The sequence below is a fragment of the Methylomonas sp. Kb3 genome (genome assembly GCF_002834115.1).
Classification (GTDB): domain Bacteria; phylum Pseudomonadota; class Gammaproteobacteria; order Methylococcales; family Methylomonadaceae; genus Methylomonas; species Methylomonas defluvii.
Genome location: NZ_PIZT01000067.1, coordinates 227,429 through 285,099, shown reverse-complemented (window position 1 = coordinate 285,099; position 57,671 = coordinate 227,429). Strand labels below are relative to the sequence as shown.

Here is a 57,671-nt window from a genome sequence, read left to right as displayed (position 1 = left end):
TGCTGTTTACGGCGTTCGATCTCGGTATTCAGCGCTTGGTTGCTACGCAGCAAATCGCGGGTTTTTAGGGCCACTAAATCTTCGATGCGGGCGGTGCGTCCGCTCATCAGCATTAAACCGAAGCTGGTCAGGCCGCAGAGCAAAAAACTTCCGGACAACAGCCACCAAACCGTCCAGGGATTTTGTTGCGTATAAAACTCCGGCAGCGGTTTATATTCAAGCGTCCAATTCCGGTCGGCGACCGCCAGCGCTTGCCGCTTGCTTGGAAGGATGTAATGCGTTTTCGATTCAATGCCTTCGGGAGTGCTGCGGTATAACAGCTGGTCTTGATCATAGATCGCTACCGACAAACGTGTGCTTTGTAAGCGTCCGGACAGTTCCTGAATCTCGTTGCTTAACTTAAAAACATTCGAGACCAATCCGACAAAAAACTGTTGACGCTGGGCGCTGGTGTTTAGCGATTTTCCTTTGAGATAAATCGGGGAGTAGATGGCGAAGCAGGGCTGTTTATCGTCGCAGACCATGCCGTCCGTCACCACCGTTTCGCCGGAATTAATCGCTTTTTGGATTGCCGCTAATAGTTGTGGGTTGCTGGCAACGTCGAAACCAATGTTTTGCTGGTTGCCGAAGGCGTAAGCAATGGGTAAATAAACATTCCGCTTACCAGCCGGTATCAATTGCTGATTGCGGTTGTGCTCGTGAATGGTGGTTTCTGTCTGTTGTTCGAATGCGCTACGGTCTTCGGCATTGACTCTGGGTATCCATTCCAGTGCCTCCAGCTCGGGATGTTTGCTGAAAATGGTATGGGCAAATAGCCTGAACTCGTTGGGATTGACCGATTCCGAGCTGTCGAACAAGGCTTTCAATAACTGATTATTCAGAATATCGTCGCTGAAATGTTCCTGGAGGTTGGTATGGGTCAGATTAATCTGGTTATCGAATAGCCCGTTGAGGCGTTGATTTTCCAGATTGCGGCTGTAGACGAAGGCGATGACCACCAACAATAGCGAAATCGATAACGGATAGGCCACGAATTTTTGCCGTTGCCGCCAGATATGCCGCGGGGTACCGATAAACAACAGTAGCAAGGGCGCGAAGATCACCGTACCTATTGCATCGCCTATCCACCAGGTACACCAGTTCAGGCCGATTTCTTCCGCATCGATGGTGTCGAAAATGTACAGAAAACTGGTGCCGACGCTAGCCGATATTAAGCAACTGGCAATTGCCAGCAAGAAAAACCAGACGACATGCCGATCTTCCATCAACGGATTGTGTCTACCTATCCAGCGGTTGATCAGGGACGCTCCGAGCAAGGGCTGGGCGATGGCGCCGACGCTGGCGGCGGCGCCAACCCAAATCGGTGTAAACCAATCTTCCGGTGTGGCTAGATCCCCAAAAGCGTAAATTTGCGTGCCCAAGCTGCCGATGATCAGACCCGGCAATAATTTGGGGCCATAACCAAGCAGCGCGGCCAGAGCGATACCCGCTGAGGGCCAGATTGGGCTGGCATGGCTGGGCTGCATCGCCAGCATATGCCCAAGATAGCCGCCGATAAAATAGGCCAGGGCCAAGGCGCTGTTCAGCAGAAAAAATCTAAAAGTTGTCGGCATGATTAAACAGGCGGACTCTGATTCTCACCGAGGCTGGGCGAAGCAGTCGCTTTAGTGAGTTGCGGGCAACAGAACGCCATTCTCGACATCCATGCTAAATGCTTTGCCAAAGCCGGCGACATATTGGCCGCGCAAAGGCGTCAGTGCCAGTAAATGAAAATCCGCGAGTGCGCGTAAAACCGCGACTGTTTCGCCGAACCGCTGTTGCAGCTTATCTAACAACTGGGTATATGCTGCGTGGGTTTTGTCGATTTCACCAACCTCACATTCGATTACCAAACGGCGTCTGGCAAACGGGTTGACCGCTTCGGCCTCGGGTTCGATAAACATGATGGATGCTTGACGTTGGCGCAGCATATTGCCGGTATGCCGGGCCAACTGGCTGACGTAGATGTAGTAAGTATTTTCGTATTCCAGAAACGGCGCATAGCTGACTTCGGCTGTCCCGAGCTCGGAACTGCTGGCGATTATCAGGCTTTGGCTGTTGGCAATTAAAGTCCGGTAATCGGCGGCTAGCGGTTCGGAACTCATGGTGTCGTGATAGCAGTCAGTTGCGCGTGGCGGAAGCAATCGACGGTGTGGTCGTTGACCATGCCCACCGCCTGCATATAAGCATAGCAGATGGTTTTGCCGACGAATTTAAAGCCGCGTTTTTGCAGGTCTTTGCACATGCTGGCCGATTCCGGGGAATAGGCCGGTATTTGACTATGGCTCAGCCAACTATTTTGCCGGGTTTTGCCATCCACAAAGCGCCAAATGTACTGATCGGAACCGCCGAATTCCTGTTGTACCCGTAAAAAAGCCTGGGCGTTGCTTACCGCGGATTCAATTTTCAGGCGGTTCTTGACGATGCCGGGATTTTGCAGCAATGACGCCAGTTTTTTGTGATCGTAAGCGGCGACCTTAAGCGGATCAAAATGATCGAAAGCGGCGCGATAAGCCTCGCGTTTATCGAGAATTGTTCGCCAACTGAGGCCGGCTTGTGCGCCTTCCAGCACCAGAAACTCGAACAGCTTTTGCTCGTCGTGCAGCGGCACGCCCCATTCGTGATCGTGATAATGTTCTTCGTTGGTGCTATTCAGCGCCCACACGCATTTGCCTGGCATCAGTCTTTTTTCATCAGGTTTTTCAAATCGGCAAACGGATTGAAGGTCGCGGCAGGCGCTTTGCCTTCTGAAGTAGCTTTGCCGCCGTAACGCACGTGCTCTTCAAAGCGTTGATGTTCGTTGTCGTGGCAATACAGGCACAGCAACTCCCAATTGCTGCCGTCGGGCGGATTGTGGTCGTGATCGTGATTGATGTGGTGGACCGTCAATTCGCGCAGGTTTTTATGATCGAATTCTCTTGAGCAGCGTCCGCATATCCAGGGATAGAGTTTTAAGGCTTGCTCGCGGTAGCCTTTTTCCCGCTCTTCTTTGTAGCGCCGGGCTTCGGCGACGATGTGATAGGCTTTGTTATCCGACATGAGGTCCTCCGTTTGTCAGCCGCCGGTGGCGTTCATGTGCCGCAAAATAACCGGCTGTTCGTGAATATTGAATTCGTGTTTTTCCGGTTTGATTTGCATGGCCTCGACGATGGCTTGTTTCAACATCGCTTTGTCGCCTGGGTGGTCTCTCACAACCTGCTTCAGATCCACGGAGTTTTCGTTGCCCAAGCAGAGCAATAAACGGCCCTCGGCGGTCAGGCGCACCCTGTTGCAACTACCGCAGAAATTGGCGCTGTGCGGCGAGATAAAACCCACTTTGCTTTTACTGCCGGCTATCCGGTAATAAGCCGAAGGTCCGCCGGTCGAGTCGGTCACGGCTTCCAGGGTAAAGCGTTGTTGCAAATCTTGCCGGATCAAATCGCTGGGATAAAACGCTGCGCCGCGGTGATGGTTGTCCACCGCACCCAGCGGCATTTCCTCGATAAAACTGATGTCTATGCCACGCTCGACGGCAAACTGCACCAGATCGCAGACTTCCTGGTGGTTGCGGTTTTTCAGTATCACCGCGTTGAGTTTGATGCGCTGAAAGCCGGCTGTTCGGGCTTTTTCTATGCCTTTCAGCACTTGCTGCAAATCGCCGGTTCGGGTTAGCTCCCTGAATTTGACCGGGTCCAGGGTGTCCAGGCTGATGTTGATGCGTTTCACGCCGGCGGCTTTCAAGTCATCGGCCATTTCGGCCAGATGCGAGCCGTTGCTGGTCATTACCAGTTCATTCAAACCCGGTACGCGCCCCAAGTCTTGCATTAAGCCTAACGCACCTTTACGCACTAGCGGTTCGCCGCCGGTAATCCTGATTTTGCCGACACCTAGTTCGATGAAGGTTTCGCAGATAAAGCGGATTTCCTCTAGGCTAAGAATATGGCTGCGCGGCAGAAATGTCATGTCTTCGGCCATACAGTAAACGCAGCGAAAATCGCAGCGGTCGGTGATTGATACCCGCAGGTAGTTGACCACTCTGCCAAAGCGGTCTATCAGTTGCAACGGTTTGCTAGGCGCCATTACATTCGAACAGAAAAAATAAAGGAAGAAAATAGTAACACAGCACCGCGCTGTGTTATTACCGCTTGCTAAAAGATCGGCGTTGAGCGGGTAAGTTCCTCTGACGGTTTTTTGCCTGACTATTGCTTGCCCAAGCGCCGCAGCAAAGCCAATACCGCCGCTTCTATCTGCGGCAAGGCCTCGCTCGGGTGCGCGTCTTCTATGTCGTCTACCTGCCAGTATTCCACACGATCCACCCAGGCCGGAAAGCGGCTATGCAACAAGGGTTGATGCTCGGTTTGCTTCAAGGCGATGATGCGGTGGGCGGTGGTCAAGTCCTGCTCGGTCAGCGCAAGCGGCGTGCGGACGGGCTCGATGGGAATCTCCCGCAAGGCCAAGCCATGCCGCGTGTGCGGCGAAATCGGCCCGGCATCGTCTTTCAGCAACTCGATAGCCAGCCCGCGCGAAAACGCCCGCCACGGCAACGCATAGCCAGGCGCGTGATGATTGAATAAATACTCGGCAAACCGGCTGCGGTAGTAGTTGCCGGTGCAGAGGAATAGGACTTGGGAGTGAGTGTTTGGCATAAAACTCCTTTTGGCGAGGCTGTTTGCATGAGAGCAGGCAGTAAAGAATTTGTTTGAGTTATTATAATGGTGATACCGTATATGGTATGCATGAAATTATACTGGATACCAATGTTCTGTTCGCCGGCTTGTATTCCGCTAACGGCGCATCCTTTAAATTGCTGGAGCTTTTAGCCGGTGGGCAGTTGCAAACAGCTATATCGACACCGCTTTTGTTCGAGTATGAGGATGTTTTGAAACGCAACCGTTCCATGCTGCAACTGACCGATGCTGAAATAGACATAGTGCTGGATAATCTGTGTGGATTTAGTCGTCATCAAAAGGTGTATTTTTTATGGCGACCTTATTTGCCGGACCCGAAAGATGATTTAGTCTTGGAGTTGGCCGTTGCTGCCCGAGTAAACACCATTGTTACCCATAATTTAAAAGATTTTGCCCGTATCGAAAAATTCGGCGTCGAAGCCATTACGCCAAAAACTTTGCTGGAGCGTCTACCATGAGTGCATTAAGTCTGAGATTGCCCGATTCCATACACCGTCACATCAAGGAACTGGCGAGTAAAGAAGGTGTATCGATCAATCAATTTATTGCCAGCGCCGTTGCCGAAAAAGTCTCGGCTATCGCCACCGAAGACTACCTGCAGGCTCGAGCCGAACGAGCCGACAAAGCCGCTTTCCAGACCATTTTGGCCAAGGTACCCAAACGTGAGCCTTTGGCTGGGGATGAGTTTTAGCGTTGGCGGGCAGCATAGGCAGATATAGCTGTTTCTGTAGAAAATACTACGAGCTGGGGCTGATTGATTGGATCGATGACTTAAATCTGCAGAATGACTAAGCTTTTATACTTAGCTTAAGTTGACGGCATTCGTCTAGCGCTGATTTAACCCAACAATTCCGAGAGTCTTTACCCTTTATGAAGCAATTTCTAAATACGGCCGTCAAGGCAGTCTTCGACGACTATCCGCTGGAAATTCGTCGGAAAATGCTGGTGCTTCGCGAAGCAATCTTTGCTGTGGCGGCTAGCGAGGGTGTCGGACAGCTAGAGGAAACCCTAAAGTGGGGCGAGCCTGCTTATATGACCGCCGAAACCGGATGTGGCAGTACGATCAGAATGGCATGGAAGAAAGAGAAACCTAACCAATATGCCATGTATTTCATCTGCACAACGAATTTGGTAGAAACCTTTCGGACGCTATTTCCGCACCAGTTTAAATACGAGGGCAATCGGGCGATTGTCTTTCGAGAAACTGAAGACGTCGACATGGATAGCCTGTCAATCTGTATTGCTATGGCCTTGACCTATCATCGGAACAAGCGACGAAAGCAATCGTAGGTGCGGAGCTGGCTTCAGGCTTCTTCGCCAAGAATATTTCACCTTGCCGTTGACTATGGTAGGTGTTGCCGCAGAAATCCACCAATCCGCGCCTCCAGCCAATACGCCGGCCTGAACAACCCTCCGCTCACAAATCCCACATGTCCGCCGCCTGCGCACACTTCCAGTTGCACCTGATCGGATAATTCCGTGGCGGTCGGCAATACTCGCTCGGTCATGAACGGATCGTCCCTGGCTTGCAAAATTAAAGTTGGTACGCGGATATGCTTCAGAAATTGCCGGGAACTGCTGCGCCGGTAGTAATCGTGGGCGTCTGTAAAGCCGTGCAAGCCGGCCACGACTTTATCGTCGTATTGCCAGAAGGACTTGATGCCCGAGAGGTCGCCTAATTTTAAAATCCGCTCAGCTTGTTCGTGTTGGCCGATGCCTTGCAAATGCCGGAGTTTGACGCGCATGTACTGTTTCAGCTCGCGCAGTAAATAGTCGCGATAGAGTTTCGAGAAGCCACGATCCAGCTTGTCGGCGCATTCGCTTAACAACAACGGTACGGATACCGCTACCGCCGCCGATAACTCAAGCTTATCGCCTTGTTCACCCAGCCATTTCAGTAAGACGTTGCCGCCCAAGGAAAAACCTATCGCCGCCATCGCCCGCTCCGGAAAACGCTGGCGTAAAGTCCAATACAAAAACTCGATGTCTTCGGTTTCGCCGGAGTGGTAGCAACGCGCCAGCCGGTTCATCTCACCGCTGCAACCGCGAAAATTCAGCGCCACGCTGGCAAAGCCGGCCGCCAGCAAACTGTGTTGCAGGCCCTGGATGTAACCGGAACGGCTGCTGCCGGCCAGGCCATGCAACAGAATCACCAGCGGCCTATCGCCGTTATCCACCCAGTCGATGTCCAGAAAGTCGCCGTCAGGCGTGTCCAGCCGTTCGCGGCGGATGCCGGCCGGTGGCGAGATACGCCGCAAAAAAGCCGGATAGATAGTCTGCAAATGCGGACTGTTCAGCCACCAGGCCGGGCGGAAGGCGTTGTGCATGGTTGTGGACCTGCTTTATAGTAGTTAAGGGTGATGATGTCGGCAGGAATATACCGCCTGTATCGGCAAACGCCAGCGCGAGTCTTTACGGCCGGCTTTTCGCCGCCGCCAATCTCGATATTTCGGATTAATGTTACATGCTTTGTTACTTTCGATGACTCGGCCAATCACGCTAACCAAATCTCAACCAAGACCGGCGCAACCGGTTCGCGCCAAATCCGCCAATCGCCGGAAATCTCCCGGCAAATCGCGGCGGAAGGCGAAGCCGCGTCTGCCGAATTGGTGGCTGATCGCCTTGGAAGCGCTGGCGTTGGCGGTGGCGGCGGTTTTGGCGACCATGTTCCTGTTGGGTTATTCGGCCAATTGGGCGTCAGGTTCCGGGTTTTTCACCAGTTTGCTGCCGTTCGCATTGGGCGTGTTGATCTTGATGATGGCGGTGGTTGCCATATTGATTGCTTGGTCGCGAGTGCGTAGTTGGTTGCACGGGCGGCTGGAATACCTGCCGGCGGCTTTGGCTGTCAGTCTTGCCGCGTCGACCGGCTGGTTTGTCATGCACGACGGCTACACCTCGGTGTTCACGCATTTTCGCACCTTGGTGGGCGGCAAGCAGGAAGCCGAGCGTGTGACGCTGGCTCATCAAGTCTATGCCGCCTACCGCCGCCACGGCGTCGGCGGCCTGCAAAAAATGATGGCGCGCGCCGACGCTTTTAATCCGGCCATCGAGGACGCGGCCAAGGCATTTGATGTCGATGTCAATTTGCTGCAAGGTATCGCCGCCACCGAGTCTTCGTTCATGCCGCGCGACAGCTTCGATGGCGGCAAAGGCCTGTTCCAGATTACCGTCGTTCCCAAAGCCATTACCCGCGAGGCCGCCGACGAACTGGATGTGGAGGAGCTGCAAGTCAACGATCCCAGGCACAACGCCTTTGTCGCCGCCGCCACCTTTAAACATTATCTGCAACAAATGCACGGCGATCTGTTTTTAGGCTTGCTAGCCTATAACATCGGGCCGCGCAACGGCGGCTTGCGTTTCATCATGCAGCAATACGGCGCCACCGACTTTGCGACGCTGCAGCCTTACCTGCAAACCCTACCGCGCGACTACCCGATCCGGGTGTTGTCGTATGCCTTGGCGTTTAAGCTTTATCAGCACGACGGCAAATTGCTGGCTTATGAAGAAGGCGATAACGCCATGCGGATTCAACAGATGGGGATTCCGGGGTTGTAGATTCGCCGCCTGATTTTGGTCCCTACTGGGTAGCCCTTACAGTCAGGAAAATTTAACGATAATATCTTGCTGAATATGGCGCACCCGGTGATGGAGCTTTTCCGACTTAACCGGGATGTGTCGCAATGGATCATGCTGGCGCATCACAAATTCACGAATCGCTTCATCGTTCCAGGATTGATGGTTGTCATGCACCATACGCAATACAGCATTCAATTTATTGGCGGTGTAAATCACATCGTCTTCGTTATCGTCATAATCCGAGTGTATCAAATCTTTTATGGCGTACTTAACTTGAGCAAGGGCATTATTGGCATCGAATGATGTGGCCTGTCTCATGATTATTTCTCCGGCTTTCAGTTTGTGTTGGTGGCTACTATCTCCTCAGGTCCTTAAATTAAACTTAATAAATGACGATTGAACGACATGCTGCCGATGGCATCGAGAAAATAGTCGATGGCGACGAGTGACATGGCGCTTTACAGCGCACTCGGTGTTCTTGTTGCTCCTGCGCTTCGAGCCAAGCTTGTGGCATGGAGTGGTGTTTGGATTGGTGGCGGAGGTCGAGTTCGGGGGGGTATCTGTTTCGAAATTCCAAGCGAGGTGCTGGCGATGAAATATGGCGAAGCGGACGCTGATTATTATTTTGTATGGTTTTAATCGGCTGGAATCGACCCTTTTCGGACGATCACTCCATCCAATCTAATGTCAGCAATTGGAAGGTCAACGGCCACAGGAATATACTGATCTATTCATAATTTAGTCTGTTGTAGCATGCTGAAATCGGATTGAATTTAACTAATCTAGGTTTGACAATAAGAAATCCAGCCTAGGTCCGACAGGAACGAGTTTACTCGGATTGTTATGTGGATGGCTCATTTAATCAGTGACGATTGATGTGGTCAAAATTCACGATTTCTTCAATACTTTTTGTCCGGTAATGCACTCTCAGGTTGACATCTGAGTTCAATATAGTGTTTTCCGGTGTTGAATATTGCTTTAACCGCCGCATCCGGGTATGCCGTTGCGCACATCGGTGATACTGCATTTGCCAAAGCCGACAACCTGGCTGTCAAGAACCGCTACTTTCCTGGCTTTTTTAGCGCGTTTGTCGATAGTTTCCTCCTCCTCGTCGCCAAATGATTTCCCGGGTGCGGATTTCGCCGCTGCGGCAGCGGCGGCATCGCCGGCAATCATGGGATTGCTAACCTGAGCCGCAGCGGCAGGCGCTGGATTGGCGATTTGAATGTTGTCAACGCCTCTAACCGGACCAGGCAGAATGACTTTGCCACCGCCGATGCCTGCCTCGCCTGCGTCAACGTAACCGCGTGGGGTTACCAAATAAACATTACCAATGCGTTTGCGGTTAAAACCGGATTGAGCGCGAATGCCGCTGCCGGATACAGTGGCCGGAAACACCACGACCAGATTGCCGTTAGCGTCCAGACTGACTTTGGGTTTGGGTGTCGAGATAGCTGATTTTGCGCCACGGCCGGCGTCGATATTCCCCTCCGAAGACCAAGCGGTAATGTCGCCGCCGTCCAGCGTAAATATCCTGGATCGATTGACTTGTAAGTCGCCATTGACCAGGATGTTGCCGTCGCCTTCGCGTTGCGCCACTACGCCGAGCTGGTCCTGGCTTTTCTGCCCGGTAAATGCCGACGCCAGGCCGACGTTGATCATGCCGCCGGGTGCCAACAGATCAATATCGCCGCCGTATAGGGTCTGGATGCGACTGAAAAATAGCCGGATATCCCCGGGCGGACTGTTTGGAAACAAGCGGGCGATGGCAGCGTACCCGCGTTGGTAAGCGGCGGCTTTTTCCTTGTCCGGTAAGTTGGCAGCGGTGACGGCTGTGGCGCGAATTTCCGTGAACAAAATATCCAGAGCAACCGCCAGACGACCGGCTGTGGTGGTTTGCCGGTTCAACTCGGCCAGACGGTCCTGGTAAGCGCCGTTGGCGACATAGTCATTCAGAAAATCCTCCAGCGGCCGGGTATCGTGCTGCAAGCTGCTGCCGGCAATGACAATAATATCGGCGCCGGTTTGCGGTAAGGCCGAATTCAACAGCGGTCCGACCGTGGTAATGCCCTCGGAGCTCCCCAGATCGACATTGCGTCCCGCCCAGATATTCAGCAAACCCGGACCCGCCAACTGAATGCCGCCGGGCGAGCCTTGCACTGCGCCGGTGGTGGGGTCGCGCAAGATCGGAAACACCAGGTCGCGGCCCACGCTGATGGCCGTGACATCGCCGGCATTGATATTCTGGATTGCCAGGCTCAGATTGTACAAATCCTGGCCGGCCCAAATATCGGTAGACTTGGCTGCCGCGACTAACGCATCGCCGATACCGGTAATGCTGCCGTTGGCCGAGACGATGCGGTTGCGACTGGTATCGTTACGGTGGATCGGTTGGGGGGCATGTACCGTAGAAGCGTCACCGCCGAAAGGCGTGGTAAACAGATATTTGGTTGCACCGGCGACCGTTGTGGCCGGTTGGGCAGCAGACAGCAATCGAGCCGGATCGACATCCAGCTGGTTTACACGGGTACCGCTGCTGTCGTTACCGATACTAATGTCGCTGTTTGCCAGTAAATTCAAGCTGCTTTCCGCTGCCGGGTATAGCGCCATCGAATTCACGATTTTTAAACCGCCGCTCAGCGCCAGGGCGGTAAGATTGCCTGGATATAAGGTCAGCAGCGGATAGTCCGTGCTTTTCAGGATTGCCCGGCCCCTGGGCGATGCTTGATCGAAGATTTTGTAAGCTTGGGCGATAGGCTGTACATCGTTATTCAGCATCAATTCGCCGGCCAGGGTTTGCAAGCTAATAGAGCTGTCGGCGCTATAGCTGGTGAAGTATGAAGTTTTGTCCAGGAATTTGGCCGGCGTCAACGAAAACGGGTTCAACACCGTGCCGACGTCGATACCGCTGGCGGCTTGAACCTGGAATTGAGCGTCGCCCAGCGCAAATACCGGGCCGGCCGTGTATTGGCTGCCGCCGGTGATCGCCCCGTCCGCGCGAATATCGGTAGTACCCTTGTCAACGTAAAACACCCCGCCGGCTATGTCGCCGCCGGCATGTACTTCCAAATTACCGCCGCCTTGTAGTTGCCAACGGTTTTCGACGACTAGGCCGTTGTCCGTCACGCCGACCGGTTTTGCCGAAGTCGGCAACATCACCGACAAATCGTGAATATCCGCGCCGGCCTTGATGTTCACATCACCACCGCCCAACGCGCCTATGTTCTCTCTAAAGCCGAACTTCAGGTTTTGAATTCTGGCATTGGCGCTGTTTTGTACAACTAGGCCATCGAACATGATGCCCCACGCGGTGGCTCTATCGGCGGCGCTAATGCCGTCGCTGGCGTCCCAGTTACCGGTGCGTTGCAGCCAGTCGGACATCAATTGCGGGCTGGCGGCACCGATGATATTGCCGCCGGCGTTTAGGCTGATGTCGCCGCCGTCGAACGGATATTCGACGAAAAAAGCCGCGGCGACCAGAGCATTGCTGAAGTTTCCCCAGCGCTCGGTGTCGGCGGCGCGGCCGGCGGTGTAAATGGTGGATGTGGCATCGCTCAGGGTAATATCGCCTGCGGCGGCGACGTTGATGTTGCCGGTGCCGGTGCGGACGCTGGTATTGGCTGCAACGGTTAGTGAGCCAGCGCTCAGCGAGGACTGCACCGCAAGCGGATCGGCGCTGGTTAAATCGGCGCCGGCCACCAAGTTATAATTCCAGGATTGACCGGTCTGCAAAACCAGGGTTCGCAGCCAATTGCCGTTTACACCCAGCATGCCGGCCAGTTGGCTGGAATCGTACAAGGCAAAGCCATCGCTCAGGGTTTGGTTTATGTGCAACTTGCCGGCGGCCCTCACGCTGAGTGCGCCGACACTATTGCCGTTATCGAAATGCCAGCTCCGGCCTTGCGAGTCCGGAAAGGCCAGATCCCAGCCATTGTGCGAAATCAGGCTGCCGTTGATGTTGCTGGGCTTGTACTTGATGTTGGCGGCACCGGCATTCGGAAATATCCTGACAAATAGGGTGCGGAAGGTGGCCGATTGCGGGTTGGCATCAAAATAATAAGTGCCGTCCGCAGTTAGGGAACTGCTGGCGGCTTCGGTCAGGTTGCGGACCACGCCGTTGCTGCCGATTTGCTGTAAGGCATTCACCACGCCGGCGGCATCGGTGAGCGAGGTTTTCCATATCGAGCTGGACTGTTGCGTCCAGTTCATGCCGGTCAGCGATTCGGTCAAATCCAGCGTCAAATCGCCGCTGCTGACTATATCCACACCCGCTTGCAAACTAAAACCGCCCAAGCGCTGTTGCAGATCGGCATTTGCGGCTGCTGCGTTCAGGTATTGCTGGGTTTCCCCGCGCCATGCCCCAATTTGACTGTTACTTAGCGGGATGTCTCGGTAATGTGCGGTCGCGGAGACGTTCAGTGTATGGGCACCCAGCACGCTGCCGCTGGCTATCGATACCGCCGCGTCGCCGTTGCCGAACCGGTTGACGACGGCCTCGACGCTGCCGCCCGCACCGCCGGAGACATCGATGTTGGCACCAGTGGCGACAGTGACACCGTGATCGCCGTCGTTATCAGCATCCATAGAGCTTATAACCACCGAGCCGCCCGGCTTGCCGGCGGCGGTAGATGCTGCATTGAGTTTGGCGCAGGCTAGAATGTTAATGCTGTCGCCGGCGGATAAACGGATGCTGCCGGCCTGCTGGTCGCCCACATCCAAGGTGCCGAATACATCCAGCTTCCCGGTATCGACGCTTAGATTAAGGTTGTGGGCTTTGACGTAATCGCTTGCAGCGACTGTTAGATCGCCGCTACGTTGGCGGATGCTCCAGTCGCCATTAAAGCCGGCGTTGGTCAGATAGTTATTCAAGACGGAAAAGGTAGCTCCGGAGCTAGTTGTGGCGTCCATGTTGATATTGCCGCCGCGCGCACCTTGATAACCCAGGCCGCGTATCTCGCCGGTCAGGGTTAAATGCCCCAATCCTGACGACAGCGATAAGGTGCCGGCGTCGCCGCCCAGCTGGCTGCCGGACACATCGAGCAGCGAACCGGCATTCAGGGTCAGGCTGCCGCCGGCGGATTTCAAGAAAATACTGCCGCCGCCGGTATTGACATGATGGCCGGCCAGATCGATGTCGCGGCCACTGGTGTCTATGCTGCCGGAGATCGACAAAGTCTGAGCGGCTTGCAGTTTGACGATGCCGGAAGCCAGTTCAATGTGGCCCTGATGGTTTATTTGTTCGGCCGCGACGCTTAATCGGGCGCCGAGGGCGTCACTTTGCGGGGCGGTTCCGGCGGCCAAGGTAGTCAGATCATGGCTGCCTAGATTCAATGAGCTATTGGCGCCGGCGGTCGCTGTCCAAATGGGTGTGGCGATGGTGACATCGCTATCGGCGCGGATATCAGCGGTGCCGCTGTTGACGACTGCGTTGAGCCCTTGCAATGAGATTTGCTGGAAGCCCGACCAGGCGTATTCGCCGGCGCCCAAAGTGATAGTGTTTGCGGTCAAGTTTAGTTGGCCGTTGCCGGCGGCGGTAAATGCCGTCGGTGCGCTGCCGCTGTTTTTAAGGGTGATAGTTTCGGCATTGATGGCGGCAATCTGATTACTGCTGCCATAGCCGTAAAGACTTGCGGCATTTAATACCAAATCCTTTAATTGCAGATTCATCGCGCCGGCGATGTCTATCGCGCCAAAGCTGTTTAGCGTTAACTTGTCTACGCGCAGGCCGTTTAAGGTGGCTGCGGATAATTGCAGTCCATCGCTGCCGCCGGTATCACCTAGTGAAATACGGCTGGAACTGAGGGTCAATTCGCCCTGGTTCATCGCGATATTGCCTGAGAAGCGGGTGTCTTTGCTGGCATCCAGCAGAATTGAGCCGGCACTGGACAGCGTTGCCCCGTCGGCGATGTCCAGCGTGCCGCGCAGTCCGGTTAACGCATCGGCGGCGCGCACCACGTTAGCCTGGCTACCTGCCGACACCCTTAATAGGGCGCCGTCGCTGCTGCCATCGGTATTGATGACCTTAAGGTTGGTATCGGTGCGGCTGATTGTGCCGGCGTTGCTTAACGTTGTGTCGCCTGCTAACGAGACGGTATCGCTCGCTGCCAGCAGAATTTCCGGGGCTTGCAAACGGCTGCCAGCCGCTACGGTCACTGTTTGCGCGCCGACTGTTAGCTGAGTTTGGCCGTTGCCGCGACTGCGTCGACCGCCCAGTAACAGGCTGTCGACGCCGAGGCGGTTCAATTCGTCGGCTAACAACACCGTGCCGGGATCGACGCCGATGCTACGGCTGCTAACCACGGCCAGTCTATCCGCGCTGATGTCCAACATGCCGCCCAGCCCGCCTGGAGCTGCGGTAGCGCTGATTTGCGCCGCCATTTGCAAGCTATTGCCGGCCAGCAGGCTGAGATTGCCGGCGTCTTGCGGTAGCGAGTTGCCCGCGAAGAAATTACTTGTCGTAGTTTCCTGGTATTCGGAGCGGGTGCGGGAAATGGCGCCCGATTCGACGGCAAAGCCCGACCAGCGGCTGTCGGCGATATTAGTGCCGGCCGAATAACGGTAGCCGGCGACGATGGTCGAGCCATCGGTACGTAAAGACTTGGTACCGGCTGCCATATCGGTGGTATTGGCTTGCGGGGTAATCAGATAGGCGCCGGGTAGCAAGGCATAGTGTGCCGGTAGCAACAGGTAATAGCCGGCCGCCAAGCCTGAGTTTGCGCTGAGAAAAATACTGTCACCCAGATTTAGACCGGATTTGGCGAATTCCAGCGGGTCGAAGGCGACAAAATCGGCTTGATAATTGGGTAATACGGCGTAATTTTGTTGGTAGCCGGGTGATGTGGGATCCAAAGTATCGATACTGCCGCCCGGTCCGGCGATGAACTCGAAAGCCGACAAATCGCCGCCGCCGTTTAAATTGACCACAGCGTCGCCGGCCAGATTGATGTCCGGTGCGGATAAGGTAATGGCTTTTTGCGGTGTGCCGTTTTGGATATTGTTGTAAGTGCCCAGCGGATAAATCCAGTCCAGACCGCCCTGGGTGCGGCCGAACGGAATCACGATGCCGTCGTCGTCGCTAACCGACGTGAAGCTGCCGGCAGCCAGGGTCAACGAATTACCGGCGTTTAAGGCGATGTTGCCGAATGGTGCCAATAAAACGCCATGACTGACAATGTTTGGCGCGTTGATATTTAATTGTCCGACTGCCGACAACGGCGTATACCAATTTCCGATGCCAGGCAGAATATCGATCAGACCGTTCGGGTTTAGTGCGGCATCCAGCTTCAAGCTGTATTTGCTGAGCGTGGTGGGATAGATTTGTCGGGCACTCAAACTAAGATTGCCGCTGAGGCTCAGGCCGCCGATCAGGTCGGCTTCGCTGTTGGGATTGATACCGGTTAAGCGGATGTCGCCGCTACTGTTCAGGCTGGTTTGCGCAAAGCCGGCAATTTCGCTGGAACCGAACAAATCTATCAGCTGGGCGTTGATGCTCAATCCGACGCTGCCGATTGCGGCGCCTAGATTGCCGTGAGCGGCGCGGTTCCAGCTGGAACCCAGGCTGAAGGTATTGCTGGTTAAAGCCACCTGGCCGTAGCCGGCGTGGCTGATCAATGGCGCATCCAGTTTCAGGTTTTGCGCCAGAGTCAGACTAAGGTCGCCTTCGAAACGGATCTCGCCGCGCTCGGGGCGTACGGGCGTTGCGGAATATTGATCGGGTTGTATCACCGATGCGGCCAAGCCCACTGAACCAAAGCCGCCTTCCTGAATTTGCCGGGCGGAGATATAAGCCTGACCGTTAAAGGTATCGGGGATGCGGTTGGCGGCCAGTTGCGCGGCGTCCGGCAAGCTGGGTAGTTCGGCGGAAAAATGGATCACCCGGTCGCCAGTCGTGAAGATTTGCTCTTCCGGTTCGCCACGGTGTTGGGCGTTCAATGCCAGATTCAGTGTGCCGCCGGCAGCTGCCGAACCATTGCCGGCCGCTGTAGTGCCCTGGCCGGCCCGGCCCTGCAATTGGCCTTGTAACAGCATGCCTTCGGCGGCGGTCAGGTTTATCGAGCCGCCTGCGGAAGCAAGGGTTTGCCGACTTTTACCTTTGGCATTAACGATGTCTATCGCCGACTGGGTTCCCGATACATCCATTCGGCTGCCGGCGGCTGTCAGGATGTAGCCGCGCTCGGCATTTAAGTCTATCCTGCCGCCGGCCAGCACATTACCCAAGGCCAATCGCTGGGCGTTGGTCGTCCAAACCGTGGCACCGGCGGTATTCAGGATGGCATTATGGCCCAAGGCGATTGCCTGATTAGGATTGTAGCCCTTATCCAGCGCGCTCGGCGGACTGCTGAGTTGTAAGCTTATTTTTCCTGCCGGTGCAAGCAGAGAGCCGTCGATGTAGATATTGGCGTCCGATTTTAGCGAAAAATCGGCGCCTGGATCGCCGATGATCGCGGTATGGCTGCCGATGCGAATGGCCCGCTCGGCGACGTAACCGCCGGCTATGCTGGCGTTATGGCTTAGATTTAAACTCAGATCGACGGCGTCGCGGATGTCGTCGGGCAAGACCGCCAATTGCACCAGGGTACTTAAGTCGCTGCCGCTGGCGGCCTTGATGGCCGTGGCTTTTAATTGCCAGCTGCTTTGTTGTAAATGGATTTGGGTGCCGTCGGCAATATTTAAATCACCGGCGTTGGCGGTCAGTCGGTAGCCGCTGAAGCCTCCGGATTGCAACAGCGTCGGCGACAAGTTCAGCACATGCGGATCGCCACTGGCGCCACCCAGCTGGATGCCGTTGGCGGTAATGCTAAGCACGCCGCCTTGTTGCAATGCATAGGCGGACATTATTGCGCCAAGGCTTAACACGCTGGGGTCCAGGCCGGCGCTGATCAAGTCGATATTCCCGCCGTGACCATTTTTGGTTTTGGTGTTGTTATTCAATGCGGCGCCGGCGCTGGCACTAATTTTAGAGCCGCCATCCAGCAGCAGATCGCCCTGGGCTTGGAGCAGAATATTCCCGCCGTCTATCGTCAATGGCTTAAGTATTTGTGCGTTTTTACTATCGACTAGGTCGTTGATCCAACTGCCGCCGCTGTCGATGACGCTGCCGCCAGCCAGATGCAGTCGACCGCTCAAATCGCGGGTGGGATCCAGGCCGCGCCGGGTTTTCAGTTCTACGCTGCCGGCCGGAGTCTGGATATTTCCCAGTACCTCTATTTCGCCGGCCTGCAGCGACAGGCTGCCTGCTTTTGCCAAGCTTAAACTGGTGTTTTGCGGTATGGTCAGTTTGCCGCCGCTGCTGATGGTCAAGCGGTTCACACCTTGGGCGAACAAGCCGCTGCTTAGGTAAATAGGCACAGCGGTAGCTAATTCGGCGCCGTAGGAGTAGCCGGCACCGTTGATAAGCACCAGATCTTGCTGATATTGATTCGACCAAGCGGTGTCTATACTCAATGCGCCGCCGCTTGCCCACTTAGCGGCGGTACGCTGGTAAGCGCTGTTGACGGTGCCGGCCAGGATATTGCCGGATAAACCCAGGTCGCGGGTTTTGATAACTAGGCTGCCGGCGTCGCCGCCTTGGTAATAGTCGCTTTGGTAATAGGTGCAGTTGAGGATTTGCTGATAGGTGAGGTTAGGATCGGCGGAGGCAATGTCGACGATGCTGCTATTGGAACGCAGTTTGCTGGTCGTTATCTTGCCGGCCAGATAATGTATCGAACCGCCGGAGATATCGATGTCCGCGCCTGGCTGGACGATGACATCGCCTTCCGATTGCAAATGAACGCTACCGGCGTCTAGGTTGCGCTCTTCAATGCTATGTTGCACCTTCTCCAGCGCGCCGGAAATGTCCGCCAAACTGGTGCCGGTGCGGCTATCCACCTGCACGGTTTTGCCGTGCAGGAAGCCGGTTTTTTGCAGCGGCGCGTCGCGCAACTCGTTATTGCGCAGTTCCACATCCACTATGTTTGCCGACATCGGCAATTCGATATTCTTCACGCCGGATACGTCGATCTTGCTGCCGGCATCTAATACAATTCGGCTGGTATTGTCGGCCGAGCTGGTGCTGAGCGGATTGGCTGGCGTGGCGCTGGCTGTTAGACTAAGGTCGCCGCCGTGAGCAACGATTTGTGCTCCGGATTTCAGCCGGATTTGCCCCGCTTCCAAGTCTATTTTGGATTTTGGCTGGGCTTGGCCATTTACGGCAGGACCGGCGCTGGCATCCAGCGTCACCGTAGTTAGGCTGTCCGATTCCAGCGTCACGCTGGCTTCAGTGCCCAAGCCGTCGTCCGCTGCCGTAGCTCTGGAGGTGATGAGAGGCTTGAGCAGATAACGCTTGTCGCCGGCTTCCAGGTGCGCGCCTTCCCGGGCCAACAGCCGGACGCTACCGTTCAACGCCACGGAGGTGCTGGCCGAAACCACGCCTTGTTGGGTCACCGCAAACCCCATTAGCGTGGTATTGCCGCGCTCGGTAAGAATCTTGCCGACGTTTTTCACGTCACCGCCGGTTTTTACTTCCACCAGCAGGCCGCGCAGATTGTCGTCGTCGGTTTCCTGCAAATACACCTTGTCGGTGGCTGCCGCCAAAATCACCTGACCGTCCGGCGCTGAGATCGTGCCGCGATTTTCCACTTGCGGCGCCGCCATGATCACCCTACCACCGGAGTCGGCGCTAATCTGCGCGCCGGGTTCCACCAATATGCGGATTTTCTCGCGATTGCCGTTGCCGGTATTTCGATACACAGTGCCGTCGCCGGCAAGTGCCGCCAGCGCATCCGTATTATTGGCACTGGCGTTGGCATCTACTACTTTGCTGATGCCTTGGGCAAACACCTCGTCAGCGATTTTCAGATTGGTGGCAACCAAACTGTTGGTGTTGACCGACGCGCCGTTGCCGAACACGAAGCCGTTGGCATTGACCAAATACAGTTGGCCGTTGGCGCTTAGGGTGCCGGAAATCTTACTGGCATCCAGCTGGTGAATGTTGTTCAGAGCGACCGACGAACTGGTTGGTTGCGCGAATTGCACGCTCTTGCCGGCATCGATATTAAAGCTCTGCCAGTCCAAAACGGTTTTATCGGTGGTTTGGTGGATGGTCAGTTTTTGACCGTCGGCGCTGTAATTGGCTGAGGCGTGGCCGACATTGATGCCAGGGTGCCGCGCGGCACTGGTGAGATCGGCAAGCGCGGATGGATTGGCGCCGCCGGCATTGATCGAGACGGGCAAGCCGCCGTCGGCCCAGCTATCGGCGACACTGGAGATTGCCAACACGCCGCCGGTTAAAATTCGCCGAATGCTTAGTCTAAGCAGTGGCTCCTTGCCGGTAAATGGGGTGATCGGCGTATTCATACGGTTATATCGAAAATATAGAAAGGTATTTCTATGTTTACTCGTTTATATCGCCAGTGCAAGACCTAAACGCTGTCAACGCGGCAAATTGTGGGGATTTTAATAGGAGATCTCACAATAAACTCACTAGTACGCTATGTTTTAGCCTTTTATTTCCTTATAAGAAATAATAAATTCCCGAATAATATTTGACCTGATTCACATATTTGCCTTACGTTATGTCCGTCGGGGTATAACGAAAAACCTTCGTTCCCGATCAACACGGGTTGTAATCGCTGCGGATAGATTGATGCCGGCAAGCCTTTGCGCCATGGACACATAACGGGACAAGGGTCTCATTAAATTTATTAGAGGTAGTTTATGAAAATGGTGAAGCGGCAAGGTTATCAATGGGCGGCGGCTATATGTCTAGTGGCCGGCATGAATTCGGCGCAAGCGGCTATCAGTAACGGTGCGCCGACGATTCAGCCAGGCGGTAGCGGCGTGGCCGGCGAGTTGTTCTTGAACGTGTGGGATCAGGCAGCGGCAATGTCTTACAGTATCGACTTGGGCGTCACGGTAGGCGACTTTCTGGCCGGCAGCCAGGTGTCCTCCTATTGGAATCTGGATCAGCGTTTTGTGAATTGGGCGGCGGCGACCAGCGACCCGCTGACATTTAATGTGGCAGGCAATAATTCATATGTCGGTCTCAACAGCGCGGACTATGGTGTGCTGTTAAGCCGGAGAACGGGTGCGTCAGCGCCGGGCAGTTTCAGTATGAGCGCGCTTGCAACCGTGACTACCAGAATCAGTGCTAGAGCCACTGCCTTGAATATTGCCGAAGTCGCGCAGAACAGTGGCGCTACGGCAACGGATTACGCCGCCGATCTCAGCGAGGTGACCACGACCAATGCATCTTCTTATTTCGATAAAGCTTGGGGTACCAGCATGAATATTTCAGGCTGGGTAGGTAGTGCGACGGTCAGAAACGGCGGTAATCCCGACCAAACCCTGAACCTCTTCTTCATTCATTCCCCAGGCGGCACGGTTGCGAGTGGTACCCCAGTGGTATTCAACGAACTGGACGGTTTTCTGAGCCTGGATATCGCCAGCGCCAAACTGACCTGGACCTCTAATGTCGCCCCTGTTCCGGTTCCCGGCGCTGTGTGGCTGTTTTTGAGCGGCATACTGGCCGTGTTGCGGGTGCAAAAACGCTCCGGCGTCGCATCGATTGCTTGAACCCTTTACTTCCTTTTTCTATTGGAGCAGATTATGTTTTCTTCCTTATCCCGCAAGCTTGTTGCGGCCGGCTTGATGATAGCTGCTATAGGCGATGTCTGGGCGCTGACCCCGGCGGACGGCGCCCCGCAACTGAGTTTGTACATTCCCGGTTCCCAATCGAACGATCCGGCTTTCGGCTTTATGATCAACAGTACCACGCCGACCAATGCCTTGTGTTTGGACAATCCAACCACCACCGGCGCGGGTACCACCACGCATGTCTATTTCCATACCGCCGGCGCCGCGTCGGCCGCCGTCAACGACAACTACTCTGCGATCTATTGTAATACCGACGACACCAAGATACCCGGTTTGACCGGCGGGACTGGTGCGCACCATACCACCAGGTTGTGGATCTCCCGGCGGCGGCTGGGTGCGTCATTTGTTGGTTTGGATGCGGTGGCTAACGGCACCTTGCTGACCTATCTGAAAGATCCCACCACGGCGGTGTGCAGCGCTTTCAACGGTTCCTATGCGTCCGGGGGAGCGACTTTTCAATGGAACTATTCCTGCACCACTGCCACCCCTGGCATAGCGGCGACTGCAGCGACGTCGGACGTGACGCCGGATGTGTTTCACGGTGTCGATAACGTAACGCCTGGCAAAGCGGATATAGATGCCGCAACACTCGACAACAAATATGCGTTGGGCGGGCATATCATCGGTACTCCGGTAACGCTGAAGCTGCGTAATGCATTGCAATACGCGCAAATCCAGAACGGCTCCTTGCCAGGCAGTTGTACGGTAGGTAATGAAACGCCCGCTTGCGTACCGAATTTGTCCAAGGAATCGCTGGTCAGCTTGTTTAGCGGGCAGATTGCTGACTGGAGCACATTTAAAGTGAAAGTCGGCGGTGTAGATAAAACTCTGCCAGAAATCGTTCACGACGGCGTAGTAGCTGCGGTGCCAGGTTTGTCCGACCCGTTGGATACCACCGTGCATATTTGCCGCCGTGAAAACGGCGCCGGTCAGCAGGTGGCCTTGTTGGCCAGCGTGATGCAAAGCCCTTGCCTGGGCACATCTTCGCCCAGTTTGGCCCAACCGGGCGGGTTTGCCGATGTGCAATACGCCACTAGTTTAGGCGCGGTAGAAAAATGTCTGGGTGACTATAACGACGGTACCAACGGCTGGTTCGGCACCACCAATCCGGCGCCGTTTCCCAATCCGCCGGCTACCAGTGTTCCGCACGGCAACCAATGGGCGATTAGTATACAAACTACCGAGCGTAATGCCAGCCGCAGTGCCAACTATCGCTTTATCAAAATTAACGGTGCGCTGCCTACTGGTGAGCAGGTCTTCTTAGGCCATTACCCGCTGGTTGGCGAATACGCGATTTCCTGGAAAAACAGTGTCAGTGGCAACCAGGATAGCGCACTAAATGCCTTGGTTGCTTACAGCAGCCTGCCCAGCACGATTGCGTCTCGCAACGGCACCTTGAGCAATCATAGTTGGGGCCAAGCAGGTTACATAGCATTGAGCGCCAACGGGCATACACCGCCCGATACTTGGAATCCCGCTAATCCGGTTACGCCATTCACACGTTCTCTATTTGGTACGCCCGATGCTTGCGCGATACCTGTAGTCAACCCAAATTATGGCACCGTCGAACTGCGGTAAAGATAATTCCACGCCGCAGCCAAATCGGAAGTTGGCTGCGGTATCTCCGCCTATCAGTGCGATGGATGGTTAAGATTTTCCCCAACCCAAACACGATAGCGTTAACAAATCAGGATATTCAAGTTGATTTTCAAAAGGACTGAATAGGCTTGGACGGCACAGGGATGTGCACCTTCATTCGCCGATGCCCAGGTTTTCTTATGCCTAATCGGCACGTTGTCATTCCTACACAAGGCAATACGCATGTATCAACGCAAAATTTCCGCTCGTCATTGGCTGATTTTTGGTCTGACTTTCTGTTTGTCGGCATTGACACAGCCGACTTGGGCCGCTGTTACTTCCAGTCAGTTTGGTCTAGGCGGCTTTCTCAATCCGGGAAGTCCCGCCAGCTTCGATCTGGCGGCTTTGGAAAATTACGCAGCCACTCACTCCGGCGCGCAAAAAACCGTGACATTGAGCAACGGCGATGTCTACACCGGCGTGTCCCTGAGTGCCTTTCTCGGTAGCTTTCTGAAAACTGATACCACGGTGCCGAAAAACGACATCCTGCGCGACTATGTGGTCGCTAGCGGCACGGATGGTTACAAGGCGGTATTTTCGCTGGCGGAAATGAATGCCGCGTTCGGCAATCATAACGACATCATCGCTTACAAACTCAATGGGGCCAATCTAATCGGCACTGGCTTTGCTCGCATTGTGGCGCCGGATGATGTCAAAGCGGGCCGATGGGTATCGAATCTGTACAGTCTGCAAGTTGGTCATATCGATTACGCACCTGCAGTAGGTGGCGTGTCTGGACAATTCACCGTCAACGGTGAGGTTGCCAGCGCCGTTAGCTACGATGTCACCAGCCTAGCTGCCGCGCTACCTGCCAAGATCGTTAACGTGAATACGCCACCATTAACCGGATCGTCGTTTACCGGCGTTTCTTTATGGGATCTGCTGAATCTATCCGGCATCGTGACCAATCCTGGCGTAAAAAACGACATTCTTGGCAAGTATGTTGTCGCTACCGGTAGCGACGGTTATCAGGCGGTATTTGCGCTGGGCGAGCTTAACCCCAATTTTGGGAATATCTCGGTCTTGGTCGCTTACGCCGATGGTTCGGGCAATTCCTTGGGCAATAAAGGCTTTGCGGAATTGGTAGTACCCGGCGATGTAGCCAAGGGCGGACGCTATGTTTCCAATCTCACAAGCTTAACTGTGGTCAGCACCGTACCGTTACCGGGCAGTGTTCTGTTTATGTTCAGCGGCTTGCTGGCATTTGGGCTTCGTAGACACCGTAAGCCGTCTTAACTATAGAGGCGGTCGACATATGAAATTATCCAACGAGGATGTCAAGCTGTTGTGCTGCGCGGTGTTGATTATTCTAGTGATGGGCTTGTTAAGCCAGCCGGTGCCGGCCGCTGATAACAACCGACAAACGGAAGTGGCCGAGCGCGGCGCTAAAGTCATGCCGTTCTCGTTGGCGCAAACCCAGCATCAATTCAGCAAAACCGCAACGGGCGGCATGCAGCGGGTAATTGCCAGGGATGATTTAAACCTGGAACAAGTCTGGTTGATCAGGCAGCATCTTGAGCAACTGGCAGCGAGTTTTAAACAGGGCGATTTTTCCGGGCCGGAGTCTATCCACGGTGCCGATATGCCGGGCTTGGCCGGAATGCGCGGCGCCAAACCCGGTCTGCTGCAAATCGACTATACAGCGGAAGCCGCCGGCGCCAGTCTGACCTTCCAGAGCCGCGACCCGCAATTGATCAAAGCCGTTCACGACTGGTTCGATGCGCAACTGCACGACCATGGGCACGATGCGATGGATATGCACTGTCCGCATCATCAATAAGGTCTTGAAAAATGTTGCCGAACTTTCCAGGAATCCCCCTATGCGTAATGCTTTAAAACTGGGCTTATGCCTGCTCCTGTTGCCAGCACTCTGCCAAGCCTGGTGGGATGATGACTGGGATTCCCGTCGCCAAGTCGCGGTGGATGCGGCAGCGACCGGCGCCGATATTCAGGAGACGCTGAGCGATGTGCCGGTACTGGTGCGGCTGCACGCCGGTAATTTCGGCTACTTTGCCGAGCTGGCCGAAAACGGCCGTGATTTGCGATTTTTAAAAGACGACAAAACCCCGTTGGTGTACGACGTCGAACAAATCGACGTGTTGAGCGAGATCGGTCTGGTCTGGGTGAAGTTGCTGCAATTGCGCGGCGGGGTGAGTAGCGACGACTTCTGGTTGTATTACGGCAACGCCAACGCCCCGGACGCTTCGGATCCTAAAAATCTCTACGATGTCGCTCAAGGCCTGGTGTATCACTTTAAAGACGGCGAAGTCCTGCCGCAGGACGCCACCGCCTACGCCAGCCATGCCGCCGATTCCAAAGCCACGATTCAACCCGCCGGCTGGATCGGTGCCGCCGCCCAGTTCACCGGTGCCGGCCCGTTACAGGTCAATCCCGCGCCGCAGCTAGCCATCGCGCCAGACAAAGGCTGGACCTTTTCCACCTGGCTAAAGCTCGACCAGCCGCAGAACGGCGCGAATCTATTGGAAGCCCGCGAAGGCGGCAATGGCATCGACTTGGTAATAAAAGGCAGCGCATTATCGGCGCGCTGGACCGGCCCGGCCGGCGCTGTGACTACCGCCCCGGTCAACCTAACCCAGGGCAAATGGCAACACATCGCCGTCACCGCCATTGCTGACAAACTGGCACTGTACGTCGATGGTATGCCGGTCGGCAATGCCGCGATCACGCTGACTACCGTCAACCCGGCTATCGCCATTGGCCGCAATCTGGTCGGTTTGCTCGACGAAGTGCAAATCGCCGCCACAGCCCGCAGCGCCGACTGGCTAAAACTGAGTTTTCGCAGCCAAAGCCCGGATTTCTCGGTATTAAGTTACGGCCAGGACGAAACCAACAGCAGCGGCGACGGGCATTTCATGGTCATCGTGCAAAACGTCACCGTCGACGGCTGGGTGGTGATCGGATTGACCTTGATCATGCTGGTGGTAGCGGTGATCGTCATGGTCAGCAAAACCTTAGTGATCAACCGCATTGCCAAGGATAACCGCGCCTTCCTAGTCCAGTATCGCCAGCTCGATCCCAACAAACTCAGCACGCTGGACCAGGAGGAAACCGCCGAAGACCAAGAACTGGCAGACTCCGACTTGCTCACGGCTTTGGTCGGCAAACATGACCACTTCCAAAGCTCGACTTTGTATCACCTGTATCACACGGCAATCCATGAATTGAACAAGCTGCAAGGCGGCGACGGCCAAGTGGTGACCCGCGAAGCGTGGGACTATCTGCGAGTAAAGCTGGATTCGCAAATCGTTACCGAAAGCCAGCGCCTGAATAGCAATATGGTGCTGCTGACCATTGCCATCGCTGGCGGCCCTTTCCTGGGTTTGCTGGGTACAGTGGTGGGGGTGATGATTACCTTCGCGGCGATTGCCGCCAGCGGCGATGTCAACATCAACGCCATCGCCCCCGGTATCGCCGCCGCGCTGCTGGCCACCGTGGCCGGTCTGGCCGTGGCGATTCCCGCCTTGTTTGCCTACAACTACCTGTTAACCAAAATTAAGGACATCACGGCCAACATGCGGGTGTTCAGTGACGAATTTCTGGCCGTGTTGTCTATGCGCGCCGCCCAACAACCGCTGGGAGCGTAAGTCATGAGATTAGAAGAAGAAGGCAAGATATATGACGACATTAACATCACTCCGATGTTGGACGTGGCCTATGTGCTATTGCTGATTTTCATCATCATGACCACTGCTACCGTGCAGGGCATCACCGTCAACCTACCCAAGGCCAGCAGCACGCCGTCCTTGTCCAAACCTAAAACCAAGGCCATCTCGATTACCCCGGACGGCAGCATCTATCTCGATACTTACCCGGTATCGCTTCAGGAACTGGAAACCCGGCTGGCGCAATACAAGGCCGCAATTCCGGATTTACCGGTCATTGTGAAGGCCGATGCCAGTGTGCAATATCAAAAAGTAATTGAAGTGCTGGATGTGGTGACCCGGTTGCAGATCAATCAGTTGGGCTTGGTGACGCAGAAGTTGGTGAAGTAGGGCGGCGGTACTTGCTCAGGCGGAACATCTCGTAGCGGCAACAGAACTATCAAAGATTTATGAATAACAAATACGCATGGCTACGCCGACTGCCGGTGTTGCTGGGAATGGGTTTGAGCCTGCTGATATTGCTAGCGGTTTGGCTGCTGCAGGATAAATTTCGTAAACCACCGCAAACCAAAAAGGTGATGCAGCAAATTACCATGATTCAACCGCCGGCACCTTTGCCGCCAGAGCAACAGCCTGCGCAGACGGAGGAGGTAAAGGAAGAAGTGCTTGATGTCCCTGAGCCCGCACCAGAACCGGAGCCTTCGCCGGAGCCTGAATCGGACCAGACCCCGTCCGCGGAAGAGCTGGGGCTGGACGCCGACGGCACGGCCGGCAGCGACGGCTTTGGCTTGGCCGCGCACAAAGGCGGACGCTCTATCTTGGGCGGAGACGGGGGTGGTGGCAATGCCATCCTCTGGTATGGCGGGCAGATTCAACGCCAAGTGGAGAATGGCTTACAGGATTTGTTGGCCGACACGGCCGCCAGCCGAGCCGGTTATAGCGTGATTTTGGAGGTTTGGGTCGGTGCGGATGGCGGGATTAGCCGCAGCGAACTGTCCGGAGGTAGCGGCAAGACAGATGTCGACCTGGCAATTCGCGCCGTCTTGCCGCGCCTGCGCGCGAGCATCGGTAGGCCGCCGCCGGAAAACATGCCGCAGCCGATTCGGATCAGACTCAACTCCAGGGTTTAGAGGCGCAGGGTTTTGCGTCATTGCGAGAACCTTGCTTAATTTCGGCAAATTTCAAGACACTTTATAAACGAATAAACCACGATGAATATCCCAACTAAATCCCTGGTTGTTCTGCTGTTCGGCAGCCTTACGGTGATGACTCGCGCCACGCAAGCTGCCGATGAGACGATTTCGGTTAAGAAATCGACATTGGTCAATCTGGTCGATTTGTTGGTGCAGCGGGGCGTGATCAACAAAGAGGAGGGGCAAGGTCTGGTTAGTGCCGCCGAACAGGAAGCGGCTGAAGCGGCCAAAGTCAACGCGGTCCAAGCCAAAAACGGCAAAACGCTAAGTCATGGCGAACAGCCAGCTGAAAGCATGCCGGCAGCAGATGTGGAGATGCCTGCTGAGATGATCAAGGGAAAAGCCGGCAAAATCAAGCATGTCGGCTATGTGCCGGAGTTTGTGAAAAAAGAAATCCGCGACCAGGTCCGCGCCGAACTGAACGCGGACGTGTTGCAAGACGTCAAGCAGGACGCTAAAACCGAAGGTTGGGGTATTCCCGGCGCGTTGCCGGAATGGGTGGCGGCGATTCATCCCAGCTTTGACATGCGCATCCGTTTTGCCGACGATTTTTATGGCAAGGCCAACGAAGGTGGCGTCGACAATGTCGGAATCGATACCAACGGTAACTTCTTCGGCCCGTATAACTGGTTGTCTATTAACAGAGCCGGCAATACCCCGCAAGGTGGCCTGAACCGGCAGGTCGCTTTAAACCCCAACGAAGCGATTCTAAATACCCAAAAAGATCGCCTGCGCTTGCGCGAGCGGTTTAGATTGGGATTTGAAGCCAATATTGCCGATGGCTTGAAAGCTGGCATCCGCTTTGCGACCAGCAATATCAACAACCCGGTATCCAATGATCAGACTCTGGGCAACACCGGGCAGTCCTATCAGTTTGCTATCGACCGCGCCTATCTGCAATACGATTTCCTGGACGCGCGCAAAACCAACTGGTTTAGCCTGTACGCCGGGCGCATCATCAATCCATTTGTCTCCACCGACATAGTTTTCGATCCCGACTTGAGTTTCGAAGGGGTGGCCGGCAGTTTTCGTTTGCCGTTTAATCGCGGAGCCAATAAGTTGGCCGGCTACAAAGCGCCGAACCCGACAGCGCGTTTCGGCATCAACCAGGGTCAGCAAACGCCGGACGCCCTGTTTTTAACGTTGGGAGTATTTCCGTTGCAGGACATTGATGTCTCGGTCAACGACAAATGGCTATACGCCGGTCAGGTTGGTGCGGACTGGTTGGTATTCAACGATTCGCGCTTGAATCTGGCGGTGTCCTATTACGAATTCCAGAACGTCAACGCCCGTCCCAATCCGCTTGGTAGTCATACTTACGATTGGACTGCACCGCAGTTTGTGCAAAAAGGCAACTCCATGGTGGCTATCACCGATTTCAATACCTTGAACGGCACATGCGACGATACGGTGGGCTGTTTGTTTGGCTTAGCTTCTGAATTCAAAGTGTTCAATGCCACTGCGATGTTCGATTATGCCGGCTTCGACCCTGTGCACGTGTTGTTGACAGCCGATTACGCCAGGAATCTGGGATTCGATAAACAACGGATAGCCGCCGAGTTTCTGAACGGCATCGTCAACTACACGGACAACAAACCGCACACTACGGCGTATCAACTCCGCGTGGATGTCGGCCAGCCGGAAGTCAGGCGCTGGGGCGATTGGAGTGTCAATATGGCCTATCGTTATGTGCAACGCGATGCGGTGCTGGATGCGTTTACCGATTCTATTTTCCACCTTGGCGGTACCAACGCCAAGGGTTGGGTGGCCGGCGTGCAATACGGTTTGGCGCGGAATACTTGGCTGAATCTACGCTGGTTAAGTTCGGACGCCATCGACGGACCGAAATACAGTATCGACACTTTAAATGTCGATCTGAATGCACGGTTCTAAGGAGATAAGTCATGATCAAGCAAAAAACGCCGACCTTGATTTATTTGCCGTGCTTGATACTGGTAATGATGTTGGCGGGTATTGAAAGCGGTCGAACGGAGCCTAAACCCGTAACGCCAGGTGGCGAAGCCATCAAAAAAGCCCAAGGCATGATTCGCCAACTCAGCCAAGAAAAATATGCGCTGGAGGCCGAAAAAACCGCTTGGCTCGCCGAGAAAGCCGCGCTGGATACCAAACTGAAAAACCTGGAAGCAGCGGTCAGCAGATTGCAAGCCTTGCAAGCCGAAGTGGAACGCTATAAATCCGGCCTGGAAACGGTGCGCAGCAATCTTGAAGCGCAATTGGGCCAACAACGCCAACGCGAACAGGCTTTGCTGCAAAAGCATAACGAAGTGGTCGGCAAGGCCCGCGACATTCGCGAAGACAACAGATTGTTAGTGCAAGCCGTGAAAGAGCGTGAACAGTGGATAGAGCAATGCACGGGTGTCAATCAACAGCTACGCACTATCAATCTGGAGGTATTGAAGCAATATAAGGACAAAAGCCTGCTGCAACAGTTGGCCGAGCTGGACCCCTTGACCGGTATCGGTCAGGTGCAAACCGAAACGGTAGCGGAAGAGTATCGCTATAAATTGCAGCAGTTGAAGATCACCCCGTTTGAAGCGACTCAGCCTGTCGTTATGTCCAACACTCGCGCGAATGGCGGGGCTGAGCCTGTCGAGCCGTCGACACTAGTGCCGGACGCTGGAGGAATTCAAGATGACCAGAGCCCTGCAAACCGGAACGCCTCGGGGGTCGCAAATTGAGACGCGAAGCGTTACTGACCGCGATAAGCCTGGTCTTGACCGGAACAGCTGTCGTCCATGCTGCGGATGTGGTGCAAAATCCTGCCGCGCAACCTCAAAATTCGGCAAATTCGGGTGGTTCGGCTGAAACAGCGGCGCAAAGGTCAGGCGAGCAACAACCGCGTTTCGACGTGCTGGATTACCAGATCGAAGGCAACAGCGTGTTGGATGACGAAGCCTTGGAACGGGCAGTGTATCCGCATCTTGGGCCGGACAAAACTGTCGAGGACGTAGAGAAAGCTCGGGCCTCCTTGGAAGAAGCCTACCGCAACGCCGGCTATCCGAGCGTGGTGGTGGCAATCCCGGAACAAAATGTGGAAGGAGGGGCCGTGCGCTTGAGCGTGGTGGAAGGCACTATCGAGATTTTGCACATCAGCGGTTCGCGCTATTACGCGCTGGGCAAGATCCGCGACAGCCTACCGGCCCTGGCCGAGGGTCAAGTGCCGCACATGCCCAAGGTTCAGGAACAGATGAATACCCTGGCGCAGCAATCGGTTGATCGTAACGTGACACCAGTTTTCCGGGCCGGCTCGACGCCGGGCAAAATGGAAGTGGAGTTAAAGGTCAAGGACGAGCTGCCATTGCACGGCAATCTGGAAATGAACAGCCGTAACTCCGAACATACCAGCTACACCCGATTGTTAGGTTCCCTGCGTTACGACAACCTGTGGCAGAAGTTTCATAGCGTGTCCATGCAATATCAAGTGTCGCCGGAAATCAGCGACGAAGTCCTGGTCTGGTCCGGCACCTACGTGCTGCCGACCGGTTGGGCCGATACTCGTCTGGCTTTATACGGCATCGGCATCAGTTCCAATACCCAGCTCGGCGTCAGCGTCGGCGGCCTGTCCGTGGTCGGCGCCGGCTCGATTTACGGCGCCAGGCTGGTCAAGCCTCTGCCGGGTTCATCCGAGAATATTCTGCATAGCCTGAGTTTTGGCTTTGATTACAAAAGCTTTGATCAGCAGATAGCCAGTCTGACCGAAAGTGCGCCGATAAGCTATGCCTCGTTCATGACCGGCTATGACGGCAGTCTGCGCCACGAAGGCAGCGTCACTGCCTTGAGTCTCGCCGCGCATTTCTCGGTGCGTGGCCTGGGCAACGACGCGCAGCAGTTTGCCAACAAGCGTCTCGATGCCGAACCGAATTTTCTTTATTTAACTGGCGACCTGAAGCACCAGCAGCGTTTGCCGCTGGATTTTCGACTGTTAGCCCGAGCCGGCGGCCAGGCCAGCATGTCGGCCTTGATCAGCAACGAACAGTTCTCGGCGGGCGGCCCACTTAGTGTGCGTGGCTACCATCAAACCGAGTTGCTGGGTGATCACGGCGTAAATCTGTCACTGGAATTGCAAACACCGCACTTATTGCCGACTGTCTGGGAAGACAGCCAAAATCTGCGCCTGCTGACTTTCTTTGATTGGGCCAATATCTGGACCGATAATCCCATCGCGCCGACTCCGGCCTCCGCGCACCTGGCTGCAACCGGCATCGGTCTGCGTACGCAGTGGTTCAAACATTTACTTGGTGAATTGGACTGGAGCTATCCATTTTACCGGCATGGTAGTATCGAACCCGGCCATCAGCGGATTGATTTTAGGCTTGTTTATGAGTTCTAGAAACTGATATCTAGAATCGTAATCCTAAGCGCCTCTGTCGACTCGCAGAATAAAATGCACTGGATAGAATTTCGATTTAGCGCGTCCTACGATGTATTATGATTAGTCATCGTTGTCACCGTTCGTTGAAAAGGTATGAAATCTACAGAGATAGAATCGGACGCCTCGCTTCCCCACCTAAAAATAACTCTGCGTTTGCTACATTTCGATGAAATTGCCATGGGGCCAGGCAAAGCCGAGTTGCTGGAGGCGATTCAGAAGACTGGTTCTATCGCTGCGGCAGGTAAATCCATGAATATGAGTTACCGGCGAGCCTGGATGCTTGTGGACGTGATGAATCGGAGTTTCTCGGAGCCGCTGGTTCAGGCTGCCAGGGGGGGGAAGCATGGTGGTGGCACGATGCTAACACCTTTGGGGCACCAAGTATTGGATCACTACACTAAAATGGTCACCGCTGTAAACCACGCTGCCCAGGCATATTTACCTATTTTTTCAGGATTAATGTCGAAGCAGACAACTGAAAACAACGTAGATTAATAAATCGCTATCTTAGGATGTTATTGAACAAGAAAGGATGACTGCCTAATTGCGGGTTATCGATAAAATGGGTTCGATAAATCCGGTTGAAAAACAGGTAGGTTTTGAGCCATAAGGGGCGCGGTAATTCAGAACGTGCTACGTCTCATGGCTCCTCAAGCTCCGACTACCCTTTCACGCCGGCGAGGCCTGGGCTGAGTGAGCACTAGTGTGAATGATTGTCCCAACGTGTTCGCCTCGCAAAGCAGCGGTGAGCCGACCCGGTACTAGCCCATTCACAATTTGCACGTGCTCAAGGTGGCGTGCGGTTGCCATCACCTCAAGAAGCGCTCTGTCAAACGGCAACGTGCCCTGATGCGATACCAGATCGGCGACAGTTGTCTCTCGAACAAATTGCACTTTTTCTCCGTCGGGGCCTTTGGGATCGCCGGAGTATAAGCCATCGACGTCTTCCACGATGGTGAGACCAGCCGCCCCTAGCGCGTCGGCGAGCAAGAATGCGCCGGTATCAGCCCTATGCGTCGGAATTCGCGAGATGGGAAACTCGTGATGATGATACGGTGGAAAGGCACTGCCGACGACCGCACGAGCCGCAGAAAGGTGAATAGCAAGTTGGCTTTCGATAGTGGGGTGTTCTACGTAAGAAACCCCCTCAGGTGCCAGTAAAGACGCAAGAATATGACCGTTTTGGCCGGCCTCACTTGCCGCGAGTGGGGCTAACGATCCAACCGGGAGACCCAGATCAAGGCCGACGCTATAGAGGTGTCGTGCACGGATACCCGCGCCAGTCAGGATTAACAGACGGTGCTCGGGCAATAGTTTGCGAAGCTCGTCAACGATAGGCAGAATCGCATCTGCACCGCGATCCATAATGGCGCGGCCGCCAATCTTAACGACTTGCAGCCAAGGCAAGAGCCGAATCGGGCGCACACCGGCAACAGGGCGGGTAAGCTCGTTGTCCTGTAGGGTTTGGCGCGCTAGTGGCGAGGCAACGTGCTTGATAGTATTTGTGGTTTCAGACATGACAGTAACTCCCTAACTCGCAGTGATGATGGTGCCGACGTGCTCGCCAGCGAGGGCGCGGGTCAGATTGCCGGGGACAAGACCGTTCACAATTTGTACTTGACGAATGTGACGAGCAGTATTCAACAAGTCGAGCATAGGAAATTCAAGAATCGAATCGTGAAGCCCCTTCGCTTTCATTTCGTCAACCGAGATCTTCGGAATGAAGGTAGCGTTTTTCGATGTCTTGGGATTTGCGGTGTAGAGACCGTCTTCGTCCTTGACGAAAATCATAGCTTTACAGCCGAACTGTTCGGCGAGCAGAAAGCAGCCTGCATCGGTGCGATACGGCGGGATAACACCTTCTACGGGAGGGCGCGTCCAAAGTTTGTAAGGGGGCATGCCGCTAAAGATGACCGCATTCACCTCGGCAAGATAAAGCGGCACCGCCGAGAGTCCCGCCCCCTCAACTGCGGAGATTCCGTGCTTGGCGAGTAGTTGTCCCAGCATTATTGCATTCTGATCAGCAACCGAAGAGCCCAACTGCGAAAGCACGCCTGCTGGCAGGTTAAGCCCGGCAGCGATGGAATAGAGGTGTCTGGCCCGCGTGCCCGCGCCAGTGCCAATAAGCAGTTTATGGGCTTTGCGGGCCTCGACAATTTCGTCCACAAGTGGGTAGACTGCCGAACGGCCACGGTCGATGATGCTCTGCCCCCCGATCTTTATCACTGTCGCGTCAGGTAGAATCCTGAATTCCTCTGCCTCTTCCGCTGCAGCTAGAAGCTCCGCGTCTGTCAGTGAACGCTGCATGAGGAGTTCTTCGAGCTTAGATGTTGTTGCGTTGGTCATGCCTGATCCCCGTTATCTCCACTATTCACTGCAATAATTTTCGGAGGAGTCTAGTGTTGCTCCGACAGCCCCGAGGTAAAATTTCCAAGGCCTAGCTTTCACGAGATATTTCAGTGCTTGTCAGACGTGCCTGAAATATCCGCATGCCTATGGAATTAGTACAAACTAGACACTCATTCTATTACACGTTTGAAAGCAAGACCACACGGAACCTTGTTATCACTGCTTCCACATCCCTTTTATATCAGAAATTGCTCGATGATATATCGTGCCGGATTACTAATGCAGATATGTAAAGATGTGGAATGGCTAAAAATAGAAGTACTGCACACCGCGATATTAAGAGCCGTGGCTGGATTCGGTTTGGCGTGTCTGCATGAGGATATGATTGCGCAGCATGTGTTTAAGGCAGACTTTTGTCTGTACTTCAAGACTGGTGTCTATCGTTCCCAGGTCATCACTTGTATTATCCGGACGCCCGCAATCTTCCTCCACGTTCCAACTAGTGGTCGAAACATTGCGCTATCGGGGTAAAATTCTTAAATGTCGGCTTTCAGGCTTCGACTTGCCATTCATATTATCAACTTGATCGACAGGTAATGGCCGAAGTCTGTCTTCCCTCGTAAGCCAACATCAAATGGTAAAGTCCTAATGTGTAATTCCAATAGCAAGTAGCCTCGATGGAATCGAGGATTCGAAGGCCAACACCTTTAAAATTTGCCGAGGTTAGTCTAATGACGGATGGTCGACACCCTCGATTTCGCTAACGCTGCATCGAGGCTACGCAAGACCAGCTCCGGATCAGGCAGCTATGCATTCCACTAGGATCAATGAAGCCAAAGCGCGATGGTCAGCTAATGGCCGTTTGCCGCTCCAATAAAGGTCCAAGCATTCAGACCCGCAAGCAATTTTTTCTCCGCGTATGCGCGCATCATTTATTTCTACTGCCCAGCAGATAATCAAACCCCGGCCAGGTGACGCACCAGTTGCCGGAGTCTGGCTGGGTGTGATGTTGGTAATGCCAGGGTAAATGCTGTTTAGCCCAGTCAGGGTCGAGATGGGCTTTGCGGTGCAGAATGTAATAAAGCGTCAACGAGCCGTATAAACCCATCACGAAAATCGGCCGATACCAAATTAGCGGCAGATGCGCCATGACAATGGCGGCCAATACCGCCAACTCCTTGGTTTGCGCATTCCAGGTCGATAAGTCCAAATGGCGATAGCCGGGATCCAGCATCTGGTGTTTAGCGCAGATCGCATGGTGTTCAAACCAATGGTAGGCCCAAATGCTGCCCGGCTGTTTGCCTAAGCGATGCAAGATGAATTTGTGCATCAGCCATTCGCCGAGATTGGCGTACAGAATGGCCAGTAAAAATTGTAGGCTCACTGAGATCATGGTTCGGCTGGGGCTAATGGTTTGTAGTGGGGATTATCTTCACCCGGTTTGCCGTGCTCGGGATAGTTGTTTTATTCCTGCTGCTTTGGTCGTGTACTTTTGGTTCCAGCTCTTACCATTTTCCAAATGGTGTTCCATTTTTAATCCGATTTTAATGACTTCTGCACCAGCAATTTCCAAAAGCTCTGCTAAAAATTAATACCATTATTTGATTGAGGCACGGAATTTAGCCGGCCAGTTTGCTGTAGATCGCTTTTTTCGATTTTTATCGGCGGATAGCTTCACAAAATCGACTTGCGTACAGTAGACCTATGTACTAGGCTATGCTACCGCTCAAGTGGGGGAGGAGAAATGGCTTCGTACCGGGGAGTGACCGGCGCGCTGTTGGCGTTGGAATCGTTCTTGACCAGCAGATTACCTGCCGAGCTGAGCAGCGAGCCCACCAATGCCCAAGCAAAACTGCTGGGCAGCGCCGACATTGCCAATATCCTCACCGGCAATTTGCTGGGTATTTACCTGCATCGCATCACCATCGATCCGCACGGCCGGCAGCGCACCTTTGCGTCGCGCGGTTCCGACCAAAACGCCCCGCAAGCCGAACTGCCGGTCAATCTGCATTTCCTGTTAATCGCCAACGCTGCCAGCGCCACCATCGAAGCCGATCTTTTGAGTTGGGCCATGGTCGAGCTCGCCAACGAATGTCAGCTCGACATCTCGCATATTCAAGACATCGACGACGAATGGGGCCAGGCGGAAGTGCTGAATATCGCCCCGGACGAGATGACTACCGAGGATTTGATGCGCATCTGGGATGTCTTCAAATCGCCTTATACCAGTACCGTACCCTATGTGGCGCGCACCGTGCGCCTGCGGCTGCGTCGGCCGCGTACGGAAGGTCCGCCGGTTAGTACTCGGGTATTTCCGGGAGGCAAGGTATGAAAGCCGTCAAGGTTCTGGAAACCAATATCCTCTACGCCAGCGATGTGATCTATTGGCTGGACGGTAGCAGCGCCGCGCAGGAAGCCGATATGCGGCGGCTCAGCGAAGCCGTTGTGTTGCAACTCGATACCCGCCCTGCGGATCTGCAATTTTTACACACGCCAGGTAAAACGGCCTTTTGGCGGCGATCAGCCGGTAAAACGGTGCAAGGCGTGCCCAGCGAGGCGGATAAGCTGCGCCCGGCTGAAGCCGCATACATCATCGCGGGCTCAGTGGCGGATAGTCAAAGCCGCTATATCCCGCGCCGTTTTGCAGTTCAAGTCGGCAATGCCGCCGGACACAGCTTGGTGCTTTATCCGACCCCTTTCGGTACCAAGCTCGGCCGCGGCGGAGGTTTGCGCGGCACGCTGAGGTTTACCGGCAGTAATGCGCCGGCTATCTGGGCATTGCTGACGCTGACGGTCAATCTGGGCGTCGGCGGCAATTTGATCTGCCGTGCCCAAGCCGACGCCAATGGTGATTTCATTATCGCGATGCACCGCCTGCCGCCCTTACCGGAAGGCGTAACCGAATACAACGCGACACTGAGCATTGCGGCCTCGGCTGCGGCCAGCGCCGCGCTACCGGTCGACCCGGCCGACTTGCAGCCGATGCTGCTCGGCGCTATTAACGCCAACAGTTTTGCCGCCGCACTAGCCCTGACCGTGGTGCCGGGCGACTTGAGTTTAATCCGGTCCTTTAATCGGGATCATCTTGCCGTTCAACCCAATTGAGTCATCCATGAGTTGAGTTCGTCCTTTAAACGCTGGTCCACATAAAAATTAAGGAGGGGAGCATGCCTGAATATCTTGCACCGGGTGTGTTTGTAGAAGAAGTTAGCTTTCGCGCCAAATCGATCGAAGGGGTGGGGACCAGCGTCACGGCGGTGGTCGGTCCTACCCGTTTCGGGCCGTTGCGGGGCAATCCCGAGGTAGTGACTAGCTTTGGCGAATTCACCCGCATCTACGGCGACATCCAAAATCTGACGCTGGCCGGCGTATCCGTACTTAACCATACTGCGATCGCCGCGAAAGCCTTTTTCGACGGCGGCGGCAAACAGCTCTATGTGTCGCGGGTCGGCAATTTTCCGCAAAACGTGCCGGGCATATCAACGCGGTCCGTGCCGAATGTGTTGAGTTTCAGCAGCCGCTTTCCCGGAGCGATGGGCGATTTCACGCTGGAACTCCTGTGGCGCGATAGCGAAAATCTGTTAAAGACCGAGGCTACCTCGGCGCCCGCCGAAGGCGAGGTGGTGTTTCTGAATGCCACCGGCCTGACCAATGCGGTGCGCTCGGCCGGTATCGCCGCGCAATTCCCCGACGAACGCTTTCCTTTAAATGTCCGCGCCCTGGTGCGCCGGGAAGGCGATCATTTCGTCATCGTCAATAACCGCTGCGAACTGGACACCGCCGACGATGTCGCAGCGGGCGGTACCGCCTTACGTCCCAACGGCCAGGCCGACGGCAGTCAGGGCGTATTGATGACGGCCGGTTTGGTAAACGGTCCGGGCGTTGCAGTCAGCTACACCCGGGTGTTTGCGAAAAATCCCAGCAGCGGGTCCTTGGCTAACGGCACGTCAGCAGTCTTGACCCTGAGCGCGGAAACCAATCTGTCGGTGTATACCGGCGCGGCGCATTGGGGCACACTGACCGCGCTGCGCGGTACGTTAAATGCGGCCGGCAGCGAGTTTGTGGTGGACGGCGGCGGTTTGAATGTGGGCGTCAATGCCGACATAACCTTGCCGTTGGCGGCTTTGGCTGCTGCACCTAATACGGTAAGGGCGGTAGTGGTGCAGCACAATTTCGATATTGCCGTGCATGCCGGCGGCCGCAACGGCCCGGTAATTTACAGTTACGGCGATATTTCCAGCGCCCCCGACGCAAAAAACAGTCTCGGCGCCGTAATGCCCGTGACGCCGGACAAGCGTTACGACCAATTGACCAGTCCGGTCAGTTGCACCCTCAGCCCCGGTATCAGCGGCGCCGACGTGGTGGCAGCCTTGTACAGCTTGTTCGAGTCGGATGGCTTAAATCCCGGCCCCATGTCGGTTCAAGGTCCGCGTTATTTGATTAATCTGTCCGGCGGCAGCGACGGCAACGTGCCCGGCGCCGTGCAATACGGCGGCGTGGAAGACGAGGTCAACGGCAGCAGCGGTTTCGTGGCCTTGGAAAATATCGAGGATGTGTCCATCGTGATGACCCCGGCTGCGGCGGCTGACGCCACCAATCATCAAGCCATCGTCGCCGAGGTGCAAAAACACTGTCTAAAAATGCGTTACCGGGTTGGCATCGTCGATAGCCGCGACGGCATGGCGCTGTCGGAAGTGCGCGAGTTTCGTTCCAACTTCGACGATTCCAGACTGGCACTGTACTACCCTTGGGTGGTCATTGCCGATCCGCGCGGCCTGCTCAGCACTATCAATGTACCGCCGTCCGGCTTCGTCGCCGGCGTCTATGCCAATACCGACGTGCAGCGCGGCGTGCACAAGCCGCCGGCTAACGAACCGGTGATCGGCGCTTTGCGTTTTGCCCAGGAAATCAACCGCTTCCAGCAGGAATTGCTGAATCCCAACGGCATCAACTGTCTGCGCTCGTTTCCGGGGCGCGGGCATCGGGTTTGGGGCGGCCGCACTTTGTCCAGCGATCCGGAATGGAAATACGTCAACGTCCGCCGCTACTTTTTGTACCTGGAGCGTTCCATCGACAAATCCACACAATGGGCGGTGTTCGAACCGAACGGCGAGCGCTTGTGGGACAACATTCGCCAGACCGTGGAAAGCTTTTTATACAACGAGTGGGTCAACGGCCGACTGTTGGGTGGTAGCGCCAAAACTGCTTATTTCGTGCGTTGCGACCGTAGCACGATGACCCAAAACGATCTGGACAACGGCCGCTTGGTTTGCGAAATCGGCGTGGCGGCCTTGAAGCCGGCCGAATTTGTGATTTTCCGTATCGGCCAAAAAACCGCCGACGCCTGAACCCTGGACTGGAGATAAACCATGGCTACATATCGCGAAACACCCTATGGGGTGTTCAATTATCTGGTCAACCTGGGCGACGGCAGCGAAGGCGAAGTGCAGGGCGGCTTTTCGGAAGTGTCGGGTTTGAATGCGGAAGTGACGGTGGCGGAATATCGTAACGGCAACGACGCGGTCAATTACGTGCGCAAGATCCCGGCCATCAACAAGGCCGGCGACGTGACGTTGAAGCGTGGCGTGATCGGTGCGGACAACATTTACAGTTGGCTGGAGCAAATTCGCGGCGGCGATGTGACCGCCAAGCGCGATGTGGTGATCAAGCTTAAAAACGAAGATCCCACCAGCGCCAGCGCCGTGGTCACCTGGAAACTGGTCAGGGCCATGCCTATCAAATGGACCGGGCCGACCTTAACCGCCAAGGGCGGCAGCGACGTGGCGATGGAAGAGCTGGTGCTCTCCGTCGAAACCATCATCCAAAGCTAGCCGGAGCGACAGCGGATGGAATGGCTAGCCGGAGCGCGCATCGCCCTGACGCCACGGCCGGTTGAACGCCGGATCGCGGCGCTGGAAGTGGCCATGCTTGGGCATTGCCCGGGCCGGGTCAGGCTTGAGCGCCTGCTGCAATTGCCGGCAGCGCTGGAGGATATGCGCGCGGTCGGATACGGTAAGACAGTCGATGACTTGCTGCTGCCCGGTGCGGTCAGCGAACTGTACCATCTACCGATACCCTTGCAGTCCAGCGCCGAATTTCACGACATTTTCCCGGATGCGCTTACCGCCACCACCCAATATGTCAGCCTGCTGGCTGGTAATAAAGCCTGGCTGGGCCTGGCGGTTGACGATTTTTTCGCCAACGGCGGCGAAAAACTCTGGGTGGTGCGGATACCCGAAAGCTCGGGGCAAGCCGGTTTCCTGCCTGCCGACAAAACGGAATTGCACGATGTTACTACTCTTCAGGGCTTGGCTTGTGTGCTGGTCATTCCGGCTTTGGGCGTGGTGAGTTTTCCCGATTTGGAACGCCTGCAAATTCCGCCGCGTCTGCCGGATATTCCCAGGGTACGTCTGGAAAACAACGACCCGCAGTTTCTGCCTTGCACGCAAAATACCGATGACGATCACCGCGAACGCCGGTACAGCAGCGAGTTAAGCGACATGCCGCCGCCTTGGCAATTGCCGCAGGTGTTGCGCGGCATGCTGCAATTTATTAGCAGCCATCGGCCCGATCTGCAATGTCTGTTTACCTTGCCGCTGGCCTATTCCGGCGAGTTGGACAGCCCGGTGCTCGACCCGGCGGCGTGGAGCGCACTGGCCGGGTATCAAGAAAATCGGGATACGGCGCAAGCGCTGCGGCATGTGCAGTTTTTGTTTCCCTACTTGCGCGGGCCGCGCTTTGCCTTGCATAGCCCGGTTGGTTTGATCGCCGGCCAGCAGGCGGCAGCGGCGCGCCGCGACGGCCCTTGGCGCTCGATGGCGGCCAAACCCTTAAACACTGACGCCTTGCCCTACCCGCGTTTGTCCATCGCCCAAACCTTGGTGTTACGCGATAAGCCCGGCATCAGTGTGATCAACTATCGCCATTCGTTTAGCGGCGGCGCGCAACTCAGTCTCGACGACGAGCGCTTGGTGGTGCCGGCCTTACCGGTCGCCGATTATCCGTTCGACCGCCAGCGATACGACGGCTTTCGATCCGCGGAAGTGATGCGTTTCCTGGGTTTTTTGCGCCGACAATTGCAGGCTTTGGGCGAGCAATTGATCTTTAATCTGGATTACCGCGACCCGCGACCACGTTTACTGCTGGAGCAGTTTTTTCGACGCTTGTACAGCCAGGGCGCCTTGCGCGGCGCGTCTGCCGAGCAAGCCTTTTCGATCAGCGAATCGATACCGCAGGAAGGGGCGATGCTCTTCGAGATCATGCTGGCGCCGGCGTTTCCGATCGACAAGCTGTTTCTGACCTTCGCCAATCTGAATGGCGAATGGCGCTCGGAGGTGGTCGATGGCTGAAATCAGCGAATTCGTCGCCTTCCGTTTCAAGGTCAATCTGTACAACAGCGATCAGAGCAGCCTGTTGTGCAGCGGCTATTTCAGCGAAGTGACCGGCTTCGAAGCGACGATGGAACCTAAGGTCATCAACGAGGGCGGCCACAATTGGGGCGAACATCACCGCTCCGGGCCGACTAAATTCGCGCCGATTATTTTGAAACGCGGCGTCACCGACATCAACGATTTGTGGTCCTGGTTCGACATCACTACCAGCCAAGCCAATTACGGCTACCGCCTGAGCGGCGAGATTATCGTGTTCGGCAATCCCAGCGTTAGCGGCGGCAACGTCACCGATAACGCGGTGCTGGTCTGGAAGCTTAACGGGGTGTTGCCGACCAAATTCAAAGGCCCGGATTTGTCGGCCACCGCCAGCCAGGTAGCCATCGAAGAATTGCAGCTGGTGCATCAAGGCCTGGAATTGCAGCGGCCGGCGCCGGCCAGCACGCAAGGCAGGGGGGCGGCATGATAGCCATCGAACGCGGCAAACTGATTCCGGTCAACGGTGACAACGATAGTCCTGATTTGGATAACGCCATTGACGTGCAATTCAACCCATCCAGCCTGAAAGTCAGCCTGTCTAACACCTTGAAAGAAAACGCCCGCAACGGCAATAGCCGCTCGGCGCAGTTCGTCGATAAAAGCTCGTCCAATCTGACTATAGAGTTGATTTTTGATACCACCTATATCGAAGCGCCCGGCGGCGCGGGCCAGGGTAGCGGGCAAACCGCCAGCAATGCCGGCAGCAACAGCAGCGCCAAGAAAGCTATCGAGCAAGGTTCGGATGTGCGGTTGGAGACCAAAAAAATCGCCGATACCTTTATCAAGCCGATAGAAGACGGCAAAAAAATGAAAGCGCCTAAGCGCTGCTTGTTTCAATGGGGCGCGTTCGAGTTTTTGGGTTTGGTGCAAAGCTTTGACGAAACTCTGGATTTCTTTTCCCCGGAAGGCCGGCCATTGCGGGCTACTGTGTCCTTAAAGCTCAGCGAGGACCGCTACCAATTCCGTAACCGCGCCGTCGAACAAGCCGCCCGCAATACGCCCAGCTTGAGTTCCACCGGTGCCGGGCCGCAAGGCGGTTCCGGGCAAACGGCCGCGCCGGTGCCGGGCACTAGTGGCGAAGGTGCGGGCAATTGGCGAGATACCTCGCTGTTTAACGGCATAGAGTCGCCCAGAATGCCGTCGCTATCGGTGGTGGCGGTGCCTAGCCTGAGCTTGAGTGCTTCGGTAGGGATTAGCGGCGGCGTGGGATTTGGGGTAAGTGCCGGCGTCAATATCAGTGGCGGTGTCAGCGCCAATGTTTCGGCAAGCTTGTCAGCCTCGGTGAATGTTGGTGCTGGTTCTGTCAATAGTGCACGGGGGACAAAAGCGGCACCACCAGCGGTGCCATTACCAAGTCCTGCGTTCAAATTCGGCAACTCCGCCAGCCTGGGCACCGGCATCGAAGGTGCGTTTAACCCGGCTGGGAAAAAGGGCAGTCTGAATGCCGCCCATATGCAGACCGGCAGTACGTTGTTAAGACCAGCAGCAATGCAAACCGCCAGTAGCAGTCAAAGCGGGCCATCGGCCTCTGCGATGACTGGCGAGAGGCCGTTGTCAACCGCTGCAGCTAACCAAGCAGGATCAGCAACTGCGGGCCGCAAAAGTAGCGGCGTATCGGTCAGCAGTTTATTAAAAGCCTCCGCCGACACTGGCGTTGGATTCGATTGAGCAGGAATCAGACATGCCGGTATTGATAGATGAAGTGATATTAGAGGTGCAAGACGGCGTCACCGAAACCGCTGAGCAACAACCGGCCGCGCAGCAAACACCGTTGGCACCGGCTGAGATCGAGCTGGCGCAAATGTTGGAGTTGATCAGGCAGAGGCAGGAAAGGTTGAGGATTGATTGAATAGATGGGGGTGAGTGAGAGATTTGGTAATGAAGTTTTATATACCCTCACCCTAGCCCTCTCCCGGAGGGAGAGGGGATGTGTCGAAGGGTTTTAGGAGGCTTTGTGTGGCGGAAGGGTTTCCTTCCCGTATGCCGCGCCGAGCACCGGAGTTTTTGAACGGATCCGCCCGTAGGGGCGCCGCATGGATGCGGCGCGTTGCCGAAGGGGCAGGAGCCCCTTTCGGCAACCCCGTTCAAAAGCTTCGGAGCGCAGGGAATAAGCGGCATCCGGGTCGCCTTTTCTTTGGATACTTTCTTTTGGCGACGCAAAAGAAAGTATCGCGGTTGTCGGTCCGCGATCCGACATTAGAAAAACCGTCGCGTTAGCGACACCAACTAAAACAATAAGAAAACAAACTAACAACACTATGCCCGATTCCGCCTTCACCAGCTCCCGCCCAACGATCAAAATCGACGGCGAACAACGCGAAGACCTGCAACAGGCCTTGCTGGCGATGCAAGTCAATCTGCCCTTGCACGGCTGCGCGCATGCCGAATTGCAGTTGTCCAATTGGGGTAGGCCGGAAGGCGGGCAAGATCCTGACTTTGCCTTGAACGACATTGCCTTGGGTGCCGGCGTCGAGATCGAAATGGGCAGCGATACCCCGCAACAGCTGTTCAGCGGCGAGATTACCGCGATAGAGGAAAGTTACGGCGAAGGCGCTCCCAACATCGCACTGCTGTTGCAGGACAAGCTACATAGATTGGCGCGCAGCCGGCATAACCGCAGTTTCGAGGATCAAAGTCCTGACGATTTGGTGCAAGCTATCGCGGGCGAGGCGGGCCTGCAAACCGATGCGTCGTTGTCTAGTATCACCGCCACCTGGCATCAACTCAACGAAAGTGATTTGGCCTTTCTGCTGCGCATCGGCAATCGCTTTGACATAGCCGTACGCTTGGAGGGCAATACCCTACGGGCCAAGGCCGAGGAGGCCGATACCAACCCGGTCGAGCTTAGCGCCCAAGACAGCGCCTTGAAAGTGCGCTTGATCGCCGATTTAAACCATCAACCGCTCAGCAGCCAAGTCAACGGCTATAACCTGGCTAGCGCCGACGCGGTGGATTTTACGGCCGACGCAATGACGCCGGCACCCGTCGGTATCAGTGCGGCGGCGGCTTTAGGCAATCTGAGCTGGCCCGGCCCGGAAATCGTCCCGCAGCCCTTTCCAGGCACCAGCAGCGAAGCCGAAGCCTATGCCAAGGCCGCATTCAAACGCCAAGCCAAACGCTTTATTCAAGGTGAAATTGTTTGCCAAGGCGAAGCGACTTTAAAACCTGGCCGGGAGATCGAGTTGGATGGCGTGTCGCCTCGGCTGAAAGGCCGCTACCAGATTGTGCATTGCGTGCATCGTTTCGATAACAACAGCGGCTTCGAAACCCATCTTAAAGTCAACAAAGGCGGGTGGCAGTCATGAATAGCCATGCCTTAGGTAATCTGCACAGTTTGCAACTCGGCCAAGTCACCGATAACGCCGACCCGGACAGCCGCGGCCGGATAAAGGTGCGCTTGCTGGCGACGCAGATGGAATTATGGGCCGGGGTTGTCGCGCCGTCCGCCGGCCAGGGTTATGGCGCCAGTTTTGTGCCGCGCCTGGAAGAAATTGTGGTGCTGGCTTTCATCACCCCGGAAATGCCGCTGGTGCTGGGCAGCGTCTGGGCTGGTAGCAGCAGCGTGCCGGCAGAGGCCGACCCGCAGGAAGATCATTACGTGATCCGTACGCCGCAGGAAACCGTGTTGGATTTCGACGACGGTAGCGGCCCGAAAGTGGAGTTGCGTACCCGCTCCGGTTACAAGATTTCGATAGACGAAGCAGGTGGCGGGGAAATCGTTATCGAGCGCGCCGACCAAAGCGTCACCCTTAATAGCTCAGGCATTGCAGTGCGCAGCAGCGGCAGCGTCACGGTCGATGCCAGTACGGTGACCATTAACGCCAGCATGGTGACGGTGAATGCCAGTATGTCCAAGTTCAGCGGTGTGGTGCAAGCCGACACAGTGATCGCCACTTCAGTGGTGGGCAGTTCCTACACGCCGGGCGCCGGCAACATTTGGTAAGGGATTATGAAAACCGAACAAGTTCTGCATCCCATTAAACTGAAACCGCCGTTTTATCAGGAGGGCGGACAATGCGGCTTGCATCGTTATCTGGATGCGGAGTTCATCAACCGCTTCAAGCAGGATATGCAACGCCGCCAGTTCGATTTGCCGCAGTTCAACGCCTGGCAGCAGGAAGAGCGCCACAGCCGTCATGGCCAACAGCCGGTGCTGCGATTACCGCTGCATCGGGCGTTTCATATCGTCAGTTGCGAAGTGGTCTGCGACCGCTTCGGCGAGCCGGCGCTGGATCCGCAAAAAATCAGCTCGGCCGGTTTCGTGATTCGCCGGCTCAGCGGCGGCCGTGAACAGGCCTGGATGCTGGAAGACGGCGAGGCCTTGGGCTGGCAAGACGCCCCCAGCGAACTGCGCGACCCGGATTTGCATCGCCGCTTGTGCGCCAACGGCGTGCTGCATAAACGCGACGATCAGGCGGCCTATAGCGGCGAGGAAGTGCACCCCTTGCATGTATTAAAAACCAGCGATGCCAAGCGTAAAACCCACACGCTGTTATTCGGTTATTTGCCGCTGGGTGGTTTTTATTATCTGCGCGATGTCAGCCAGGCGTTCGATAGTACCGACCAAGCGCAAACCGCCAGCGTCGCCGCGGCAATGTTGCCCTGGCCGTTCGGTTATCGGCAGCCGTTGAATCAAACCTGGCTAAGCGAACACAGCAAGCCTTTGGCGCAAGGCTTGCCCAGTAAAGCTTTTTTTGAATTGCTGAGAATCCTGGTTAACCGCTATCACCTCGGCGAAGCCGGCATTGCCGAGAACACCGCGCTGGAAAACCAATGCCAGCAGTTGTGGCTGTACGACGAAGCTAAACTGCCGGCGGGTTTGCAAGGCCAAGCCTATACCGAAACCAGCCTGGGCTTGTTTACGCCATATCGGCAACAAACCTTGTTTAGCTATCTGCAAGCCTGCTTTGCGATGGGTGGCGATAACCCGTTGGTGCGCTGGTTGATTCAACAAGAACAAGCGATAGACGCGGTGGGCGGGCTGGACAAACTGGCGGCATTACCGGCCTTGCCGAATGCCAATGGCGTCGGCAACCTGAGTTTGACTTTGTTGCTGCTGGCCGCCGATGCCCAGGAAATTCGAGTGTTGCTGGGCCAACGCCTCAGCGATCAGGCTCTGAGCAAGGTCAAGGAAATCCCCTTGCCCAAATTCGCGCAAAATGCCGGCGATGTCTATCAGGTGGTGGCCTTCGTCCGCGCCAAAAACGATCAGGGGCAAGAACAGATTCAATGGGCCAATGCCGACGCCCGCAGCATACCGTTTCGGGTCGCCGCGCCCTTCGATCCGGACGCCAGCCGGCCGGCGTTGATTCAGATGCCGTCGCTGGCTGATTTGCGACGTGGTCTGGCCAAGGGCGCGGCGATGATCACGCCCGCTGATACCTTCGATTTAATGAACAAACTGAAATTAAACAAAGGCGCCAGCGAAGACACGGTCAAAGACACGTCCGGCCCGGACTTTGGGATTCAATGGATTTGTTCGTTCAGCTTGCCGGTGATTACGCTGGTGGCGATGATCTTGTTGATGATCATGATCTCGCTGCTGAATATCGTGTTTTTCTGGCTGCCGTGGGTACGGATTTGCCTGCCGTTTCCAAAAATCAAGGGAGATTAAGCATGCGCACGCCGGTACCCGAGATTTTGAGTTGGCCGCTGGGCAATATCGATGCCGACGGCCGCTTGAGCTGGACCCGCGACGATCAGAGCATCCGCGAGGTGATGTTGAATATCCTGCTGACTCGGCCCGGCGAACGCTTGCAACGCCCGACTTTTGGTGCCGGTTTATTAAACTTCGTGCATCAACCCAATAACGAAACCACCCGCCATTTGATTGCCGGTGTGGTGCGCAAATCGCTGGAGACCTGGGAGCCTAGAGTGGAAATCGACGAAGTGCAAGTGCAGGCCAGCCCGGCCAGCGTCGCCGATGTGCATATCAATATCCGCTACCGGCTGCGCAACAGCCAGCGCCCGGCGGAACTGGGATTCACGCTAAACCTGAGCCTGCCGGCTTGAGGCTGCAAGAGAGGCCGTTATGCCATTACCGGTACCGAATTTAGACGACAGACGCTTCGAGGATTTGGTTGCCGAGGCCAAGGCCCGGCTGGCCAGCCATTTGCCGGAACTGGCGCAGATTGCCCCCGGCGACCCGCTCAACAGCTTTGTCGACTTGTTCGCCTGGCTGACCGAAACCATTTTGTATCGCGCCAATTTAATTCCGGAGCGCCAGCGCCGGGTATTTTTGAATTTGTTGCAAATTCCGGTGCGCGCCGCTCGGCCGGCCAAAGGAATCGTCAGCGTTGACGCCGGACCGACCAGCGTGTTGCCGGCGGCATTATTGGCGGACGGCAGCCAGCTGCGGGCCGGTAAACAAATTTTGACGGCGGTCGGCGAATTGCAACCCACCTGCCTGAGCTTACAAGTGTTGATTAAACAGAAGTTGGAGGCTGCCGATCTGGCCGCACTGGGTTTGACCTTACAGGACTTGCAGGAGCAGTACGGTTTGCGCAACGGCCAACGTCCCGAGCCGTTTCAACCGCGCCGCTTCCAGCCGGTTAAGGAAGTGCTGGATCTGACCGGCAGTCTGGATCGCAGCTTTTACTTGGCTTGCATCGCGCCCCGGCAGCTGGAAGGCCAGATTGCCTTGCTGCGCAGCCATCTGGCCGGCGTGGCCTTCAATATCGGCATCGCGCCCGCCGACAATCTGGACGGCGACGCGATCAACGAACTGAATCCGCGCAAGCTGATTTGGGAGCTGGTTTCCACCGGCGAGGCCGGCGAAACGATTTATCTACCCTTGGATGTGCTGGCCGACAGCTCCAAAGGCGGCCGGCAAACCGGTGTGGTCCGCTTGCGCTTACCCAAAAATCCGACGCTGTTTCAGGCGTTTGTACCGACCGATCCGATGTTCAGCGGTGTCGGCGATAGGCCGCCGGAATTGGCCGATCAAGTCGAAGCCGGTCGGGTGGCGTTTTGGTTGCGCTTGCGTTGCCCGGAACATCCCAACTTACAACTGGGCTACCTGGCGCTGAATGCCGTCGATGTGCTGGCCCAAGGCTTGAAACAGGATTTACTAGTGGGCATGGGGACCGGCCAGCCCGATCAGGTGGTGGTATTGCCGGATCAAAATATCGAGGCCGCGACCTTGCAACTGGATGTTGAGGAAAATGGCGCTTGGGTACGTTGGCAGCAAGTGGCTTTTCTCGCTGGGCAAGCCGCCGATGCCAGAGTGTATCGGCTGAATCCGCAATCCGGTTACGTGTACTTCGGTGACGGTACGACCGGGCGACGGCCGCCGTTGGGCAGCCGGATTCGTATCGCCGCTTATTTATTTGGCGGCGGTAGCGCCGGTAATCTGCCCGCCGGTAGCATCAAGGAAGTGGTGAACGGCAGTTCGCGTTACAAGCTGCGTCACGAATGGCCGTTAAGCGGCGGCATTGATGCGGAAACGGTCGAGCAGGCGGAAAAGCGCATCCCGCAATTTCTGACCCATCGCAACCGGGCCGTTACGCAACAGGATTTCAAAATCATCACCGAAGCCAATCCCGTCAATCCGGTGGCCCGCGCCGAAGTGTTGGTCGGTTTTTTGCCCGGCGCCAGTATTCGTGCGGCGCGCGACGGCGTACCGGGCGTGGTCAGCGTGTTCGTGCTGCCGCCGGCCGAACCGGCTGTGGGTCACACGCCCAAGCCCAACCAGGGCTTGTTGAAAGACGTGTTTGCCTATCTATTGCAGCGGACCATGGTCGGCACCGAATTGTATGTGTTAAGCCCGGAGTTCGTGCCGATTGCCGTCAGTGTGAAAGTGCAGGTGCGCGACATCGAAACCGAGCAACAAACCCTGCGCGACGTGCAGCAGACGCTGCTGGAATACCTGTGGCCGCTGGCGCCCGGTGGCGCGCGCGGCGCGGGTTGGCCTTTGGGCGGCGCGGTGCGCGCCAACGAATTATTGACCCAGGTGGCGCGGGTGGCCGGGGTGCAGGCCGTGAATGCCTTGAGCCTGTTTCAACGCGGTAGCCAGGGTTGGCGACGTTTGCCCGCCGATGAGCCGGTCAACTTGACTAAATTCCAGTTGCCCGAGCTGCTGGGTGTGCGCGCCGACAGTGGTTCCGGCACACCGGCCTTGCCGGACGGTATTGGTTTGCTGGAAGGCCAAACCCCGGACGACAGTCTGGGCGTCGCAGTGCCGGTGATTCCGGACCTTTGTTGAGGCCTAGCGATGGACGTCAACAACACCCCGTATTTTTTACTGAAAGGCCAGGCCGATTTCGAACAGGGCTCCAGTCATTTGAACTGGAATGCCGGTTTGCAGGCGCTGACGCTGGCGCAAAATCAGGTTTTGCGCTTGCCAGCCGCCGATCCGGCGGCGGCTTTGCTGGCGTGGCAGAACAGCGCGCCGCTGGCTTTGGACAGTTTTAATCAGATCGGTCGTTTGAGTGCCGACGGTGCGCGTGTCGAATTTAACAGCGGCCGTGGTTATCTAAGCTTGCAGGACAATGAATTGCAGGATGTCGTCGCGCCGCAAGGCCGATTTACCGACATGGCGTTCGCGTCGGTCGCGGCAGGCGGCAAGCCGGGCTTCGGGCAACCGGCCGGCGACGGCAGGTTGGCTTTGCCGTTCAGTGACGGTATCAATCAGCATGGTTTGCTGCTGTTTCATCTCGCCCGCCGCTGGCAAACCTCCTGTACATGGGGCAATGCGGAAGGTGAGGACGCGGCGTCGCAAATGCCGCTAAGGGCATGTGTCGACGCGGAGCAGCGGGTTTGGCTAATCTCCGCGACAGGCTTGATGTTATGCAGTGGCGAACCGCTACCTTTACCCTACACGCCGCAACCGGTGCGCTTCGAACCCGAACAGGCCAATCCGCATCCGTTAACCCGCATCTGGCAGCAAGCCTTACCCGAGGGCTTGCAGGCCCTGGCCCTGTGTTGCGATTTGCAGCAGCTTTATATCTTGTGCCACGACGGCGCCGGCGCGCAGGCCATATTGACGCGGCCTCTATCGGCATTGGTCGATGCGCCATTCAAAACCTTCGTCTGCCCGGCCGAGTTGCCGTTTGCTGTCGATCTGGCGCTGGCTGCCGATTCGGCTTTACCCGACAGCGGCCGGCTGGCGGCTTTGGTGCCGCGCGCTGCGGATGATCTGAATTTTGCGCAACGCGATTGCCCGGTGTTGACGCTGCATTGGGATAGTGAAACCAATACCGGTCAGGCCCGCTTGCTGTACGAGCGTTATCCAATGTTGTCGCAAGCCGTGCCGCGTTTTGTCAGCAGCGCCGACGGCCAGTTGCGTTATCAAGCCGATGCCGATGCCGATTTTCCGGCGATAGCTCCGCGCCCCAGAGAGTTGCATGCCTTGCGCCGCCCGCAGTTTTTTCTGGAAGGCACGGCTTTACTGCATGAGCTGGATTCCGGCCAAGTCGATACCCAATGGCACCGACTGTATCTGGACGCCTGTATCCCGCCGGGCTGCGATATTCAGATTGCGGTGCGGGTGTTTGCCAGCCGGCAGGCGGTGCGGCCCAAGCCCATCGACCAGCCCGCGCCACTGTGGAATCCGCTACCGTCGGAACTGCCGTTCGCGGCAAGCCTGGCCGGCCAGCAAGCCGGCACTAGCGGTTTGTTCGAGATTTTGTTGCAACAGCCTTCCGGTCGGGTGCGGCAGTTGCGCGGGCGCTATCTGCAAATTCAAGTGACTTTGCGCGGCGACGGCCGGCAAAGCCCGGCTTTGCACGCCATCAGGGTGTATTACCCGCGGTTTTCCTATCAGGAAGCTTATTTCCCGGAATTTTACCGGCAGGAACTCAGTTACGATCCGGTGCAAGCCATCGGTCCGGCCAATGGCGCCGATGTCCGCGAGCGCTTGCTGGCGGCCTTCGAAGGCGTTCTAACGCCGTTGGAAGGCCGTATCGCCGCCAGCGAGCAATTGCTGGCGCCCGAAGCAACGCCTGCCGCTAATCTGCCTTGGCTGGCCGAGGCCGTAGGTGGTCAGCTGCCGAGCCACTGGCCGGAAGCCCGGCAGCGGCGCTGGCTACGGGACCTGACCTTGATGCAACAATACAAAGGTACGCTGGCGGCCTTGAATCTGGCTTTGGACATCGTCAGCGACGGTGGCGTGCAGCGTGGCGAAATTGTGGTGTTAGAGAATTTCCGTTTGCGGCGGACCATGGCGACGATACTGGGCATAGACATGGACGACGGCGATCACCCCTTGACCTTGGGTACCGGCATGAGCGGTAACAGCATCATCGGCGACAGCCTGATTCTGTCGGAAAGCGATGCCCGGCAATTTCTGGCACTGTTCGCCCCGGAGCTGGCGACAGTTGACGAGGCGGCGCAGGTCAAAGCGTTTTTTGAAGAATACGCGCACCAAGTCAGCATCTTGCTACACGGGCGGGCGGTGAGTTTGCGAACTGCTGTGGAAGACATTTTGACGGAACAGCTACCGGCGCATTTGCAATACCGGATCATCGAAACCGAACATCCCTTCGTGCTGGGTATCGCGCCGCTGCTGGGCATGGATACCTTCATCGAAATCACGCCGCCGTTCCGCCGCGTCACGCTGGATGACACTTATCTGGGCCGCGAAGGGATTTTGAAAAACCCGGCGGCCTTTTCACCGGAGGACATCAATGCACAGGCTTAGCGGTTTTCCTGGGTTGGTTAACAACCCGGTCCTGTCTATCACGTTGATTTCCTTTGGGCTGAGTCCTTCGACTGGTTCGGCGCAACCGGCTTGGCGGATTCCGGTTCCTGTCAGAGGCTGGGGAAGAAGCTCCCTCTCCTCGCGGGAGAGGGTTGGGGTGAGGGGGCTCGAGCAATGTGATCCAACTGTTTTTAGCCCCTCACCCTATCCTCGCCCGGAGGGCGAGGGGATTTATGCTGCCGGATTCCGAGATTTTGGCATTTCCTATTGGGCACCACACACGGAGGCCGCATGGACACCCTAGACGATTTCACCACACTGGAACAGGACGCTACTTTAGACGAGCCCCTGCGCCGCGTGGCTTACGAGGCCGGGATGATGCTGGGTCTGGAAGCAACCCGCGACGAGCAGGCCTACCATCGCCGCCGCCTGACCCGCCATCAATATTGGCTGCAAGGCTATGGAACGTTGGCGGGCATGCTGGTCAGCATGGCGCCGGCGACGCATCCCAACAATACTGACAATCTCACGGTGCGCTTGCTGGTGAGTCCGGGCATAGGCATCGACGGCCTGGGCCGCGAGGTGTTGATTCACGAACCCTACTGCATCAATCTCGGCGATTGGCTGGCGGCGCAATCCGAGAGTCATCTGCGCGAAGGATACAGCGACGCCGATAATCTGCTTTGGCTGAAAATCTGCGTGCGGCAAAAAGATTGCCCGGTGGCAATGCAGCCGGTGCTGGCGCGCAAACTCAATCTCAGTACCGACGCCGTGCAACCCAGCCGTACCGCTGACAGTGTGCGTCTGGAATTGATTCCGGAATTGCCGCCGCCCGCGGGCGACGATGCCTACCAACCCTGGGCTTGCCATCAAGCCTTGCCTGCGGCGATGCCGGCCTTGTCGGTCGCCGAACAAGCCTGGTTGCAGCAAGTGCAAAACGATAACTCTCAGGCCGGCGCGCAACTGGCACTGCATGCCCGTTTGCTGCATGCGCTGGACAGTAGTGGGGTTAATCCGCAGCAATTGAATGACGAACTGGAGGAGGGCGCCCGCTTGCTGCTGGCCAGGATTAGCATCAGCGTCGCCGACATCAACGCCATTCTGGTTAACCCGCAATTAATCTCGATCAACAACTTGGTGCGGCCGTTCCTGGCCACCGCCAGCCAATTGGCCTGGCTGGCGCGCCAGCCTTGATCATGGAGGGACTATGAGCGAAATTCTATTTGAACCTCTCGGCAATCCGATTGCCGCCGGACTGGCGCTGGATCAGGTCGCCGACATCGATCCGCGCCTGACTCGCAGCCATTATTTCGACGGTCGCTTGCTGACCGCCGAAGACCTGACCCGCGATCAAATCTACCTGGATCAGCGTTTGCGGGAACTTGGCCGGGTGCTGGGCAGCGGTATCGTCGGCGGTCTGGCCTTGAGCTTCGACCGTTTTACGGGCCTGCTGACGCTGGAACCGGGCATGGCAATGACGCCGGCCGGCCGGGTGCTGGAGCTGGGCAGCCGGCTGATCGTCAATTTGCGCGACCGGGCCTTAATTAGCGGCTTGAACGAGGGCAATTTCTCGAATCTGAACCGGGGTTTGTACGCGGTCGTGCTGCGTTATGTCGATGTCGGCACCGACATTGCCGAAGTGTTTCCGAAAGATTTGAGCGCCAAGCGCGGCTTTCAATACGCGATGATTACCGAGTCGGTGCAGATGGGCCTGGTGCCTTTGCCGATTCCGTTGCCGCAACAAAGCCCTTTGCAGATTCGGGCACGTTTGATGAGAGAGTTGCTCGGCGATGATCAATTGCACGGCTTATTGCCGGAAGACGCGGTGGCACTGGGTTTGGTGGCGATTCAAGAAGGCGCACCGCAATGGCTGGATGCGCAATTGCTGCGCCATCCCTTGCGCGCCGAGCCGGGCATAGACGCATTGCAAAGCGATTTGTCCCGGCAGTACGAGGCTTTATTAACCGACATATTAAGCAACCGCCGCAGCGGCGGGTTGACCGGCGATTTTCATGCCAGCGATTATTTTTCGCTGTTGCCGCCGGTCGGCGCTCTGCCCAAGGAAGCGATCGATCCGGTCAACGGCCGGCAAGGTTATTTTCCGGAAAACTATCAGGTCGCTATCGCACCTTTACGGCAATCGGACGTGGAACAGATTCGCGCCGAATCACTGGCTTTGCCCCCCATTGATTTAAGCAACGGCGAGCCGGTGGACATCGTCGTGCTGGTGCCCTTGTCCAACCTGGATTACGGCCATTATGCCGCGCAACTGGAGCGCAATTTCGATCCGAATAAACGCCTGCTGCCGCAACTGGATTTGCTGCGCCTCAAGCTATATCCGGTCAGGCCGGTGCATGCACTGGATACCGACCAGGCCGCTTGGCAAGCCATCTGGGACCGCTTCGGCAGCAACGCGCCGTTGTACGTGCGCCGGCCCAGCCGCGCCGCAGAAACCTCGATCAGCGGTATCGTGTTAGCGCTAGGTACGTCCTTGCCGACACCGCCCGAAGTGGTGGGTGGTCCGGCCGATGGTGGCGGTTTGATCGACGACGAGGACAACGTGTTCTTGAAACGGGTGAATTACCCGATGCTGGCCGAGCTGCGGGCTCCGACCGACGATGCTGGCCGTGCGGCATTAGCGGCGTTGGTGGCGTCCTTCAATGAATCAACATTGGTAGCCGCCAGCCAGCGCATATTGCTGTTGGTGGAACGCCAATACGACGCCGTGATCTGGCAAACCCTGCAACAACTGGCCGCGGCTAACAATCTCGAAGCATTTGTGGCAGGAGTGCGCGCCAAGTCAGCCAACCAAACCACCGGCGCCTGGGTCGGAGAGAGCGGTGCAGGATTGGGTTTGGAGAATGGTTTAATCGGGCAATGGGCTGCGTTGGTGCCGTGACGGGGATTAAGAAAGATTTAGCTGCTTTGCAATGCTTTCAGAGGATGGGGAAATTGGCGGTTTTATATCCCCTCACCCTAGCCCTCTCCCGGAGGGAGAGGGGACTGTTTCGACTTTTTATGAGTACTCAATAGCTTCGAGTTGGAGGCGAGTTTTATCCCGTATGCCGCGCCGAGCACCGGAGCTTTTGAACGGATCAGCCCGAAGGGGTGCGGCATGGATGCCGCACGTTGCCGAAGGGGCAGGAAGCCCCTTTCGGCAACCCCGTTCAAAAGCGAGGAGCACAGGGGATAAGCGGCATTCGGGTGTCTTTTCTTTTGGATACTTTTCTTTGGACAAGCAAAGAAAAGTATCTCGGCTGTCGGTCCGAGAACCGACATCAACAACATCCGTCGCGATAGCGACACAATAAAAGCTGTTCCAGGTCGGGGAAGGTTTATGCAAACAAAATTTCCCCAACAGATATGGAAAGAAGAGTAAGGAGTAGCCATCATGTCCATGATTCTGCTGCATAACCCCATCGCCAGCTCCCGCAGCTTGCAGCGGGTGCACATGTTTCCCGGCCGGCATCTGGGCGAGGAACAGTTCGACCGCGAACAGTCGTATGCCGACGCGCGGCTGGCTACCGTGTTGCAGGGCAGAACAGCCGGCATCTTCCATGGCCTGGATTTACAATTGGGGCCGAACGGCATAGCTGAACCCGGTTTTAGCGTCAGCGCCGGCTTAGCTCTGGCGGCCAATGGCCAGGCACTGGGTCTTTACTATCCGCTACGTGCCGAGTGGCTGGATTTGATCGACGCCTACCTGAATCGTAACCAGGTCGCCAGCGCGGTCGGTGTTTATTATCTGATGCTGACCCGCGGCGACCGGGAAATCGACGGGCCGGGTGTCGATCCTTGCCAGCGTACCGAACTGGACCCAACCCGCGACACTCAGAGGGTACTGGCCGGTAGTCTAGCGTTACAGCGCATCAACATCAGCGACGCGGCCGTCAATACCTGGCCGCGCGACCGCATCGAAAACTGGGTAGCCGCCGACCGGGTCGATGCCGGTTTCATGGTCAAGCTGGGCCATGCCGTACCGCTGGCCTTGCTGGCGGTGGTCAGCAACGAGGATGCCAGCTACCGCATCGCCTGGCTATCCCAAGAAGCCGGGCGCTACGAAGCGGTGGCAAATAGCGGTTACCGGGTGCTGCTCAATCAAACCGGCGCGGCGATGCGGCGGGTGATGCAATCCGCTGGTTTGCCGGCTAATATCGGGATTCCGCTGCCGCAGTTTTTACAAGACAATCTGCATCTGGATTTTCTGCCGGCCGCCGGCCAGTTGCCGCTGGACTGGCTGCAAAATCCGGCCGCGCCCGCGCCAAATCTGCTTTGGCTGCCGACGCATCTGGGCATAGACATGGTGCCGGTGCCGGAAGAAGCGGTGATCGAGCTGTTGAACGGCCATATCGCCCGCCGGGTGATTGATTTGCGCCAGCCGGCCGGCGACAAGATTAGATTGTTGCTGGCGGTTAACGAGCCGGATTATCGGCCCAATCTTTTGGATATTCCGCAAACCGACAGCGTGCTGGAAAGCGATATTTTCCGGTTTTACATGCGCGCTTACGAAGCCTGGCGCAAATGGCGCCAACAATTCGATGCGCTCTATTTCGTCGAACCCTCCAACACCCCGCCTCTGGCTGGCGGCATAGGTGTTATCGAACATGCGGTACTCGATCCGGCGCAATTTAAAAATCTGGATTTGCCAAAACCGGAAATGCCGCCGGCCTTGCCTTTGACGATTTTCGAGAAAGTCATCGTCCGCGCCAACAACGAACAACAAGACTCGCAAAATCCCGGCACGCCCTATCCCTATAGCAAAGGTGTGCCGGCCTTACCCAATTTTTATAGTAACTGGCTGGGCGCAGACGGCAATCCGCCGCCGATAGCCGTGCCCAGCGACGACGGTTTGGTGGTGCAGTACGCGGTGGCCTTGGTAGAACTGGAAGCCATCGAAAATCAGATTCGGGCGATCCGCAGCCGGGTCGAGAAAACCCGCGACTTTCTATTAGTGCAACGCCAACAACTGGATTCGCAAACCGTGGCCTTGGCTGCGCTGGCCGGCGGCGTGGCCGGCGACGGCACCGGCTTACAGGTCGCCCGCTGGCTGCCGTACGCCAATCTGAATGCCACCGATATTCCCAATAACGTCGAAAAAGCGGTCAGCACGGAAAGCGTGGTCAGCAATGCACCGAAAGCCGTGTTTGTCACCGCGTCCGCCGGCTTATTCAACAGCGCGATCAGTCAGATGGCTGCGCCGAAAATCAGCGCCAGCAGTGCCTTGAGCAACAACTTATTGAGTAACGCGCTGGCCTCCACGTCATCGGTGTCCAAGTCGGCGTTTTTGTTGACCAGCAAGCCGCAAACCTATTCGGCGTTTGAATTGGGCATCAACAAAAACCGCCTGGATATGTTGTCGCGGATTACCAAAGAAGCGGTCAGTAAGCCGGCTTTCGAGGCCAAGGAATACCGCTTTGGCGTGATCGATCATATCAGCCCGGAAATTAACGAATATGCCAAAGCCTATTACGGGATGAAGGAATTGCTGGCC

The 57,671-nt window shown here is 56.1% G+C and carries 45 protein-coding genes (2 of these 45 running past the window's edge); 33 read left to right on the top strand and 12 right to left on the bottom strand.

From position 1 onward, the window contains the following. The 6 genes from CWO84_RS18445 to CWO84_RS18420 form a co-directional block, all read right to left on the bottom strand. On the bottom strand, positions 1–1,613 hold the 5' end (the start) of the coding sequence (locus CWO84_RS18445) for an EAL domain-containing protein (protein ID WP_101054445.1). 1,690 nt of this gene lie to the left of the window's left edge; 1,613 of the gene's 3,303 nt are visible here — the first part of the coding sequence; it begins with the start codon at positions 1,611–1,613; the stop codon falls past the left edge of the window. A 51-nt stretch (positions 1,614–1,664) separates the two neighbouring features. After that, positions 1,665–2,144, bottom strand: coding sequence for a pyridoxamine 5'-phosphate oxidase family protein (locus CWO84_RS18440; RefSeq protein WP_101054442.1), 480 nt, complete (start codon positions 2,142–2,144; stop codon positions 1,665–1,667). Further along, entirely contained in the window at positions 2,141–2,719 is a 579-nt protein-coding gene (locus CWO84_RS18435; RefSeq protein ID WP_101054440.1) for a DNA-3-methyladenine glycosylase I, read from the bottom strand. The genes CWO84_RS18440 and CWO84_RS18435 overlap by 4 nt, the downstream gene beginning before the upstream one ends. Further along, positions 2,719–3,078 carry a YajD family HNH nuclease gene (locus tag CWO84_RS18430; protein ID WP_033157754.1) on the bottom strand — a complete coding sequence of 120 codons (360 nt, stop codon included), beginning with the start codon at positions 3,076–3,078 and terminating at the stop codon, positions 2,719–2,721. The genes CWO84_RS18435 and CWO84_RS18430 overlap by 1 nt, the downstream gene beginning before the upstream one ends. 15 nt (positions 3,079–3,093) lie before the next feature. Next, positions 3,094–4,098 (bottom strand): GTP 3',8-cyclase MoaA, encoded by a 1,005-nt coding sequence (gene moaA / locus CWO84_RS18425; RefSeq protein ID WP_101054438.1) that lies wholly within the window; start codon positions 4,096–4,098, stop codon positions 3,094–3,096. A 119-nt stretch (positions 4,099–4,217) separates the two neighbouring features. Further along, positions 4,218–4,664, bottom strand: a complete 447-nt coding sequence (locus CWO84_RS18420) for a low molecular weight phosphatase family protein (protein ID WP_101054435.1) — start codon at positions 4,662–4,664, stop codon at positions 4,218–4,220. Between the two features lie 86 nt (positions 4,665–4,750). On the opposite strand from CWO84_RS18420, the gene CWO84_RS18415 reads away from it, so the two are divergent. The 3 genes from CWO84_RS18415 (at position 4,751) to CWO84_RS18405 (ending at position 5,996) form a co-directional block, all read left to right on the top strand. Beyond that, positions 4,751–5,164, top strand: a complete 414-nt coding sequence (locus tag CWO84_RS18415) for a putative toxin-antitoxin system toxin component, PIN family (protein WP_101054432.1) — start codon at positions 4,751–4,753, stop codon at positions 5,162–5,164. Further along, complete coding sequence (locus CWO84_RS18410; protein ID WP_033157758.1) at positions 5,161–5,397, top strand: toxin-antitoxin system HicB family antitoxin; 237 nt, start codon at positions 5,161–5,163, stop codon at positions 5,395–5,397. The genes CWO84_RS18415 and CWO84_RS18410 overlap by 4 nt, the downstream gene beginning before the upstream one ends. A gap of 179 nt (positions 5,398–5,576) precedes the next feature. Beyond that, positions 5,577–5,996 carry a DUF1801 domain-containing protein gene (locus tag CWO84_RS18405; protein ID WP_033157759.1) on the top strand — a complete coding sequence of 140 codons (420 nt, stop codon included), beginning with the start codon at positions 5,577–5,579 and terminating at the stop codon, positions 5,994–5,996. A gap of 53 nt (positions 5,997–6,049) precedes the next feature. On the opposite strand, the gene CWO84_RS18400 is transcribed toward CWO84_RS18405, so the two are convergent. After that, positions 6,050–7,033, bottom strand: coding sequence for a hydrolase (locus CWO84_RS18400; RefSeq protein WP_033157760.1), 984 nt, complete (start codon positions 7,031–7,033; stop codon positions 6,050–6,052). Positions 7,034–7,187: 154 nt separating this feature from the next. Between CWO84_RS18400 and CWO84_RS18395 the strand changes: the two genes are divergently transcribed. Continuing rightward, positions 7,188–8,261 carry a lytic transglycosylase domain-containing protein gene (locus CWO84_RS18395; protein ID WP_033157863.1) on the top strand — a complete coding sequence of 358 codons (1,074 nt, stop codon included), beginning with the start codon at positions 7,188–7,190 and terminating at the stop codon, positions 8,259–8,261. A gap of 42 nt (positions 8,262–8,303) precedes the next feature. Here CWO84_RS18395 and CWO84_RS18390 read toward each other — a convergent pair whose 3' ends face one another. Beyond that, on the bottom strand, positions 8,304–8,600 hold the full coding sequence (locus tag CWO84_RS18390; protein WP_033157761.1) for a hypothetical protein: 297 nt from the start codon (positions 8,598–8,600) through the stop codon (positions 8,304–8,306). A gap of 132 nt (positions 8,601–8,732) precedes the next feature. On the opposite strand from CWO84_RS18390, the gene CWO84_RS18385 reads away from it, so the two are divergent. Beyond that, on the top strand, positions 8,733–8,921 hold the full coding sequence (locus tag CWO84_RS18385) for a hypothetical protein (protein ID WP_033157762.1): 189 nt from the start codon (positions 8,733–8,735) through the stop codon (positions 8,919–8,921). A gap of 339 nt (positions 8,922–9,260) precedes the next feature. Here the strand turns inward: CWO84_RS18385 and CWO84_RS18380 are convergent, their stop codons facing one another. Next, a complete protein-coding gene (locus tag CWO84_RS18380; protein WP_101054429.1) occupies positions 9,261–19,619 on the bottom strand; it encodes a filamentous haemagglutinin family protein in 10,359 nt (3,452 codons plus the stop codon). Positions 19,620–19,979: 360 nt separating this feature from the next. On the opposite strand from CWO84_RS18380, the gene CWO84_RS18375 reads away from it, so the two are divergent. From CWO84_RS18375 to CWO84_RS18325, 11 genes are all read left to right on the top strand, one after another. Next, a complete protein-coding gene (locus CWO84_RS18375) occupies positions 19,980–20,837 on the top strand; it encodes a hypothetical protein (protein WP_033157764.1) in 858 nt (285 codons plus the stop codon). A gap of 33 nt (positions 20,838–20,870) precedes the next feature. Further along, positions 20,871–22,496: a hypothetical protein gene (locus tag CWO84_RS18370; RefSeq protein ID WP_033157765.1), complete on the top strand. Its 1,626-nt coding sequence runs from the start codon at positions 20,871–20,873 to the stop codon at positions 22,494–22,496. A 243-nt stretch (positions 22,497–22,739) separates the two neighbouring features. Further along, positions 22,740–23,792, top strand: coding sequence for a molybdopterin-binding oxidoreductase (locus CWO84_RS18365; RefSeq protein ID WP_101054426.1), 1,053 nt, complete (start codon positions 22,740–22,742; stop codon positions 23,790–23,792). 19 nt (positions 23,793–23,811) lie between these two features. Then, positions 23,812–24,336: a hypothetical protein gene (locus CWO84_RS18360; RefSeq protein ID WP_033157766.1), complete on the top strand. Its 525-nt coding sequence runs from the start codon at positions 23,812–23,814 to the stop codon at positions 24,334–24,336. A 40-nt stretch (positions 24,337–24,376) separates the two neighbouring features. Beyond that, entirely contained in the window at positions 24,377–26,161 is a 1,785-nt protein-coding gene (locus CWO84_RS18355) for a DUF2341 domain-containing protein (protein ID WP_033157767.1), read from the top strand. Positions 26,162–26,164: 3 nt separating this feature from the next. Continuing rightward, entirely contained in the window at positions 26,165–26,569 is a 405-nt protein-coding gene (locus tag CWO84_RS18350; protein ID WP_033157768.1) for a biopolymer transporter ExbD, read from the top strand. A gap of 59 nt (positions 26,570–26,628) precedes the next feature. Continuing rightward, positions 26,629–27,309 (top strand): TonB C-terminal domain-containing protein, encoded by a 681-nt coding sequence (locus tag CWO84_RS18345; RefSeq protein WP_033157769.1) that lies wholly within the window; start codon positions 26,629–26,631, stop codon positions 27,307–27,309. An 81-nt stretch (positions 27,310–27,390) separates the two neighbouring features. Further along, entirely contained in the window at positions 27,391–29,265 is a 1,875-nt protein-coding gene (locus tag CWO84_RS18340; protein ID WP_101054423.1) for a putative porin, read from the top strand. An 11-nt stretch (positions 29,266–29,276) separates the two neighbouring features. Next, a complete protein-coding gene (locus CWO84_RS18335; protein ID WP_101054419.1) occupies positions 29,277–30,071 on the top strand; it encodes a hypothetical protein in 795 nt (264 codons plus the stop codon). Then, positions 30,068–31,723 carry a ShlB/FhaC/HecB family hemolysin secretion/activation protein gene (locus CWO84_RS18330; protein WP_033157771.1) on the top strand — a complete coding sequence of 552 codons (1,656 nt, stop codon included), beginning with the start codon at positions 30,068–30,070 and terminating at the stop codon, positions 31,721–31,723. Before CWO84_RS18335 ends, CWO84_RS18330 begins: the two co-directional genes overlap by 4 nt. A 135-nt stretch (positions 31,724–31,858) precedes the next feature. Further along, positions 31,859–32,260, top strand: a complete 402-nt coding sequence (locus CWO84_RS18325) for a winged helix-turn-helix domain-containing protein (RefSeq protein ID WP_225892919.1) — start codon at positions 31,859–31,861, stop codon at positions 32,258–32,260. A gap of 174 nt (positions 32,261–32,434) precedes the next feature. Here the strand turns inward: CWO84_RS18325 and CWO84_RS18320 are convergent, their stop codons facing one another. The 3 genes from CWO84_RS18320 to CWO84_RS18305 form a co-directional block, all read right to left on the bottom strand. Further along, a complete protein-coding gene (locus CWO84_RS18320; protein ID WP_033157772.1) occupies positions 32,435–33,283 on the bottom strand; it encodes a molybdenum storage protein subunit alpha in 849 nt (282 codons plus the stop codon). A 12-nt stretch (positions 33,284–33,295) separates the two neighbouring features. Then, positions 33,296–34,111, bottom strand: a complete 816-nt coding sequence (locus CWO84_RS18315; RefSeq protein ID WP_033157773.1) for a uridine kinase — start codon at positions 34,109–34,111, stop codon at positions 33,296–33,298. Positions 34,112–35,042: 931 nt separating this feature from the next. Continuing rightward, positions 35,043–35,507, bottom strand: a complete 465-nt coding sequence (locus tag CWO84_RS18305; RefSeq protein ID WP_033157775.1) for a hypothetical protein — start codon at positions 35,505–35,507, stop codon at positions 35,043–35,045. A 351-nt stretch (positions 35,508–35,858) separates the two neighbouring features. Here CWO84_RS18305 and CWO84_RS18300 point away from each other — a divergent pair, with 351 nt between their 5' ends. The 17 genes from CWO84_RS18300 to CWO84_RS18220 all read left to right on the top strand — a co-directional run. Then, positions 35,859–36,446, top strand: a complete 588-nt coding sequence (locus CWO84_RS18300) for a DUF4255 domain-containing protein (RefSeq protein ID WP_033157776.1) — start codon at positions 35,859–35,861, stop codon at positions 36,444–36,446. After that, positions 36,443–37,219, top strand: a complete 777-nt coding sequence (locus CWO84_RS18295) for a hypothetical protein (RefSeq protein WP_033157777.1) — start codon at positions 36,443–36,445, stop codon at positions 37,217–37,219. Before CWO84_RS18300 ends, CWO84_RS18295 begins: the two co-directional genes overlap by 4 nt. Positions 37,220–37,281: 62 nt before the next feature. Further along, the gene (locus tag CWO84_RS18290; protein WP_101054415.1) at positions 37,282–39,462 is read left to right on the top strand and encodes a phage tail sheath subtilisin-like domain-containing protein; all 2,181 of its coding nucleotides are present in this window, start codon (positions 37,282–37,284) and stop codon (positions 39,460–39,462) included. Between the two features lie 21 nt (positions 39,463–39,483). Next, positions 39,484–39,945, top strand: a complete 462-nt coding sequence (locus CWO84_RS18285) for a phage tail protein (protein ID WP_033157779.1) — start codon at positions 39,484–39,486, stop codon at positions 39,943–39,945. A gap of 15 nt (positions 39,946–39,960) precedes the next feature. Then, positions 39,961–41,463 (top strand): hypothetical protein, encoded by a 1,503-nt coding sequence (locus tag CWO84_RS18280; RefSeq protein ID WP_033157780.1) that lies wholly within the window; start codon positions 39,961–39,963, stop codon positions 41,461–41,463. Then, positions 41,456–41,968: a phage tail protein gene (locus tag CWO84_RS18275; RefSeq protein WP_033157781.1), complete on the top strand. Its 513-nt coding sequence runs from the start codon at positions 41,456–41,458 to the stop codon at positions 41,966–41,968. Before CWO84_RS18280 ends, CWO84_RS18275 begins: the two co-directional genes overlap by 8 nt. Then, positions 41,965–43,209, top strand: coding sequence for a hypothetical protein (locus CWO84_RS18270; RefSeq protein WP_101054412.1), 1,245 nt, complete (start codon positions 41,965–41,967; stop codon positions 43,207–43,209). Before CWO84_RS18275 ends, CWO84_RS18270 begins: the two co-directional genes overlap by 4 nt. 13 nt (positions 43,210–43,222) lie before the next feature. Continuing rightward, positions 43,223–43,390: a hypothetical protein gene (locus tag CWO84_RS24505; protein WP_165786375.1), complete on the top strand. Its 168-nt coding sequence runs from the start codon at positions 43,223–43,225 to the stop codon at positions 43,388–43,390. Positions 43,391–43,799: 409 nt separating this feature from the next. Further along, positions 43,800–44,846, top strand: coding sequence for a phage late control D family protein (locus CWO84_RS18260; protein ID WP_101054410.1), 1,047 nt, complete (start codon positions 43,800–43,802; stop codon positions 44,844–44,846). Then, positions 44,843–45,484 carry a phage baseplate assembly protein V gene (locus CWO84_RS18255; RefSeq protein ID WP_101054407.1) on the top strand — a complete coding sequence of 214 codons (642 nt, stop codon included), beginning with the start codon at positions 44,843–44,845 and terminating at the stop codon, positions 45,482–45,484. The genes CWO84_RS18260 and CWO84_RS18255 overlap by 4 nt, the downstream gene beginning before the upstream one ends. 6 nt (positions 45,485–45,490) lie before the next feature. Continuing rightward, positions 45,491–47,155 carry a hypothetical protein gene (locus CWO84_RS18250; RefSeq protein WP_101054404.1) on the top strand — a complete coding sequence of 555 codons (1,665 nt, stop codon included), beginning with the start codon at positions 45,491–45,493 and terminating at the stop codon, positions 47,153–47,155. Positions 47,156–47,157: 2 nt separating this feature from the next. Next, the gene (locus CWO84_RS18245; RefSeq protein WP_033157785.1) at positions 47,158–47,553 is read left to right on the top strand and encodes a GPW/gp25 family protein; all 396 of its coding nucleotides are present in this window, start codon (positions 47,158–47,160) and stop codon (positions 47,551–47,553) included. Positions 47,554–47,572: 19 nt separating this feature from the next. Then, positions 47,573–49,744, top strand: a complete 2,172-nt coding sequence (locus tag CWO84_RS18240) for a putative baseplate assembly protein (protein WP_101054401.1) — start codon at positions 47,573–47,575, stop codon at positions 49,742–49,744. Positions 49,745–49,753: 9 nt separating this feature from the next. Continuing rightward, complete coding sequence (locus CWO84_RS18235) at positions 49,754–52,180, top strand: phage tail protein (RefSeq protein ID WP_101054398.1); 2,427 nt, start codon at positions 49,754–49,756, stop codon at positions 52,178–52,180. A 291-nt stretch (positions 52,181–52,471) separates the two neighbouring features. Further along, positions 52,472–53,374 (top strand): hypothetical protein, encoded by a 903-nt coding sequence (locus CWO84_RS18230; RefSeq protein WP_101054395.1) that lies wholly within the window; start codon positions 52,472–52,474, stop codon positions 53,372–53,374. Between the two features lie 13 nt (positions 53,375–53,387). Then, complete coding sequence (locus CWO84_RS18225; RefSeq protein WP_101054392.1) at positions 53,388–55,079, top strand: hypothetical protein; 1,692 nt, start codon at positions 53,388–53,390, stop codon at positions 55,077–55,079. A 492-nt stretch (positions 55,080–55,571) separates the two neighbouring features. Continuing rightward, positions 55,572–57,671: the 5' portion of a hypothetical protein gene (locus tag CWO84_RS18220; RefSeq protein WP_101054389.1), read on the top strand. 1,575 nt of this gene lie beyond the right edge of the window; the window shows 2,100 of its 3,675 coding nt (coding positions 1–2,100); the start codon lies at positions 55,572–55,574; its stop codon lies off the right edge, out of view.

What these genes read in the sequence shown, in the direction of transcription:
- CWO84_RS18440 (WP_101054442.1), bottom strand. Translation starts at nt 2,144, where the DNA reads ATGAGTTCCGAACCGCTAGCCGCCGATTACCGGACTTTAATTGCCAAC.
- CWO84_RS18435 (WP_101054440.1), bottom strand. Translation starts at nt 2,719, where the DNA reads ATGCCAGGCAAATGCGTGTGGGCGCTGAATAGCACCAACGAAGAACAT.
- CWO84_RS18430 (WP_033157754.1), bottom strand. Translation starts at nt 3,078, where the DNA reads ATGTCGGATAACAAAGCCTATCACATCGTCGCCGAAGCCCGGCGCTAC.
- moaA (WP_101054438.1), bottom strand. Translation starts at nt 4,098, where the DNA reads ATGGCGCCTAGCAAACCGTTGCAACTGATAGACCGCTTTGGCAGAGTG.
- CWO84_RS18420 (WP_101054435.1), bottom strand. Translation starts at nt 4,664, where the DNA reads ATGCCAAACACTCACTCCCAAGTCCTATTCCTCTGCACCGGCAACTAC.
- CWO84_RS18415 (WP_101054432.1), top strand. Translation starts at nt 4,751, where the DNA reads ATGCATGAAATTATACTGGATACCAATGTTCTGTTCGCCGGCTTGTAT.
- CWO84_RS18410 (WP_033157758.1), top strand. Translation starts at nt 5,161, where the DNA reads ATGAGTGCATTAAGTCTGAGATTGCCCGATTCCATACACCGTCACATC.
- CWO84_RS18405 (WP_033157759.1), top strand. Translation starts at nt 5,577, where the DNA reads ATGAAGCAATTTCTAAATACGGCCGTCAAGGCAGTCTTCGACGACTAT.
- CWO84_RS18400 (WP_033157760.1), bottom strand. Translation starts at nt 7,033, where the DNA reads ATGCACAACGCCTTCCGCCCGGCCTGGTGGCTGAACAGTCCGCATTTG.
- CWO84_RS18395 (WP_033157863.1), top strand. Translation starts at nt 7,188, where the DNA reads ATGACTCGGCCAATCACGCTAACCAAATCTCAACCAAGACCGGCGCAA.
- CWO84_RS18390 (WP_033157761.1), bottom strand. Translation starts at nt 8,600, where the DNA reads ATGAGACAGGCCACATCATTCGATGCCAATAATGCCCTTGCTCAAGTT.
- CWO84_RS18385 (WP_033157762.1), top strand. Translation starts at nt 8,733, where the DNA reads ATGGCGCTTTACAGCGCACTCGGTGTTCTTGTTGCTCCTGCGCTTCGA.
- CWO84_RS18380 (WP_101054429.1), bottom strand. Translation starts at nt 19,619, where the DNA reads ATGAATACGCCGATCACCCCATTTACCGGCAAGGAGCCACTGCTTAGA.
- CWO84_RS18375 (WP_033157764.1), top strand. Translation starts at nt 19,980, where the DNA reads ATGAAAATGGTGAAGCGGCAAGGTTATCAATGGGCGGCGGCTATATGT.
- CWO84_RS18370 (WP_033157765.1), top strand. Translation starts at nt 20,871, where the DNA reads ATGTTTTCTTCCTTATCCCGCAAGCTTGTTGCGGCCGGCTTGATGATA.
- CWO84_RS18365 (WP_101054426.1), top strand. Translation starts at nt 22,740, where the DNA reads ATGTATCAACGCAAAATTTCCGCTCGTCATTGGCTGATTTTTGGTCTG.
- CWO84_RS18360 (WP_033157766.1), top strand. Translation starts at nt 23,812, where the DNA reads ATGAAATTATCCAACGAGGATGTCAAGCTGTTGTGCTGCGCGGTGTTG.
- CWO84_RS18355 (WP_033157767.1), top strand. Translation starts at nt 24,377, where the DNA reads ATGCGTAATGCTTTAAAACTGGGCTTATGCCTGCTCCTGTTGCCAGCA.
- CWO84_RS18350 (WP_033157768.1), top strand. Translation starts at nt 26,165, where the DNA reads ATGAGATTAGAAGAAGAAGGCAAGATATATGACGACATTAACATCACT.
- CWO84_RS18345 (WP_033157769.1), top strand. Translation starts at nt 26,629, where the DNA reads ATGAATAACAAATACGCATGGCTACGCCGACTGCCGGTGTTGCTGGGA.
- CWO84_RS18340 (WP_101054423.1), top strand. Translation starts at nt 27,391, where the DNA reads ATGAATATCCCAACTAAATCCCTGGTTGTTCTGCTGTTCGGCAGCCTT.
- CWO84_RS18335 (WP_101054419.1), top strand. Translation starts at nt 29,277, where the DNA reads ATGATCAAGCAAAAAACGCCGACCTTGATTTATTTGCCGTGCTTGATA.
- CWO84_RS18325 (WP_225892919.1), top strand. Translation starts at nt 31,859, where the DNA reads ATGAAATCTACAGAGATAGAATCGGACGCCTCGCTTCCCCACCTAAAA.
- CWO84_RS18320 (WP_033157772.1), bottom strand. Translation starts at nt 33,283, where the DNA reads ATGTCTGAAACCACAAATACTATCAAGCACGTTGCCTCGCCACTAGCG.
- CWO84_RS18315 (WP_033157773.1), bottom strand. Translation starts at nt 34,111, where the DNA reads ATGACCAACGCAACAACATCTAAGCTCGAAGAACTCCTCATGCAGCGT.
- CWO84_RS18305 (WP_033157775.1), bottom strand. Translation starts at nt 35,507, where the DNA reads ATGATCTCAGTGAGCCTACAATTTTTACTGGCCATTCTGTACGCCAAT.
- CWO84_RS18300 (WP_033157776.1), top strand. Translation starts at nt 35,859, where the DNA reads ATGGCTTCGTACCGGGGAGTGACCGGCGCGCTGTTGGCGTTGGAATCG.
- CWO84_RS18295 (WP_033157777.1), top strand. Translation starts at nt 36,443, where the DNA reads ATGAAAGCCGTCAAGGTTCTGGAAACCAATATCCTCTACGCCAGCGAT.
- CWO84_RS18290 (WP_101054415.1), top strand. Translation starts at nt 37,282, where the DNA reads ATGCCTGAATATCTTGCACCGGGTGTGTTTGTAGAAGAAGTTAGCTTT.
- CWO84_RS18285 (WP_033157779.1), top strand. Translation starts at nt 39,484, where the DNA reads ATGGCTACATATCGCGAAACACCCTATGGGGTGTTCAATTATCTGGTC.
- CWO84_RS18280 (WP_033157780.1), top strand. Translation starts at nt 39,961, where the DNA reads ATGGAATGGCTAGCCGGAGCGCGCATCGCCCTGACGCCACGGCCGGTT.
- CWO84_RS18275 (WP_033157781.1), top strand. Translation starts at nt 41,456, where the DNA reads ATGGCTGAAATCAGCGAATTCGTCGCCTTCCGTTTCAAGGTCAATCTG.
- CWO84_RS18270 (WP_101054412.1), top strand. Translation starts at nt 41,965, where the DNA reads ATGATAGCCATCGAACGCGGCAAACTGATTCCGGTCAACGGTGACAAC.
- CWO84_RS24505 (WP_165786375.1), top strand. Translation starts at nt 43,223, where the DNA reads ATGCCGGTATTGATAGATGAAGTGATATTAGAGGTGCAAGACGGCGTC.
- CWO84_RS18260 (WP_101054410.1), top strand. Translation starts at nt 43,800, where the DNA reads ATGCCCGATTCCGCCTTCACCAGCTCCCGCCCAACGATCAAAATCGAC.
- CWO84_RS18255 (WP_101054407.1), top strand. Translation starts at nt 44,843, where the DNA reads ATGAATAGCCATGCCTTAGGTAATCTGCACAGTTTGCAACTCGGCCAA.
- CWO84_RS18250 (WP_101054404.1), top strand. Translation starts at nt 45,491, where the DNA reads ATGAAAACCGAACAAGTTCTGCATCCCATTAAACTGAAACCGCCGTTT.
- CWO84_RS18245 (WP_033157785.1), top strand. Translation starts at nt 47,158, where the DNA reads ATGCGCACGCCGGTACCCGAGATTTTGAGTTGGCCGCTGGGCAATATC.
- CWO84_RS18240 (WP_101054401.1), top strand. Translation starts at nt 47,573, where the DNA reads ATGCCATTACCGGTACCGAATTTAGACGACAGACGCTTCGAGGATTTG.
- CWO84_RS18235 (WP_101054398.1), top strand. Translation starts at nt 49,754, where the DNA reads ATGGACGTCAACAACACCCCGTATTTTTTACTGAAAGGCCAGGCCGAT.
- CWO84_RS18230 (WP_101054395.1), top strand. Translation starts at nt 52,472, where the DNA reads ATGGACACCCTAGACGATTTCACCACACTGGAACAGGACGCTACTTTA.
- CWO84_RS18225 (WP_101054392.1), top strand. Translation starts at nt 53,388, where the DNA reads ATGAGCGAAATTCTATTTGAACCTCTCGGCAATCCGATTGCCGCCGGA.